Source organism: Arthrobacter sp. B6 (assembly GCF_001663775.1).
GTDB lineage: Bacteria > Actinomycetota > Actinomycetes > Actinomycetales > Micrococcaceae > Arthrobacter.
This window is the reverse complement of sequence record NZ_KV467168.1, coordinates 1-57,671: the sequence shown is the minus strand read 5'-3', so window position 1 is coordinate 57,671 and position 57,671 is coordinate 1. Positions and strand designations below refer to the sequence as shown.

Genomic DNA, 57,671 nt, shown 5'->3' with positions numbered 1-57,671 from the left:
GTTTTTTCGGAAGTCCGCCGCGGGGCGTGGTGGACAGTCCCCTTTTTGCGGCTTGGGGCCTACCGCAACATCTTGTTCCCTGACCAGGGCAACGGCATCCCTTTCATCATCGAGAACTACCCTTACGTTGACGCGTTCGGCCGCCCTACCGTTACCTTCGTCAGGACCCTGGAACTTCCGCGGTCAAGGAAGCGCCGGTTCGATGCCACGATGGTGCACAGCGCACGCCGGGGCGGGATCGTTGACTACCTCGGTACCCACCAGCATCTCGCCACTGACCTGATTCTGGAGGTCACTGCGGATGGGTCCCTTCACCTGCAGTCAGGAGCCCAGCGGTTCTACGAAGGCTTCGTGGCCTTCACCTTTCCCGCCTTCTGCACGGGGACGGCGGATCTGTATGAGAGCTTTGACGACGCCCGTGGGGTATTCACAATCCAGATGCAGGTGCGGCACCCCGTCCTCGGGTTCCTTTTCGGATATCGGGGTGAGTTCGAATGCACCTATCCGGCCCTATCCAATGAAGCAGTCCCGGGGCACCTCAAACCGCTCAGGGAGGAAAGCAGGGAATAGCGGAGGGCCGCCCGGCCACATTCACCAACGGGCGACGACGGCAAGAGCCTCACTTCCGTCGTAGGCTAATCCTCCCGGATGTGACGGATAGGGAGGCAAAGGGTGTCTGAGACGACGGCAGCAGGGTCGGTGGCCGAGGTAATGGCCGAGCTGGCCACACTTGAAGACCCGAGGGCCCGTGAGGTGAACGCGAAACACGGCGACGATCACGGTGTGAACCTCAGTAAGCTGCGCGCCGTGGCGAACCGGCTGAAGACGCAGCAGGAACTCGCACGGCAGCTCTGGGACACAGAGGACACAGCCGCGAGGTTGCTTGCGCTCCTGGTCTGTCGGCCGAAGGCCTACGAGCGTGACGAGTTGGATCTCATGTTGCGGGAGGCGCGCACGCCCAAGGTGCACGACTGGCTCGTGAACTACGTAGTGAAGAAGAATGCGCACTCCGAAGATCTGCGCCGGTCCTGGTCCGCCGATCCGGATCCAGTGGTCGCCAGTGCCGGCTGGGCGCTGACCACCGAACGCGTGAAGAGGAAGCCCGAGGGACTCGACCTCGCGGGGCTGCTCAGCGTTATCGAGGCTGAGATGAGAGAGGCCCCGGATCGCCTGCAGTGGGCGATGAACGCCTGTCTGGCTCAGATCGGGATCCAGCATGCGGAGCACCGTATCCGCGCAATCGATATTGGTGAGCGCCTGGAGGTCCTCAAGGACTACCCGACTCCGCCGAACTGCACTTCTCCGTTCGCGCCCATTTGGATCAACGAGATGGTGCGGCGGGCCGGAGGGGCTTGAAACAGCATCTGGAGGGGCCAATCCCTGCACGAGGCGTTCCCGCCGCGTCGCGCTAAACTGGATCATGACCGGTGCCCCTGCCCGTCTTCTGGCGTGGCTCGTCGTCTTGGCGAGCCTTATCACTGCCTGCACTCCCGTTGTGGACCTCGATGAGGCCGCCACCGATCGACCGTCCGCAGCCTCTTCGCCCCTGCCGGCTGTTGGGGACGCCGCCCCCGCCCCCCAACGGACCCCGGCCAACACGCCGACACCGGTTCCCGCGCCACCCCCGGTGCCCCAGGCGTTCGCCCTCAACCTCTACCAGTTGGGGGACTTCGTGCCGCAGTACACTTTTGACTGGTGTGTTGGGGCCAGCATCCAGATCGCACACAACCTCATCGATGACACGGGGGGCGGCTCGTGGGCCGACCCCGCTCAGCAGGGCGAGCTGTGGGAAATGGCGCGGGCACGGTCGTCCAACTCGTTCAACGGTGCCAACCCGCTCGGTTGGGCGCAGGTGCTGACCGAGATCGGGATGGGGCCGTACACCGTCGTCAGCATCCCCCAGTACGACGACGCGCTGCAGACCGCGGCGCGTGCCATCGCCGACACGGGACGGCCGGTTGGGCTGGTCATGTGGCGCGGCCGCCACGCGTGGGTGATGAGCGGGTTCGAGTCGCTCGGCGATCCCGACCAGTTCCCGGAGTTCTCGGTCACCGGCATCCGCGTCCAGGATCCGCTCCACCCGCATGGCAGCGGGCAGTGGGGTCCGTCGCCCGCGCCCAACAGCCTGCTCACCCCTGAGCAGCTGGCAACCCAGTTCGTGGCCCGCGAGCCGCGACGCTGGAGCAGCGATCTGCCGACCGGCTACCTGCTGGTGCTGCCGGTTGCGGCGGCCGCTGCTACGTGAAGTGGGGTTAGGGGCTCGCGTCCGAGGATGTTGGTGAGGTCAGTGCCAGTCTCCTCGAGGAATCCGTGGCTTGCAGCGGAATGGATAAACAGCAGCATCGATGGCTGGAAGGGCAGCAGCGCTGAAGAGTCCAACGCCTGACGCAATTCGCTGCGGCTGCGGCAACGCCGCCCTGCCCGAACGGGGCAGAGATGACCCTTTCCCGGGGAGCCAGGAGTTGGCCGATCAGCTCCGCGTAGAGACCGTTCCGCAAAATTGTCCACTGCGGCGTTCCGTGACGAAGGCGGCATTCTGTCCAGCGGTGTGCCAGTGCGAATCCCAGATGGTCGCCGGCGTCGGTGAGGCTCGTGTACACGATGTGCCTGACCCCATCGCGTTCTGCCGCCGTGATGGCGTTGTTGTGACGGCTGATGACGACGTCGTCTTCTTCAGTTCCGGCGGACACCATCACGAGTGTTTCCACGCCCTCAAAGGAGATTGTTTCGGGGACGTCGAAGTCCAGAGCCCGGAGCTGGCTGCTGCTGGTTGTACGGCGGGTTGCTCCGGGCGCAGGCGCGCCAGCCTCGGAACCCTGCGGCGAAGCGGACCATCCGGACTGCGGGATCCGTGATGTATTGGATCGGATCGGCGATAAATGGTCCGTACTCGTGTTTGGACTTCTGCTCCTGCGGCAGGACGGAGCACCTGCGCGAAAAGCCGTGCGGAAAGTCCAGGGCTTCCATGAAACGACGGGTGAAAGTAGAGTCGCGGCATAGCCAGTGAATCGGACTTCCACCTTCCTCCGAGAGCGAGCCCCCATGGACCGTCCAGAAAAGCGCGCTATCCAGCGCTGCAGCATCAAACTGACAACCTTTGTGCAGGGCGTGACGGGATGAGCGGCCCATCATCTTCCCGCTCCGCCGCACCTGCGAAGCGCGAGACATTTTCCACGCGCCGGCTCTTTATTCTCTCCGCCATCGGTTCAGCTGTGGGGCTTGGGAACATCTGGCGTTTTCCCTATATCGCCTATGACAACGGCGGCGGCGCGTTCCTGATCCCGTACCTCGTGGCGTTGCTGACGGCGGGCATCCCGCTGCTGTTCCTGGACTACGCCGTGGGGCACAAATTCCGTGGCTCCGCGCCGCTTGCCTATCGCCGGCTCCACCGGGTGGCCGAGCCGTTGGGGTGGTGGCAGGTCCTGGTCTGCTTCGTCATCGCGGCCTACTATGCCGTGATCATCGCCTGGTCCCTGATGTACACCATCTTTTCGTTCACGGAGGCATGGGGGGACGACGCCGAGGGCTACTTCTTCGGCACTTTCCTCAACGTCGCCGAGGCGCCTGGCATCGGCTTCAACTTTGTGCCATCCGTTTTCTTCCCGCTGCTGTTGATCTGGACCGCAGTCATCATCATCATGGTGGCCGGAATCCGCAAAGGCATTTCACGCGCCAACTCGGTCCTGCTCCCGCTGCTGGTGGTCATGTTCCTGCTGCTGGTGGTCCAATCCCTGTTCCTCCCGGGCGCGGCGGAAGGACTCAACGCATTCTTCACCCCCGATTGGGCCGCCCTGGCCGATCCGTCCGTCTGGGCCGCTGCCTACGGGCACATCTTCTTTTCCCTCTCCGTGGGTTACGGCATCATGGTCACCTACTCCTCCTACCTGAAGCGCAGGACCGATCTCACCGGTTCCGGAATGGTGGTTGCGTTCTCCAATTCGGGATTCGAGATCCTGGCCGGCATCGGCGTGTTCGCCGCCCTTGGGTTCATGGCGCAGGCGGCCGGAACAGGTGTCAACGATGTGGTGACCCAAGGCATCGGCCTGGCTTTCGTCGCGTTCCCCACCATTGTGTCCCAGGCGCCGTTCGGGGCGGTCATGGGGGTGCTGTTCTTCGGGTCCCTGGTGTTCGCCGGGGTTACATCGCTGATCTCGGTTCTGGAGGTCATCGTGGCGGCGGTGCAGGACAAACTCGGCTGGGCGCGGATCAAGGCTTCAATAGTGGTGAGCGGACTGGTCGCGGCGGTGTCACTGGCACTCTTCCCGACGGCAACGGGCCTCTACCTCCTGGACACCTCCGATGCTTTCGTGAACAGCTTTGGCATCACGCTCGGGGCGCTGGTCACCGTCGTGGTGCTGGCATGGTTCCTGCGTAAGCTTCCCCTGCTATCAGCCCACCTCAACCGCATTTCGACGATCAAGATGCGCCGGGCGTGGATGGTGCTTGTTGCTGGCGTAGTGCCGCTTGCGCTGATCTACATGGTTTCCAGCGAATTCATCAGCAAGATTTCCACCACCTATGAGGGCTATCCCGAGTGGTTTGTTGGCCTGTTCGGCTGGGGCATGGCGGGCGGGCTCGTGGTCCTGGCGCTCGTCCTGACCTTCATCCCCTGGAGCGGCAGGTCCAAAGCGCACCACGATCCCGAATATCAATCCATGGTGGACGAAGAATCAGAGGAGACTGCACGATGACACCCATCGCGATCACCATGATGATCATCGCCATACTCACCGTATGGGGTGGTCTGGCGCTGGCGCTGCTGAACCTAAAACGGCACCCGGAGGACGAGGGCGCGCTGCCCGAGGAGCACGCACCGGAGCTTTAGCCCGGCAGAGTACGAAGATTAGCCTGCCGGATCTACAGTCGGATTTTGTGACGGTATCGGCGATCTGGATGGGTAGGAGGGTATTCCGCCGCCAGAACCTGCTGCCTTGAAGGTTCCGACTTGTGTTTCGCCGTCGCTGAGGAATACGGGGATTTCGCGAAGGGGGATTGGGTTGGAAAAGTTTGTCACTGCATCTTCCGGGCTGGTGGGCATTGGCCCGCCGTAGAGATCCTTTGCGTAGGCGTAGCCGGATGATCCGTTCGTTGCCATGACGGCGATCAGATCCGGGACTCCGTGTTCGGGGCTTTCCATGCCGTAGGTTTCACCTTTGGCGTTGACGCCCGGCTCGGTCCGTTCCTGTTTCACATATTTGGCGGTGAGCTGCCACCGGCTATGCGGCTCGGTGTTGATCGTGATGCTGTCCTGCCTTGGTTCGAGGGAAACGGTGTACCGGCAGGAGGCATATCCCGCCTCTGTGTCGATGTCTGTGGCGGTGAAACCGCAGGAGGCGCCGTCCTGGAACTTAAACCAGCCAGGGGTCAGGGCGGTTAGCTTCAATTCGATGTCGGTGGCCCCTTCCGGAGGGTCGCCGAGTTCCAACGTCGCCGTTCCTGTGTAGCTCTCTGTCACGGGCGAAGCCAGGGGAGTTACTTCCTGACCGCCTGGGATCTGGAACAGCCCGGCCGCTGCGGCGCCGGCCTTGCCTACCGAGCAGTCCGGAACCGTAGGATCGCTGCCCACCGCAGGTGGATGATCCGTGCCTTAGCGGTCGGCCTGGGTGTGGGCACCATCCGGTTGTGGATCGGCACCTATCCTCGATTCCGTCGCCGTGTTCCGTATTCACGGATCACTTGTTGCTGTGGTGCCTTGAACCCGACCGCCCCGCCGGTCCGGAGCGGAGACATCGGTGGCGTCGAGGTGGCCTGTGATCGCCGTCATTACCTCGTGCATGTCAGGGTAGGGGAACGGATGACCGGCGCCTTCCAGCCAAAGGCCGCAGGCGGAAGGGATGGCTGCGGCGAGTCGGTGGCCGTGCTCGATCGGCAGGTACGCATCGGCGTTCCCGTGAATCACAAGGGTGGGTGCCGTGATCGAACCCAGAAGCGGGTATCGGGAGCGGGTCACGGCGACGGCAACCTGGTGCTGCAGCAGTGCGCGGAGGTTGAGTCCGTTTCGCTCGCGCAGGTCGTAAAGAACGATCCTGGTCCACTCTTCCACGTCGACAGGTTCGTCTCCGCCTTGCGCGACCAGCCCGGCGAGGAGCTCCTTCACGAGATTCGCTTCCCCGCCGAGCAAGCGGTAGCGCAGCAGTGGAAGGCCCGCTATCACGGACAGGATCAGCGGCCAGGTCTGAGGCCCCGGCATAGAGCCGTCGGTTGGGTCGGCCGATGTTGACATGAGGGTAAGGGACTGGACACGCCCGGGGTACGCGATCGCGATCTCTTGGGCGACGAAACCTCCGAGTGAAAGCCCGAGCACGTGACTGCGGTCGATATGAAGCTCGTCCAGGACGGCGATCGCATCGTTCGCCATGTCGATGAGTGAGTACGGATGCTTTCGGCTCCAGCCTGTCATCCAACTCGACGCGCCGGTGCCCCGATGGTCGTACCTGACCACGCGGTATCCCGCCGCCGACAGGGCGCGCAGGAAGGCGGGCGGCCAAAACAACGAGCCTACGCCGAGTGAGGAGTTGAGCAACACGACACCCTTCTCCGCACCGGCAGAAGGGATGGACTCGTACCAGATCCGGACCCCGCCGGACTGGGCATACCCCGATTTGCCCTTGACGACTCCCGTTACGGGGGCGGCACGGATGCGGGCAATGGTTTCCTCCGTGCCGGGCGGCAGACGAGGCCCCCGCCACGCAAGAAGCGCGGCGAGTCCGGCAAGTCCCAACGCCGATGCCAGCACCACCCGCTTCCTCATCGGCTCAGCCTAAATGACGACGCAGGCTCGCGTCTTCACCCGGGGGGAGCCTCAACCAACGTGCACCCAAGGCCGCTTCGTGACGTCCGGTTCGGCTTCCCGCAGGATCTCGCGGGTCACGGGAGCGATTTCGCCCTCGCCGAGCACCAGGAACCGGAGGAGGTTCACCGCCGGGTTGCCTTCAGTCCAGCGGAAGTAGACGTGCGGCATCAGCCCCGTCACGTCGCGGATGTGCAGGAGCACCGACGCGATGGTGTTCGGCACCACCGGGCCGTTCACCTCCAGCACCGCAAACCCGTGGCGCACCACACCCCTGACTTCCAGCTCCGTCTCGAAGTCGGAGGAGTCATCCACGGTGACTTCCAGGAACAGCGGCCGGTAGTCGGCGGGGAAGTGGCTGGCCTCGGTGGCGGAGGCCAGCTTTTGCAGGTAGGCCTCGGCGGACTGCCGGAGGGGTTCGTGGGCGATGATACCGATCGGCCCGGACAGGTTCTCCGCCATGAATTCCAGCGCCTGCGTGTCCAGCCGCACGTGCGTCGCATGCAGCTCGAAGGAACGCAGCACCCTGGACAGGAGCGAGATGCCGACAATCCCCAGGATGAAGAACCCGGCAATACGGATCCCCTCGGGCCGCTCCACGATATTGGTGACGGTGGTGTAGACGAAAAGCACTGCGATAACGCCGAACCCGATGGTCCGTTTCCGCTGCTGCAGCCGGCGGGCCGAGAGTGTCACCGCCACAGCTGCCGAGGTCATCAGCACCAGCACACCGGTGGCATACGCACCGCCTTGCGCGTCGACGTCGGCCTCATACAGCCAGGTGACCAGGAACCCCGTCAGGGTGAAGACCAGTACGAGGGGGCGCACTGCCTTGGCCCATTCGGGGGCCATGCCGTACCGGGGGAGGTACCGGGGGACCAGGTTCAGCAGGCCGGCCATCGCAGACGCCCCGGCGAACCACAGGATGGCGATGGTGCTCAGGTCATACACGGTGCCGAATCCGTCCCCGAGGTACTCGTGCGCGAGGAACGCAAGCGCTCTGCCGTTCGCCTCCCCGCCCGGCAGGAACCCGTCCTCGGGAATCAGGACCACTGTTGTGAAACTGCTCGCCACCAGGAAGGAACTCATGATCACTGCTGCGGTGGTCAGCAGCCTCCGCGTACCCCGGATGCGTTCGGCCGGGTTGTCGCACGTATCGCCTGCGCCGCCGCGTACCTGCGGCATCACCGCCACGCCGGTCTCAAAGCCGGACAGTCCCAGCGCCAGCTTGGGGAAGACCAGCAGCGCAATGGCCACCGCCATCAGGGGACTGCCGTGCGAAGTGTTGAGGGTTTCCCACCAGTCGCCGACGGCAACCGGATGGGCGGCCACCTCCCCGAGCGACCTGGCAATGACCACGACGTTGAGCCCCAGGTACAGGACCACCAGCACAACGGCGACGCCGATGGCCTCCTTGAACCCGCGCAGGAAGACCGCGGCGAGCAACGCAAGCAGGACGAGCGTCACGGCCACCTCCTGGCCGTGCAGGAACTCAGGAGCAAACGGGTTCTCGACCAGGTGGGCCGTCGCGTCGGCGGCGGACAGCGTCATGGTGATCATGAAGTCCGTCGCCGCAAAGCCCAGCAGTACCAGCACCAGGAGCTTCCCGCCCCAGCGGGGGAGCAGCCGCTCCAGCATGGCGATGGAACCCTCGCCGCGGGGACTCTCGCCGGCCACCCGCCGGTAGACCGGGAGGGCGCCCAACAGTGTCACAGACACCAGGACGAGAGTGGCAAGGGGAGAGATGGCGCCGGCAGCAAGCGCCGCAATGGCCGGCTGGTAGCCAAGCGTGGAGAAGTAGTCAACGCCGGTCAGGCACATCACCTGCCACCAGTGGTGCCTCTTCTCTCCGTCCGGCGCCACCCCGCCGGGGCCCAGATGGGCACCCTTGGTGTCCTGCAATCCGGACAGCAGCCAGTTGCTGACGGCTGCCTCCCGCTTAAGACGGAGGGATGACGGGTCGGCGGGCGGCCTGCTCAGGGTGGTCATGAATGCCTTTCAGCCCGCAGTACGGCGCCGCAGGCAGAGCCGAATCTAGTACCGGCGACAGGCACCCGTACCGAAATCCGGCCAATCTTGACGCATCCTTAACGCCGCTATGGCAGAGAACACAGCGCCGCCGGCTGAAGCGCGGAGGAGCGCCGGATCGGAGTGGGAGAATGGCCGCATGGCACGGGAACGGATAGTCATTGGCCTCGACGGCAGCGACGACGCAGAACTGCTCATCCGCCGCGCCGCCCGGATCCTGGAAAGGAGCGACGGCGGTGGGCTGGCAGCGGTCCACGTCCGCACCGCGGAGGGGGCGCCGGGCGAATCTCCCCAAACATTGGAGGCACAGCGCCGGCTGGTGGTTGGGCTGGGCGGGACCTACCACACCGTCTCCGCGGCCGACCCCGCCCGGGCCCTGCTCGACTACGCCCGCGAGTCCGGCGCCACCCATATAGTCGTGGGCCAGTCCCGCCGCCGGCCCATCAAAGGACTGCTGTCAGGGCTGTTCTCCGGCGGCACCGTGGAAGCGAGGGTGGTCCGCGGTGCAGGTGACATCGCTGTCCAAGTGGTTCCCCGCCACGACACTCAGCAGACCACACCGCGCCGGCGGCCAGACCTTGGCCGGGCCAGGGTGGGCGCCGGCTTTGCGCTCGCCGGTGCGGTTCCGGTTTTGTTGCAGCTGCTGCTGGCAGTCTTTGACCACAGCGTGGCTACCGCCGTCCTGATCCAGCTGGCCGGCGCCGTTGCCGTGGCCCTGGTGGGAGGATTGTGGCCCGCCGTGGTCGGCGCGCTGTGGAGCAGCGTGCTGGTGAACTATTTCTCCACGCCACCGGTGGGAAACTTGGCCGTCAGCGATCCTCAGGACTTCCTGTCCCTGGGCATTTTCGTCGGTGTCTGCGTGGCCGTCGCCGGTGTCGTGGACACGTCCGCCCGCCGATCCAAGGTAGCAGCCCGCGCCCAGGCGGAGGCGGCGACGCTGGGTGAGCTCGCGCTGGGGGCCTCCCGCTCCGAGGACACCCTCGACGGGCTCCTTGCGGAGGCGCTGCACGTTTTTGGTGCCGCCGGGGCCGGTGTGTTCACCAGCAGGGAGGGCAATTCGGAAGGTGCTGTTCCGGCGTCGGATGCTGGCGGCCAAGCATGGCGGATGGTGGCCGGTGCCGGGGACACCACCAGGTGGGCACCGGGCGCCACCGGCCTGGCGGGCAGCACGGCAGAGCCGGTCGACGCCGACACCTGGCTTGTGCTGTTCGGCCGGGAGGTCCCGGCGGCGGACAACAGGCTGCTGGGTGCCTTTGCGGTCCACGTGAAGGCCCAGCTGGAGCGCCGCCAGCTGGCCGTCAGCCGGCGCGAAGTGCTGCGGCTCGCCGAAGGGAACACGATGCGCACCGCCATCCTGCGGGCTGTGTCCCATGACCTGCGGACGCCCCTGGCCGGGATCAAGCTCGCCGCCGGCGGGCTGCTGCAGCGCTCCGTTACGTATACCCCTGAGGAGGAACGGGAGCTGCTGGAAACCATCGACGAGTGTACAGACCGGCTGGACCAGCTTGTGGGAAACCTGCTGGATATGTCGAGGATTACCGCCGACTCCGTCAGGCCGTCGCTGGGGCCCGTCCGGTGGAGCGACGTTGTTGCCCCGGCTCTGCGTGGTCTCCCGGACGGCACGGTCCGCGTAGAGCTGCCAGCCAACATGCCCGCCGTGGAAGCTGATCCGGTGCTGCTGGAACGCGTCATCGCCAATATCGTCGAAAACGCCGTTAAGTACGCGCCAGACTCCGGAATCACTGTGACCGGCGCCTCCGACGGCATGGGTTCAGCGACCCTGGATGGCTATCCGACCGGCGAGCTGCGGATCATTGACCACGGTTCGGGCGTGCCCGCCCGGAAAGTGCTGGAAATGTTCCAGCCATTCCAGCGGCTCCACGACCTGCCGCAGGGCACCGGAGTAGGGCTGGGCCTGGCCGTCGCAGACGGTTTCGTCAAGGCGATGGGAGGCACCCTGACCGCTGAGGAAACTCCGGGCGGCGGGCTGACCATGGTGATCACCCTGGCCCTTTCCACCGGTGAAGCAGGCGCGCGCCATGCGGCGGACCGGCCGAGGCAGGACGCAACATGAGCCCGGGCCCGACCGAATCTTCAGGCACCCCGGCCGGCCACCGCACCAGCGTCCTGGTAGTCGACGACGACGCCCACCTCCTGAAGGCCCTCCGCATCACGCTCCGGGCCCACGGCTATGCCGTGGATACGGCGCCCGACGGCGGAACGGCCCTGCGTGCCGCATCGCACCGGCCGCCGGACCTGATGGTCCTGGACCTCGGGCTGCCGGACCTTGACGGAGCGGAGGTCCTGCGGGAACTTCGCCGGTGGAGCAGCCTGCCGGTGCTGGTGTTGTCCGCGCGGCACGGCTCTTCGGACAAAGTGGAAGCCCTGGACGCGGGCGCGGACGACTACATCACCAAGCCGTTCGGCCTGGACGAACTCCTTGCCCGGCTGCGTGCGCTGATGCGCCGGGTACCCGAGCCGGAGTCGGCGCCTACCGTGGCGGCGTCGTCGTTCACCGTGGACCTTGTCCAGCGGCGCGTCACCAGGGACGGCGATGCTGTCCGGTTGACACCCACCGAATGGAACATCCTGGAGCTCCTGGTCCGGAACCCGTCCCGGCTGGTAACCCAGCAGCAGCTGCTCCTTGACGTCTGGGGTCCGTCCTACCAGAAGGAAGCCAACTACCTTCGCGTGTACATGGCCCAGCTGCGCCGGAAGCTGGAGGCGGACCCCGGAAATCCCCGCCACCTGCTCACCGAGCCCGGTGTCGGGTACCGTTTCGTGCCCTGAACCCCGAGGAAAAACCGGGGGGCGGCACCCTATGAACCCGGGTGGAATTGGGGCAGTATGTTGACTGTTCCTTTCCGAGTCCGTTCCGAACCGCAAGGAGATCCGCCCATGCCAACAACGCTCAACCCCTACCTTGGCTTCCGCGACAACGCCCGCGAGGCGATGACGTTTTACCAGTCCGTGTTCGGCGGCGACCTGGCGCTCAGTACATTCGGCGAGTTCCAGGCCAGCGAAGATCCGGCCGAAGCCGACAAGATCATGCACGGCATGCTGACCACCAACAACGGCCTGGTGCTGATGGGGGCGGACACCCCAAACGGCATGGACCTCGCGGCCGGCAGTTCCATTTCAGTCTCGATCAGCGGCGACGATGAGGACGAACTGCGCGGTTACTGGGACAAGCTGGCCGGCGACGGCGGCACCGTAACCGTTCCACTCGAACCGGCGCCGTGGGGCGATATCTTTGGCATGTGCACGGACCGGTTCGGGACCGCCTGGCTGGTCAACGTCAACAACCCAATGGCAGCTCCGGCCTCCTAGTTCCGCGCTACCGGCTTTCGGCGGCCTGCTTCCTGGCCACAAAGTAGGCGTTAAACGGATCCTCCTCCAGATCCAGGACCTGCACGTCGCCGAAGCCGGCGTCGCGGACCATCGCTTCGGCCCGCTGCACGCCCCACAATGTTCCCAGTCCGTCACCGTCCTGTGCGAGTGAAACCGACATGCAGTGCGTGGTGGAAAATTGCGTAGAGGAAAGCCGCCCACGGCAGCCGGCTTGTAGTCGACGAACTGTGCCGTCACCATGCCGCCGAACCACTCGCGCACATAGCGTTCGTTGAGGCCCGCCGCATCGGCGATCTGCTCGCTGGTCGCCGGAGGCAGCACGGCGAGGGTGTCAAAAAGTCCCGTTTGGTGGCCCGATGCTCGCCAGCACGGCAGTCGAGCCGTCATTCAGGATGCCCAGCAACCGCCGGGCAGCTGCCTCAACCTCAGCTGCCTCAATGGCGGACTCTGTCTGCTGAGTAGTCATCGGCCTTCCTTTCCTCACCGGTCCGGACACGGTGTCCGATGTACCGAGGCTATGGCGGTACCGCCTTTGGCCGCGGCGGGCGGATGATGCATCTTGGAAGCAGGGGATGGGGCGGATGATGTACACCTCCGGACGCCGGCCAGCCTTCGGGGAAACAGGACAGAAAGTTAGCCCAACGCCACAGCGAGGTCCCCGCGTGTGCCCCAACGCAGCGACAGTATGATCGCGGTCATGGCCGCGCCGGACGGGTTGTCTTCGGCCGCCAGGCGGTGGTACAGCTCCTCGGATGCCGCCAGCGATTCGGGCACGTTGCCCAGCCACCACGCCGAGCTGGCGAGAGCGTCCAGGTCCGGCGTGGCGAGTTGCGAACTCCGGTGGGCCTCAGTGAGGCTGCGGTTTGCCGTAACCCAGTCCCGCCGGACGAAGGCAACGCGTCCGGAGGTAAGCAGTTCATCGAGTTCTGGCATGGCTCGGCTCTTGGAATATGCACCCAGCGTACTGCTGGGGAACCGGGCGAAACAGCGGCGGTGAGCCCGGCTTGCCGACGCCGTCTCCGCAGTCCTTGAGCAGCGGCGGCGCGCGGTGGGACGATAGAAGTGTGCAGCCCATCCTCGATTTTATGGCCCATTACTGGTGGTTGGTCTTTCCCCTCAGTGGTGTGATGGGCGGCTGGGCCCGGTCGTGGCAAAACTCCACCGAGCGCAGGCACCAGCGGCGCGTGGAACTCTACAAACTGCGGAACCAGACACTGCAGGCGGAGCAAGTGGCCGAAGCCGAAGTGGCATTGCTGATGGCCACGCACGACGCCGTCAACAAGCAGTGGCTGGACTATGAGCTGGATGTCGGCAAGCTGATCGACTTTCCCCTGATGACTGATGTCCGCGAACCCCTGACCGTGGCGTTCCTGCGGGCCAAGCGTGAAGCTGACGGTCTCCGGCCTGCCACCGCCAAGGAGTTGACGGTGCCGTCCCGGCTCGACGCGTACCGCGCCGCCGTCAACGGCTACGAAGTGGCCTTCTCAATAGCTGAACGGGAAGCCAGGCGGATCAGGGACACCAATTTTTCCGGTCCGGAGCGGGAACGGCTCGCCAAGGCCAGGAAGCTGCTGCGGCTAGCGGAGGACGGCGCGGCCACACCGGCCGAGCGACAGGCAGCCTACAAGCGTGCCCGCCGGGAACTGGACGGCCTCATCGTCCTTCCCGACGCGACGGTGGCCGCCCTGGAGGAAAAGGTGGCCCCCATGCTGGGCCCCGGCCGGCCCTCGGACTATCCCCAACGCTGAGCCTGCGGAGCGGCTGTGCGGAACGTCACGCTCTATGTGGATGTTGACGGCGTCATCTGCCCGTTTGGCCCGGCCGGCAGGAGCGAATGGGGCTCCGAATGGCGACGCGCCGAGGCGGGCCTGCTGCCGGTGGCCTATGCGCAGGAACTGGTGGACGGGCTGAACAGCCTGGCAGCGCAGCCGGACGTGCGGTTTATCTGGCTCACCAGCTGGGAGGAGATGGCTGCCCAATACCTGTGCCCCGCCATCGGCCTGAACGGCAGCCGTTGGCCCCACCTGGCTGCTGACGGCGGCAACACGGGGGCGGGGTGGTGGAAGCTGGCGGCGCTGCAGGCGGATCTGGAGCGGAGCAATCCGGAGCGGATCGTGTGGATTGACGACCAGCTCCGGTTTGAACAGGAAGCGCAGGCGTGGGCCCGTTTCCTCGGCGCGCGGATCCTCCTGGTCTCACCCGATCCACGGCTCGGGATTTCGCCCGGTGAACTGGCTGCCGTCCACTCCTTCCTCACGCCGCCAACGTTTTGACCTGATGCCCGGGACGCGTACGATCGATAGGGTTTCACGCCGGTTCCGTTAACGCCACAAGTCATTTCAAGCGAACAGCTGGTGAATTATGCTGTGCAAGGCAGCCGGGGCAAAGAAACTGCTGAACGTCGACTCTGCAGATTGGGCAACAGGTGGATATCACCTTAATGGTGGCGCTGGTTATCGCACTGGCACTATTTTTCGACTTCACGAACGGCTTCCATGACACCGCGAACGCGATGGCCACGCCCATCGCAACGGGCGCCATCAAGCCGAAGACTGCAGTGACGCTCGCCGCCATCCTGAACCTGGTGGGTGCCTTCCTGTCAACGGAGGTCGCCAAGACAGTTTCCGGCGGCATCATCCGGGAAGGCTCCGACGGCGTCCAGATCACGCCGGACATCATTTTCGCCGGGCTGATGGGCGCCATCCTTTGGAACATGATCACCTGGCTTAAGGGGCTCCCGTCGAGTTCGTCCCATGCGCTGTTCGGGGGTCTGATCGGTGCGGCCATCGCCGGCATCGGTTTTAACTCCATCAACCTTGAGAGCCTGCTCCAGAAGGTCATTCTGCCGGCCATCTTCGCCCCGCTCATCGCCGGACTTGTTGCCTATATCTGCACACGGCTCGCTTATGCACTGACATCCCGCCACGACCCGGAAACCGGCAGCAAACTGACGCAGAAGCGCGGCGGCTTCCGGACCGGCCAGATTTTTACCTCCAGCCTTGTGGCCCTGGCCCACGGCACCAACGACGCGCAGAAAACAATGGGCATCATCACCCTGGTCCTGATCGCCGCGGGTACCCAGGATCCCGGCTCGGGCCCGGAGTTCTGGGTTATCGCAGCCTGCGCGTTCGCTATTGCAATCGGTACGTATGCGGGCGGCTGGCGGATCATCCGGACCATGGGCTCCGGCCTGACCGAGGTCAAGCCGGCCCAGGGGTTCGCGGCCGAAACGAGCACCGCGACGGCCATCCTTGCCTCCTCCCACCTGGGCTTCGCGCTGTCCACAACCCAGGTGGCTTCGGGTTCGGTGATCGGCTCCGGAATGGGCCGCAAAGGCACCAGCGTCCGATGGAGCATGGTGGGCAAGATCGCCCTCGGCTGGCTGTTCACGCTTCCCGCTGCCGGCATTGTGGGCGCCCTCACCGCCTTGCTGGTCAAGACCGGCGTGGTGGGCGTCGTGATTGCCGCCGTTGCCGGCACAGCGGCCGTGCTGTTTATGTTCTTCTATTCCCGCAAGTCGCATGTCGGCCATCACAACGCCGTCGAGGTCGAAGAAGCCGGGCAGGCCGTCCGCTTCTCCAAGAAGAAGGGCCTCTCCCGGGTCCGCGCCAAGGCCAGGGCCACGGCGGATGAGCAGAAGGATACTCAACGATGAAATGGTTGGAACTCCTGACAGTGGGCGGCGCCACCCTGGTGGCCGCCGTGACCGTGGTGGTCCTTTACTCACTGGGCGTCCGCCTCACCGCCATCGCCGGTGACGCCGAACAGGCTTCGCCGGGCGTCAAGCGCTCCTTGGCCTACATCTGCTTTGGCCTCTGCGGCGTTGCAGTGCTGTTTGGGCTGTACCTGATCATCCCTTACTTCAGCAAGTAGTTTGTCTGGCCGATAACCCGCGGCAGGACGGGGCCGGACTGCGTGGAGTATGGGAACCCTGAGTCCACGTGGGTACGCTGGAGCCATGTCCCGCTTCCAGTATTTTGTGGCCGCATCCCTGGACGGCTTCATAGCCACTGCTCATGACGACCTCACCTGGCTCCTGCAGTTCGACGGCTTCGAGGGCGGCCAGGACAGTTACGACTCCTTCATGGAGGGCGTGGGCTGCATCGTCATGGGAGGGGAAACCTTCACGTGGCTGATGAAGCACGAGCCCGGCAACTGGCCCTATCCTTCCACGCCCTGCTATGTGTTCACCCGGCACGAGCACGTGGCGCCTGCCGGTTCAGACGTCACGTTCGTCCGTGGCCCCGTCCAGGAGTTCGTCCAGGACTTCAGGGACGACGCCGCCGGGAAGAATGTCTGGGTAGTGGGCGGCGGCAACCTGGCGGCCCAGTTCGCGGCCGCCGGGTACCTGGATGAGCTCATCCTGTCGGTCATTCCCGTGGTCTTGGGCGACGGCAAGCGGCTGCTGCCACTGGAAGGCCCGACGGCGCCGCTTGAGCTGACTGCCTCGCGCACCTTGGGCCGGGGGGTGGTGGAGCTGCGGTACAACCTCAATGCCGGGGATCCTGCCAGCTAGCTGTACTGTCGCCGCTGAACGGCGGCTCACAGGCTGAATTATTCAGACTTTCTTGCTGGTCCGTTGTCCCTCAGCATGTTGGTGATGCGGGCCGTGGAGAGCCGCCGGCCCTTGTCGTCGGTCATGACCACCTCATGGGTTGTCAGGGTCCCGCCGAGGTGGATGGCCGTGCACGTGCCGGTGACAATGCCCGCTGCGACGGACCGGTGATGGGTTGCATTGACCTCGATGCCCACGGCATGCCTGCCGGCGCCGGCGTGCATGCCTGCGGCGAAGGATCCCAGTGTCTCCGCCAGGACCACGTGGGCCCCGCCATGCAGGATGCCGGCCACCTGGGTGTTGCCCTCCACCGGCATGGTGGCCACCGTCCGCTCGGGGCTCATCTCCAGGAAGTGGATGCCCATCTTGAGCACCAGGGCACCGATTCCGTATCCGCTCAGCCACTCGTGGAGCTGTTCGGGGATTCCTGCTGTGACTAACTCCTCAGTAAAGGCGCCGGGCGTGAAATTGTCCATCATGGGAACTAGGCTGGCACCTGTGAGTGAAACTACCAAACCGGCCCCCTTCCCTTCCGAAACCGTCGCCCTTGAGGCCGACGCCGCCCTGCAGGACATCAAAGTCCCGCCGCCGGCCGGGGGCCGCGTTTCCGCCACCGAGGCACCCGTCATTCCCATCACCAGCCAGCCGCGCCTCCTGGTGCTGGACGGGCACTCCATGGCGTTCCGGGCCTTTTTTGCGCTGCCGGCGGATAAGTTCTCCACGGCCAACGGTCAGCACACCAACGCGATCCACGGCTTCACGTCCATGCTGATCAACCTGATCAAGGAGCAGCAGCCCACGCACATCGCAGTTGCCTTCGACGTCTCTGACGAAACAACGCACCGCAAGGCCGAGTACAGCGAATACAAGGGCGGCCGCAACGAAACTCCCCGCGAGATGAGCGGCCAGATCGACCTCATCGACAAGGTCATGCAGGCATGGGGCATCAAGACCATCAAACTTCCTGGCTACGAAGCGGACGACATCCTGGCAACGCTGTCCGTGATGGGGGAGAAGGCCGGCTACGAAGTCCTCCTGGTCACGGGCGACCGTGATGCGTTCCAGCTCATCACCGACAACGTTTTTGTGCTCTACCCCCGCAAGGGCGTCAGCGATATTCCCCGGCTGGACGCCGCCGCCATCCAGGAGAAGTACTTTGTCACGCCGCCGCAGTACTCCGACCTCGCCGCGCTGGTGGGGGAGTCCTCCGATAACCTTCCCGGCGTTCCGGGCGTCGGCCCCAAGACCGCGGCGAAGTGGATCAACCTCTACGGCGGACTCGAAGGAGTCCTCGAGCACCTGGATGCTATCGGCGGAAAGGTGGGGGAGGCCCTCCGCGAGAACGTCGAGGACGTCAAGCGCAACCGGCGGCTGAACAGGCTCCACACTGATCTCGAGCTGCCGGTTACCCTGGACGACCTTGAGGAACCCCGTCCCGACGAGGCCGCGCTGGAGCAACTGTTCGACGAGCTTGAGTTCAAGACCATCCGTACCCGGCTCTTCGCGCTCTACAGCAGCGAGGACCTGGAGCCGGCCGAGCGGGAGAGCGTGGACGTCCCGGAGTATGTGACGCCCTCCGACGCAACCGAACTGGGTGCCTTCCTGGCCGCCGGAGCCGGGAAACGGTCGGCTGTCGCGGTTGACCTGGTGCCCGGCCGGATTGGCGAAGACGCTGCCGCGCTGGCCATCGTCCGGGACGACGCCGCGGTCTACATTGACCTCGCAGCCCAGGACGCCGCAGCCGAAAACGTCCTGGCGGACTGGCTGCGGGACGCGGAAGCCCCGAAAGTCCTGCACGGCTACAAGGCGGCATTGAAAGCCCTTTCCAGCCGCGGCCTTGGCCTCGAGGGCGTGGTGGATGACACCTCGATTTCCGGATACCTGATCCAGCCGGACCGCCGGACGTATGAGCTCTCCGAACTGGCCCAGCACCACCTCAATATCAGCATTTCTTCCGAGACCGCCAAGGCCGGACAACTTGAGCTGTCGTTCGACGGCGATGACGCCGCCGCGGCAGACGCGCTGGTCCAGGTGGCCGCGGTAGTCCAGGCACTGAGCCGTTTCTTCGAATCCGAGCTGACGGAACGCAAGGCCGCGGACCTGCTGGCCACCCTGGAGCTGCCCGTCAGCCGGGTCCTGGCGGACATGGAACTCGCGGGCATCGCGATCGACATGCCGCGCATGGACGAGCAGCTTGCGGACCTCGCCAAGGTCATTGACAATGCCCAGGAGCTCGCCTTCGCAGCGATTGGCCACGAGGTCAACCTCGGGTCGCCCAAGCAGCTGCAGACTGTCCTCTTCGACGAACTCCAGCTGCCGAAGACCAAGAAGATCAAGTCCGGCTACACTACCGACGCCGCTTCGCTGAAGAACCTGCTGGAAAAGACCGGGCACGAATTCCTGGTCCAGCTGATGGCACACCGCGAATCCTCAAAGCTGCGCCAGATGCTGGAATCGCTCAAGAAGTCCGTCACGGAAGATGGCCGGATCCACACCACCTACGCGCAAAACGTGGCGGCCACGGGCCGGATCTCCTCCAACAACCCCAACCTGCAAAACATCCCCATCCGCAGTGAGGAAGGCCGCCGGGTCCGGGGGATCTTTGTGGTCAGCGAAGGCTATGACTGCCTGCTGTCTGCGGACTATTCGCAGATCGAAATGCGCATAATGGCCCACCTCTCGGGGGACGCCGGCCTGATCCAGGCCTATAAGGAAGGCGAGGACCTGCACCGTTTTGTGGGCTCCAACATCTTCCACGTTCCCACCGACCAGGTCACCAGCGCCATGCGTTCCAAGGTCAAGGCGATGTCTTACGGCCTCGCGTACGGCCTGACCTCCTTCGGCCTATCCAAGCAGCTGGAGATCTCCGTCGATGAGGCACGGACGCTCATGAAGGACTACTTCGACCGGTTTGGCGCGGTCCGCGACTACCTGCGCGGCGTGGTGGACCAGGCACGGATCGACGGCTACACCGCCACCATCGAGGGCCGCCGCCGTTACCTCCCTGACCTCACCAGCACGGACCGCCAGCTGCGCGAAAACGCGGAACGCATCGCGCTGAATTCGCCCATCCAGGGCTCGGCAGCGGACATCATAAAGCGCGCCATGCTGGGCGTGCACTCGGAACTCGCGGCCCAGGGCCTGAAGTCCCGCATGCTCTTGCAGGTCCATGACGAACTGGTGCTGGAGGTGGCCGCCGGTGAGCGGGAAGCGGTGGAGAAGCTCGTCACCGAGCAGATGGCCGGTGCCGCGGACCTCAGCGTCCCCCTGGACGTCCAGATAGGCGTGGGACCGAGCTGGTACGACGCCGGACACTAGGAGCGGGGCGGGGCGCGGTGGACAAGTACGACGTCAGGAAACAGTTCAAGGAACTGTACACGCCCCGAGCCGGTGACTTCGAGGTGGTAACCGTCCCGCCCCTGAAGTACCTGATGCTGGACGGGCAGGGCAACCCGGGGACGGCCCCCGCCTACGCCGCCGCCCTGGAAGCGCTGTATTCGGTCTCCTACACCGTGAAGTTCGCCAGCAAGCACGCTGGCCGGGACTACGTTGTCGGGCCGCTGGAGGGGCTGTGGACAGCAGACGATCCGGGTGCCTTTACCCGGGGCGACAAGGACAGCTGGAAGTGGACCATGATGATTCCGCAGCCGGACTGGATCGGACGCGCCGACGTGCAGGACGGCATCACGAAGGCTGCGGCGAAGAACGTTCCCGGGCTGGACCTGCTCCGCCTTGAAACCCTCGACGAAGGGCTCTCGGTGCAGATCCTGCATATCGGCAGCTACGACGACGAGGCGCCAACGCTGCATCGCCTGCACCATGAGTTCATGCCGGCTAACGGCTTCGGATTCGCTGGCCCGCATCATGAGATCTACCTCAGCGACGCCCGCAGGGTAGCGCCGGAAAAACTTAAGACCATCCTGCGCCAGCCCGTGCGGAAGATCTGATCCACCTCGTGCCGGCGCGGGCGTGTTGTTGCTGGCCAGGCGCCGGATGGATTGGTTAGGCTCGGCATTGTGGCTGAACTGAGTGGAAACTATGAAATCCGGCGCTTCAACGCAGCGTCAGAGGATGAGCAGGGATACGCCGAAGCCGAAAAATGGGTAAAGGCTGTTGCCTTTGGCTTTCACGAATCCACCCGGAGCCCGGAACACATCGCGAAGTCCCTGGCCACCTACCGGGCCGACCGCCGCGTCCTGACGGGGGCGTACCAGACCGGTGAGGTGGCCCCGCGGTCACTTCCTGCCGACGTGCCGGTGGCCACGTTCGGCACGCTCCGCAAGACCCTTAACATCGGCTTCGGCCGGATGCTGGAAACCCAGATGGTCACTGCTGTGACTGTCCGGACGTCGCACCGTCGCCGCGGACTGCTGCGCCGGATGATGTCCGAGGACCTGGATTTGGCCCGCCGTGACGGCCTTGCGATGGCCGCCCTGACCGCTTCGGAAGGGTCCATTTACGGCCGGTTCGGCTATGGCGTGGCCAGCTTCGAACGAACTGTCAAGGTTGATACCACTGCACGGTTCCAGCTGAACCACCAGGCTGTCGGCACAGTTGAGGTGGCTGATCCGAAGGTCCTTCTGGACGTGGCGCCGGAAATCTTTGACCGCGTTCACCGCGTGACGCCGGGATCGATCGGCCGCCAGGAGTGGTACCGCCAGCTGGCCTCAGGATCCCTGGGCCGGGACGGCAAGGAGGATCCCACCGTCAAGGTGGCGCTGCACTACGGGCCCAACGCCACCGTGGACGGCTACGTCTCCTACAAGTTCCTGGGCTGGGACACCAAGCCCTACACCGTGGAAGTGGTTGACCTGGTGGCCGCCACAAATGAGGCGTACCTGGAACTGTGGCAGTTCCTGGGCGCTATCGACCTGGTGGAACGAGTCACCTGGGATGAGGCGCCGGTGGATGATCCGCTGGCGTGGGCGCTGGCCGATCCTCGCTGCATCGAGTCCTCGGACGGCAGGGACATGCTCTGGCTCCGGATCCTGGATGCCGCCAAAGCATTGGAGGCCAGGCATTATCCAGTGGACGGCAGGCTCGTGCTTGAGGTACTGGATCCGCTGGGTCTCACCGCTGGGACTTACGCCCTGGAGGTCACCGGCGGCCAGGCCGCCGTCGTGCCCGGCCCTCAGGAGGGCAACGAAGCGCCTGCGGACCTGGTCCTGGACATCTCAGCGTTGTCCTCGATCTACCTGGGCGCGGTCTGCCCTGTGACGCTGGCTGCCGCCGGCAGGATCCGGGAAAGCACCCGGGGTGCGGCGCTGCGGGCGCGGCAGATGTTCGCGGTGGAGCGCGCCACGCACTGCCTCACGCACTTCTAGGGCCAAAACAGAACACAGCTCGACCCAAGCTGCGGCCCGGAGACGGTGCGATGATTCCACCCAATGCGGGCGAAGAGTAGGGTGGGCACCGCAGGGAAAACGGTCATCTCAACCAGTCACATGAGGCAGATTCCGAACGGAAGTCATGACAGCGGGCTCGGAAAATCGTTCTTCACGGTTTCGGGAATGGTCCCAGTCCCTCGGGATCGGCCTGGCCATGGTCACTCTTGCCACATCGTTGATCGCGGTACCACTTTCTGGCACGGAGCAGTTGAACCTGGCGGACGGGCAGGTGACCGCCTGGATCATGACGATCTATACGTTCCCATGCGTCCTGGGCATAGTTCTGACGCTCTATTTCCGGCAGCCGCTGCTCCTCACCGGCAATATCTTTGTCCTGATCTTCATCGTTTCCCTTCAAGGACGCTTGCCTTTCGGGGAACTCGCGGGGGCCTCAATGGTGGCCGGTGTGGCAGTGGTCGCTATCACGGCGTTGGGGCTTGCAGGGCACTTGGCCCAACTGATCCCGGAGCCGGTGGTGATTGGCCTTTTGGCGGGTTCCACACTGCCGTTCGTCGCCGGCGTTTTCAGCGTGATGGGTTCCGAGCCCGCAGTGATTGGGGTTGCTTTCCTGGCATTCGTCCTGGGACGGAAGTACCTCGACAGCCGGGTGCCTCCGATTTTCCTTGCCCTCGTGCTGGGAATCGCCTCCGCGGCCATTCTGGGCAAGTTCGGCACCGCCGGCTGGGCCAGTGAGCCGTCACTTCCCGTCCTGACACCGCTTGTTTTTACGTGGAACGCGATTCTGACTGCCACCCCGGTCATGGTTGTCCTGATTGTCCTGCAGTCCAACGTCCCCTCCCTGATCTTCCTGCGGGGTGAGCAGTACCGTCCACCGGCCCGCGTTCTTGGCTATGTGAGCGGCTTGGGCACAATGGCCTCGTCGTTCCTGGGTCCGGCCGGGCTGTCTCTTTCCCTCCCGGCCACCGCCATTGTCGCGGGGCCAGACGCCGGTCCGCACCGATACAGGCATAGGGCGGTGGTGCTGGCCTATGCCATTTTCCTCGCGATGACTCCGCTCGCGGCTTATGCCGCCGACGTGGCCGGGGTCCTGCCATTGGAGCTGCTGGTGGCAATCGCAGGCCTCGCCGTCATCGGCGTTCTGGCGATGGCTTTGAAGCGGATCAGCAGTGGACCCTTGACCTTTGGGCCACTGGTGGCCTTCGCCGTGGCGGTCTCGGACCTTTCAATGCTTGGACTAGGACCATACTTCTGGTCATTGGTGTTTGGGGTCGGGGTGTCGTGGACACTTGAACGCGAAGCCATCATGGAAGTCCGCGCTCAGGCGCGGGAGCTGAGTACGTAAAAGAGCCATCGCCCGTAAACAGGCGGGCAGTGGCATGCGCTTTGACCCGTGTTGGCCCCTGCGACTAGAATAAACGGGCGTGTACTACGTGCACGTTTCTAGAATCCACAAAATCAGGATGACCCGGCAGATCCTTGCGATCTGCCGAGACCTGCGCCTGCGTTCCATAACGCGGGCGCGGTGGTTTGCCTGACCGACTAACTATCCACAACGGAGCCCCTACTACATGACCATCACCTCCACCGAGAAGCCCGGTACCCCCGTAGTCGCGATTAACGACATCGGTACCGCTGAGGACTTCCTCGCAGCAGTCGACGCCACCATCAAGTACTTCAACGACGGAGACCTCGTCGAAGGTACCGTCGTCAAGGTCGACCGCGATGAAGTTCTGCTCGACATCGGTTACAAGACCGAAGGTGTCATCCCCTCCCGCGAGCTTTCCATCAAGCACGACGTTGATCCCGGAGACGTCGTCTCCGTTGGCGATCAGGTCGAAGCCCTGGTGCTCACCAAGGAAGACAAAGAAGGCCGCCTGATCCTCTCCAAGAAGCGCGCTCAGTACGAGCGTGCCTGGGGCGATATCGAGAAGGTCAAGGAAGAAGACGGTGTTGTCACCGGTACCGTCATCGAGGTTGTCAAGGGTGGTCTTATCCTCGACATCGGTCTGCGCGGCTTCCTGCCCGCATCCCTCGTCGAGATGCGCCGTGTGCGCGACCTTGCTCCGTACATCGGTCAGCAGATCGAAGCCAAGATCATCGAGCTGGACAAGAACCGCAACAACGTTGTGCTGTCCCGCCGTGCCTGGCTCGAGCAGACCCAGTCCGAGGTCCGCTCCACGTTCCTCAACAAGCTGGAAAAGGGCCAGGTCCGTCCCGGCGTCGTTTCCTCCATCGTCAACTTCGGTGCGTTCGTGGACCTGGGCGGCGTAGACGGCCTCGTTCACGTTTCCGAGCTGTCCTGGAAGCACATCGACCACCCGTCCGAGGTTGTCGAAGTTGGCCAGGAAGTCACCGTCGAGGTTCTCGAAGTCGACCTGGACCGCGAGCGTGTTTCCCTGTCGCTCAAGGCTACGCAGGAAGATCCGTGGCAGACCTTCGCCCGCACCCACGCCCTCGGCCAGGTTGTTCCGGGTAAGGTCACCAAGCTCGTTCCGTTCGGTGCGTTCGTCCGCGTTGAAGACGGCATCGAAGGCCTCGTGCACATCTCCGAGCTGGCAGTCCGCCACGTGGAGCTGGCTGAGCAGGTTGTCTCCGTTGGTGACGAGCTGTTCGTCAAGGTCATCGACATCGACCTCGAGCGCCGCCGCATCTCCCTCTCCCTCAAGCAGGCCAACGAGGGCGTTGACGCCGAGTCCACCGAATTCGATCCGGCTCTCTACGGCATGGCCGCTGAGTACGACGAAGAGGGCAACTACAAGTACCCGGAGGGCTTCGACCCGGAGTCCAACGAGTGGCTTGAAGGCTACGAGAACCAGCGCGCAACCTGGGAGCAGCAGTACGCTGACGCCCAGACCCGCTGGGAAGCACACAAGAAGCAGGTTGCCCAGCACGCTGCCGACGACGCTGCAGCTGCAACGTCCGGTGACAGCGATTCCGGCACCACCAGCTACTCCTCCGAGCCTGCTGCTGCCGAGACCGGTGCAGGCACGCTTGCTTCGGACGAGGCTCTTGCCGCTCTACGCGAGAAGCTGACCGGCAACTAATTGCCGCGGCGGCCCGGGTTTCCCGGGCTGATACAGACAGGCCCCCGCCTCGCGCGGGGGCCTGTCTTGCTTAAGAGCAGGCCCGGGCCGACGGAAATGCGTGACTTTTGGCCTCGTCAGCCCTGGCCCGTCCTGCAATTGCGGGTTTCGCATCAGGGGTGCCCGCTGAAAATGACGCACTCCGGCGGCGCCCCTTTTTAGAGGACGACGGCGGCACTCACCGCGCCGCCGTCGTCGTGCGTCAGGAACGCCCCAGCCGCGGTGAGGAGGCGCTGGGCAGCCACATTGCCCGCCGTGGTCTGCGCGGTGACCTGCCCCAGCCCGGCCCGGCGGCTTTCCACCAGGACCAGGCCCAGTGCGGCGGCGCCGACACCGCGGCCACGGTAGCGGCGTCCCAGCCAAATGCCGGTCTCTGCCGTTCCTGGCCCCGTGCGCTTCAGCCTGATCGAGCCCGCGGGGCTGCCGTTGCAGAGAACCACCCAGCTCCTTTCCTGGGCCGGGCCGTCCAGGCCTGCCGCCGCAGACCGGTGGTAAGCGCGGAACCAGTCCATCCGTTCCGCATTCCAGCCGTTCCCGCCGAGCGGCGGCGTGACTTCGTCCGGGGACGCGTCGCGAAGGGCCAGTTCCAAGAGTCGCTCCAGGGTTGGCTCGTCGACGTCCGCCAGGCGGACATCAGGGGAGCGGGACATCGATCCACTCCGTTCCGCCGGGGGTGAGCACGGCTTTCCCGGCGGTGAGGGAGAGGACCCGTTCCGCGGCGGCGGCTATTTCTGCCGGCTGGTCCGGGATGGCAAGGCGCAGGACGGTATCCTGGGCGCGATAGCCCGTTTCCGCCATGACGAATCCCGCCGCCCGCAGGTCGTTCTCCAGCCGGCCCGCGGCGGCGTGGGGAACGGGGGTATCGCAGATCCGCAGCCGGCGACGCCTGACCAGCGGCGCGAGGGCCAGTGCTGAGGACACGGACTCTGAGTAGGCGCGCACCAGTCCGCCCGCCCCCAGCAGGATGCCGCCAAAATAGCGCACGACGACGGCACTGACGTCGCTGAGGTCCGCGGCTCCCGGCGTGGTTTCCCGTTTGATGAGTGCTTCCAGCATGGGGATGCCCGCCGTGCCGGACGGTTCGCCGTCGTCACTGGACCGCTGGACCTCCCGGTCCGGTCCCAGGACAAAGGCAGAGCAGTGGTGGCGGGCATCGTGGTACTCACGGCGGAGGCTTGCCACCAGGTCCCGGGCGGCCTCCTCGCTGGCCGTGCGGCGCAGCACCGTGATGAACCTGGACCGTTTGATCTCGATCTCGTGCCGGAACTCCGGTCCCGCCGCAAGCGTGGTGTAGGTCGCCGCCCTGCTTTCTTCCTCTTGCACCGCCCAAGTCTAGTCCGGCCCTCGGCTCGCGCCGCGGTGCCAGGGGGCGGTGGGTGGGCCCACGCCGCCAGGGTTCCCTGGGCGAGCGCAGCGATGCCAGGGGGCGGTGGGTGGGCCCACGCCGCCAGGGTTCCCTGGGCGAGCGCAGCGAGTTCAGGGGGCGGTGGGGACTACGCTGGTGGGGTGCTGAAGATCGGTTTGACGGGCGGCATCGCCTCTGGGAAGTCCGTAGTCGCCTCACGATTCGCCGAGCTGGGTGCAGTGCTGGTGGACGCAGACGCCTTGGCCAGGGACGTGGTCGAACCGGGAACGCCGGGACTGGCACGTGTGGTGGAAGCGTTTGGGCAGGAAATGCTGGATGCCGCCGGACGTCTGGACCGCGCCCGGCTTGGTGCCGTGGTCTTCGGGAACACCGCGCAGCGGGCCGTGCTGAACGGCATCGTGCATCCGCTGGTCCGCGAAGCTGCCGCCGGCATCGTTGCCTCAGCAGCTGACGGTGCCGTCATAGTCCAGGACATTCCGCTGCTTGTGGAGACCGGCCAAGGCAGCGACTTCCATCTGGTGATTGTTGTGGACGCCCCGGACGATGTCCGACTCGGGCGGATGCTGGAACACCGCGGCATGACCGCCGATGAGGCCCGTTCGCGCATGGCTGCCCAGGCCTCCCGCGACGAACGGCTGGCTGCAGCGGACGTCGTATTGGACAACTCCGGCCCGATCGACGGGCTGCTGGCCCAGGTGGACGCGCTTTGGGCAGAACGGCTTGTCCCGTTTGCACGGAACCTGACGATGAACACTCCAGCCGAGCGCCCGGGCGGGCCGGTACTGCACCGTCCGCGCGCTGAGTGGCCCCAGGACGCAGAGCGGCAGATGGCCAGGATCCGCGTGGCGCTCCGGAAGAATGCGGGGCAGGACGGCGCCGGCACGGTCCTGGGCGTGGACCACATTGGCTCCACGTCGGTTCCAGGCCTGGACGCAAAGGACGTTCTTGACCTGCAGCTGACCGTCCCGGCCCTGGCCGCAGCGGACCCGCTGGAGCCGGTCCTGGCTGCCGCGGGGTACCCCCGCGTGCCTGGCATCACCGCGGACATTCCCAAGCCGGCCCACCCGGACGCCGCCGCGTGGGCGAAACGCTTCCACGCCAGCGCCGACCCCGGCCAGGCCGTCAACCTGCATGTCAGGGCTGCAGGTTCCGCCGGGTGGCGGTTCGCGCTGTGTTTCCGGGACTGGCTTCGCGCCGACCCGGACGCCGCGGCGGACTACCTCGCACTCAAACGCCGCCTCGCGGAACTTCACGCCGCCGATCCGTCCACCGCCGCCTACGCTGCAGCCAAGGAAGCGTGGTTCGCCGCAGCCGAAGGTCCGATGGAACGGTGGGCCGCGGACGCCCGGTGGGTGCCGCCGTCGTACCCTGCCTGAGTTGTAGCCTCCTGAGCCTTAGCTTGCCCGATCCGAAGCCGGGGGCCCGTGCACTGCCGGGCGGTCCGGCGCAGCGGGTGTTCGCCGGTAACTGATCCGGCTGTTACTGTCGGTCCCCGGTTGTAGATTAGATGCATGAGCCTTGCCCAGGAGATCAACCGCGTCGTAGCACCGTTTGAAGTCATCAGCGAGTTCCAGCCGGCCGGTGACCAGCCGGCGGCCATCGCCGAACTGACGGAGCGGATCAGGAACGGCGAAAAGGATGTTGTCCTGCTGGGCGCCACAGGCACCGGCAAGAGCGCCACCACAGCATGGCTCATAGAACAGGTGCAGCGGCCCACGCTGGTGATGGTGCAGAACAAGACCCTCGCCGCGCAGCTGGCCAACGAGTTCCGGGAACTGCTGCCCAACAACGCGGTGGAGTACTTCGTCTCCTACTACGACTACTACCAGCCTGAAGCGTACGTCCCGCAGACGGACACCTTCATTGAAAAGGATTCCTCGGTCAACGAGGAAGTCGAGCGGCTGCGCCACTCTGCCACCAATGCCCTGCTGACCCGCCGCGACGTGATTGTGGTGGCCACCGTCTCCTGCATCTACGGCCTGGGCACCCCGGAAGAATACATCGCCGGCATGGTCACCCTCCGCAAGGGCCAGCAGATGAACCGGGACCACCTCCTGCGCAAATTCGTCTCCATGCAGTACGCGCGCAACGACATGGACTTCCACCGGGGCACGTTCAGGGTCCGCGGCGACACCGTCGAGATCATCCCGATGTACGAGGAACTCGCCTTGCGCATCGAATTCTTCGGCGACGAGGTGGAGAACATCTACACCCTCCACCCCGTCACCGGGGAAGTCATCAGGGACGAGACGGAAATGTATGTGTTCCCCGCCTCCCACTACGTGGCCGGCCCGGAACGCATGGAACGCGCCATCAAGGCCATCGAGGAAGAGCTCGCCGAACGGCTGGCCGTCCTGGAAGGCCAGAACAAGCTCGTGGAAGCCCAGCGCCTGCGGATGCGCACCACGTACGATCTCGAGATGATGCAGCAGATGGGCTTCTGCAACGGCATCGAAAACTACTCCCGCCACATCGACGGACGCGCCGGCGGCACGGCCCCGCACTGCCTCATCGACTACTTCCCGGACGACTTCCTGCTGGTGGTGGACGAATCCCACGTCACCATTCCGCAGATCGGTGCCATGTACGAGGGCGACATGTCCCGCAAGCGGACGCTTGTGGACCACGGCTTCCGCCTGCCGTCCGCCATGGACAACCGACCACTTAAATGGGACGAGTTCCTCGAGCGCATCGGCCAGACGGTTTACCTCTCGGCAACCCCGGGCAAGTACGAACTGGGCAAGGCCGACGGCACCGTGCAACAAATCATCCGTCCCACCGGCCTCATCGATCCCGAGGTGATCGTCAAGCCCACGAAGGGGCAGATCGACGACCTCCTCGGCGAGATCAGGACCCGCGTGGAAAAGAACGAACGCGTGCTGGTCACCACACTGACAAAACGGATGGCCGAGGACCTCACGGACTACCTCCTGGGCCACGGGGTCAAAGTGGAGTACCTGCACTCCGACGTGGACACGCTGCGGCGGGTTGAACTGCTGCGCGAACTCCGGATGGGCAGTTTCGACGTCCTCGTGGGCATCAACCTGCTCCGCGAGGGCCTGGACCTCCCGGAAGTTTCGCTCGTAAGCATCCTGGACGCCGACAAGGAAGGGTTCCTGCGCTCGGGCACCTCGCTGATCCAGACCATCGGCCGTGCGGCCCGCAACGTCTCCGGCCAGGTCCACATGTATGCGGACCGCATCACCGACTCCATGGCCCACGCGATCGAGGAGACCAACCGGCGGCGCGCCATCCAGGTTGCATACAACACCGAGCACGGAGTGGATCCACAGCCGTTGCGGAAGAAGATCGCTGACATCACCGACCAGCTTGCCAGGGAAGACGCCGACACCCAGGAACTGCTCAACAACAACAGGCTGGCCAAGGGCGGCAAACGCGGCAAGTCCGCGGCGAAGGGTGCAGCCCAGGTCCGCGCCGACGGCCTCGCCGCTGCACCGGCGGAGGACCTCGTTGGCTTGATCGAACAGCTGACGGAACAGATGCACGGCGCCGCCGCCGAGCTCCAGTTCGAGGTGGCCGCCAGGATCCGCGACGAAGTCAGCGAACTCAAGAAGGAACTCCGCCAGATGCAGGCAGCCGGCCACGCTTAGGACCAGCATACGGACACCATGCAGAGGGTGCAGTGACTGCTGGGGTACAATAAACGACACGTAGGGGAGTATCCCAAGCGCTACGATCGTCAACACGCGAGGCATTGTTGCCTTGCCGGGCGTAGCGGGCCGCCACATCAGCACTGAGTGCACAGGCAGGCCGGAGAGACTTACACCACTGTTCCGTACCCTGCGAAAGGCTACCCTGTGCTCGATTTGCCCGTGTGGTTCGAGGTCGGCTCCTTTGTCGTCCTTGGCCTGATCCTCCTCATCGACCTCCTGCTGGTTATCCGGCGCCCGCATGAACCTTCCATGAAGGAAGCCGGCCTGTGGGTGGCGTTCTATGTCACCCTGGCCCTCGTGTTCGCCGGTGCCATGTTCGCCTTTACGGGCGCGGAGTTTGGCGGCCAGTTCGTGGCCGGCTGGGTCACCGAATACAGCCTTAGCATCGACAACCTGTTTGTCTTCATCATCATCATGGCCCGCTTCTCCGTACCCCGGAAATACCAGCAGGAAGTGCTGATGGTGGGAATCATCATCGCGCTGATCCTGCGCGGCATCTTCATCATGCTCGGCGCCATCGTCATCGAGCAGTTCAGCTGGGTGTTCTACATCTTCGGTGCGTTCCTGCTGTGGACCGCATGGAAGCAGGCCCAGGATGAAGGCGAAGACGAAGAAGACCGGGAGAACCCGCTGATCGCCAAGATCCGCAAGGTCATCCCCATGTCGGAGAAGTTCGACGGCAACAAGCTGCGCACCGTGGTGGACGGCAAGAAGGTCTTCACCCCGATGCTGATCGTCTTCATCACCATCGGCCTGACGGACCTGCTTTTCGCCGTTGACTCCATTCCCGCAATCTTCGGCCTGACCCAGAGCCCGTTCATCGTGTTTACCGCCAACCTGTTCGCCCTCATGGGCCTGCGCCAGCTGTACTTCCTGCTGGGCGGCCTGATGAACCGCCTGATCTACCTGAAGCACGCACTGTCCTTCATCCTGGCGTTCATCGGCGTCAAGCTGGTGCTGCACGCCATGCACGTCAACGAACTGCCGTTCATCAACGGTGGCCAGCACATCGAATGGGCTCCTGAGATCCCGACGTTCGTCTCCCTGGCGGTTATCGTCGGCACCATCATCGTGGCAGTCGTAGCCAGCCTCGTCAGTTCCAAGGCGAAGACAGCCCACCTGGACCCGCGGCTCGAGGAAGACGCCAAGAAGAGCCTCCGCGACGCCGACCTCACCGACGCCGAATAGCGTCCGTTTCACCACCTCTGTACCAGTGATCCCGGCCGCAGCGCGGCCGGGATCACTGGCTTAAAACCCTGTAGGACCGGGACGCGGAGGACTATGCTCGGAGGATGGCCGGCACCCTGATGACGGAAAGCGTAGTGCGCCAGGTGCAGCGGCGCACCGTGGCGCTGCTGAGCGTGGCCCAGGTCTTCGCCGGGATCGGTACGGGGGCCACTGTTTCCATCGGATCCATCCTTGCCGTGGAGCTCTCGGGCTCCACCGCCTGGGCCGGCGCCGTGGCCACTGTCATGACTCTTGGCGCCGCCCTGGCCGCGCTTCCGCTTGCTTCGCTTGCTGACCGCAGGGGACGCCGGGTCGGCCAGGTTACCGGGCTGTCGTTGGCACTGCTCGGCACCGTGCTGATAGTCCTGTCCGTGGTGTCCGGCATCTTTGTCCTTCTCATCCTGGGGGCTGCCGGCATCGGCGTGGGCACCGCGGCCAGCCTCCAGGCGCGTTTCGCCGCCGTCGACCTCGCGGCTGCCGAACATCGCGGCAGGGCGCTGTCCACGGTTGTATGGGCCGTGACCGTTGGAGCTGTCGCGGGGCCCAACCTGATCCAGCCGGGCGCCGTGGTTGGGCAGGCCCTCGGCCTGCCGCCTATTGCGGGCCCCTTCGTCATCTCCTCAGCCGGACTGCTGGTGGCAGCCGTACTGCTTTTTGCAGGCCTTAGGCCCGACCCCCTGCTGCTCGCTCGGGAGATCGTCTCCCAACAGGCGGCCGCGCAGCCTGCGGTGACCCTCCCGGCTGCGCCTTCACAGGCCAGGCCCGGCGGTTCACTCGTCCGCGGAATGCGGGCGATCCGCCAGTCCAGGGCTGCGTGGCTTGCACTGGCCGCCGTCGTCGGCGCCCATGCCGTGATGGTGGGCGTGATGTCCATGACGCCGCTGCACCTGCAGGAACTCGTATCCGGGCCCGGCCATGCCGGCCACCCCGCCACCGGCGATGTGCTGGTGATCATCGGGTTTACCATCTCGCTGCATATCGCCGGAATGTTTGCGCTGTCACCGGTCATGGGCTGGCTGACGGACAAGGCAGGCAGGACGGAGACGATCATGATCGGCTTTGCCACGCTGATCGCCGCTGTAGCGGTGGCAGGGTTCGGTCAGTCGTCCACTGTGGCCGTTGCTGTGGGGCTGGTCCTGCTGGGTGTGGGCTGGTCTGCGTCCACTATTTCCGGTTCCACCCTGCTGGCCGAGAGCGTGGGCCAGGAGTCCCGCGTTGTGGTCCAGGGGGTGTCGGACATGCTCATGGGCGTCGCGGGCGCGGTGGGCGGGGCAACGTCGGGGCTTGTCCTCAGCGGTGCCGGCTACCTGGGCCTGAACATGGTGGGCGCCGTTGTGGGTGGGGCGGTCCTGGCTGCCGCCTTCGTGACGCTGGTGGCTGCCCGGCGACGCAAGTCAGTGCCGGGCTGAACGCACCATACCCAGCAGACGGCCCATGATGGCCTCGCCGTCGTCAGCTATGCCGTCGTGGTGGAAGTCGGCCGTCTCCCAGACCTGGAGCCCACGGACGGCCGCCGCGGTCTGGAGGGAAAGGCCGCGGTCCACATAGATGTCGTCCCGATAGACAGCCGCGGCAACCGGCACGCCGTTGGCGGCCAGCTGCGGGCGGTCGTACAGCGGCTTCCAGTCAGACTTGGCAGCCAGCAGATGGGCAACCTGCCGCAGCGGCTGCAATGCGGCATCCTGCTCGAAGTACCAGGGGTACACCATCTCCCCGGTCAGGAGGAGCGGCTTGGAGTCGGGATGGAACTGCGGGTATTCCTGCAGCACGCGCCAGGCCGCCCAGTCGGTGGCCTGCCCCTGCCCGTAAATGGACTCGTGCATCAGCGCGTACAGGGGGTTGGGCAGGCGGGACACAATACCCTGCACCTGTTCCAGGAAGCAGTCCGAGAGCCTGCGGCCGTCCGGTGACTCGGTGAAGGCATCCTCCAGCAGGTAGTGCAGGCCATCCACCCTGGTGTTGCCGCCCAGGAAGGCCCCCACCATTTGGAACCGCTCCACGGTGAGGCGGCCGCCGTCGGGCAGGAATTCTGCGTTTTCCCGGAGGTGGCGGGCGATCCGCTCAACGGTCCGCCGGTCCTCCGGGTACCAGCTGAAGTATTCGGTGTTCCGCTCCGCGACGCGCCGGAAGGTGGCGCGATACACGTCGTCCGCCGGTCCCGAAAGCGGGGGGAGCCCACCCGTGATAAGGACTTCCCTCAGCCCCTCCGGAGCGAAGGACAGATACGTGAGGGCGCAGAAGCCACCGTAGCTTTGCCCATAGATGCTCCAAGGGCCGGAGCCGAGGGCGGCGCGGATGAGTTCGGCGTCAGCCACGATCGAATCAGCCCTGAAGTGCTCAAGATAGGCAGCCTGCTGCTCAGCCGTTCCGCGCAGGGGCAGCGTGTTCCTGTCAATGGGGGAGGAGAGGCCGGTTCCGCGCTGGTCCAGCATCAGGATACGGAAGTCCCGGGCCGCCGCCTTGCTCCAGCCTCCCAGCGACGCGAGCCGGTTGCCGCGTCCGCCGGGGCCGCCCTGGAGGAACAACAGCCAGGGCAGCTCCTCCGCCTCAGCCTCGGTGTGGGCTGTCGAGACATATTCACGGGCGAATACCGTGATGGTCTCCGGAGCCTCCCCACCGATGGCACGCGCCGGGGCCCCGCTGCCGGTCCCTGTTCCGAAATGGTCCAGCGGGACGGTGAAGCAGTGCTCGGCGGTGCGCATGCCGCGGAACTCGTGCCGTGCCCTGACGGTGTGCCTGACCGGCGTGTCCGTCCGCGCGGCTGTGGCGGCCCTCTCAGCCATGGATGGCCGCTGCTGTGCTGCTGCCGAAATGTTCCAGGGCGTCACCGGCCAGCCGGAAGGTGGACCAGCCCTCCATGGGGCGGGCGCCGAGGCCCCGGTAGAAGTTGATGGACGGTTCGTTCCAGTCCAGGACACTCCACTCAACCCTGGCGTAGCCGTTTTCGACCGCGGTGGCAGCCAGGTGCTTCAGGAGCGCCTTGCCGTGTCCCTCGCCGCGGGCGTGCGGGCTGACGTAGAGGTCTTCAAGGTAGATGCCGTGGACACCTTCCCACGTGGAGTAGTTCAGGAACCACAGGGCGAACCCCTGGACCTCGCCCGCCGCGTTTTCGGCCATCGTGGCAAACACCCGGGGGTTCTCGCCGAAGAGGACCTCGGTGAGCTTTTCCGGCGTGTTGCGGACGGCGTCCGGTTCCTTCTCGTAGATGGCCAGTTCGTGGATCATCTGCAGGATTGCGGGGACGTCGTGACGGCTTGCGGGGCGGATTAAACTCATGCGTCGAGTTTACTAGGGCGGCTACAGCCGGTTGACGTCGGTGAGGCGGACCACCGCCGTCCCCGTTTCGTCGGAAGCGGCCAGGTCCACCTCGGCCGAGATGCCCCAGTCGTGGTTCCGCGCCGGATCGTCGAAAATCTGCCGGACCTTCCACAGACCCGGTTCTTCCGTGATGATCAGCAGCCCGGGGCCGCGCGCATCCGGCCCGGTGCCGATGTCGTTGTGTTCGTCGAAGTAGTCGTCCAGGACGTCCTCCCAGCGCTCGGCATCCCAGCCGGCGCCGCCGTCGAGTTCGCCCAGGGTAGCGGCGTCCTCATCGGCGAACAGTTCAACCCGGCGGAACATTTCGTTTCGCACCATCACGCGGAAGGCGCGGATATTGGACGTCAGCGACGGCGGCGGGGGAGGCGGTGCGTCGTGTGGTGTGGGCGCTGCCCCGGACGTCAGTTCCTCCCATTCGTCCAGCAGGCTGGAATCAACCTGCCGGACCAGTTCCCCGAGCCAGGCGATAAGGTCTTCGAGGTCTTCGCGGAGGAGGTCCTGGGGTACGGTCTGGCGCAGTGCCTTGAAACAGTCTGCGAGGTAGCGCAGCACAATGCCTTCGGAACGGGCCAGCCCGTAGAACTGGACAAATTCGCCGAAATTCATGGCGCGTTCGTACATGTCCCGGACCACGGACTTGGGTGCCAGCTCGAAGTCGCCCACCCACGGAGCGGCCTTGCGGTAGACCTCAAAGGCTTCACCGAGGAGCTCCGCGAGCGGCTGCGGATAGGTGACTTCCTCCAGCATCGCCATGCGCTGGTCGTATTCGATGCCGTCGGCCTTCATGGCCGCAATGGCTTCGCCGCGCGCCTTTTTCTGCTGGGCGGACAGGATCTGCCGGGGCTTCTCCAGCGTCGCCTCGATCACGGAAACCACGTCCAGGGCGTACGACGGCGACTCCGGATCCAGCAGCTCCAGTGCCGCGAGGGCGAACGGCGACAGCGGCTGGTTCAGCGCAAAGTTGGCCTGCAGGTGGACGGTAAGCCTGACGGTCCTGCCATCGGCTCCCTGCTCCTCCGCCGGAATGCGCTCCACGACTTCTGCGGCCAGCAGTTCCCGGTAGATGCCCAAGGCCCTTTTCATCAGCTGGAGCTGGGAGGACCGTGACTCGTGGTTCTCGGTCAGGAGCCGGCGGGCGGCATGGAACGGATCGCCCGGCCGTTCCATCAGGTTCATCAGCATCGCGTGCGTCACGCTGAAGCTTGAGTTCAAGGGGTCCGGGACGGATTCGACCAGGCGCTTGAAGGTTGGCTCGCCCCAGGAGACGAACCCTTCGGGCGGTTTCTTCTTCACCACCTGGCGGAGTTTCTTCTGGTCATCGCCAAACTTGGCGGTGGCCTTCGCCATTGCCTTCACGTTTTCCGTCACGTGCTCGGGCGCCTGGACCACCACCGTTCCGGCGGTGTCATAGCCTGCGCGCCCGGCCCGGCCGGCGATCTGGTGGAACTCCCGTGAGTTAAGCAGCCGGGTGCGTACGCCGTCGTACTTGCTCAGGGCGGTGAGCAGGACGGTACGGATGGGAACGTTGATGCCCACGCCCAGCGTGTCTGTTCCGCAGATCACCTTGAGCAGGCCCGCCTGGGCGAGCTGCTCCACCAGCCGCCGGTACTTCGGCAGCATGCCGGCGTGGTGGACGCCGATGCCGTGCCGGACCAGCCGGTTGAGGGTTTTCCCGAACCCCGCCGCAAAACGGAAATTGGCGATCAGCTCCGCGATCTTGTCCTTCTCCTCGCGGGTGCACACGTTGATGCTCATGAGGGTCTGGGCCCGGTCGATCGCCTCGATCTGGCTGAAGTGCACCACGTACACCGGGACCTGCTTGGTGGACAGCAGTTCCTCGAGGGTCTCGTGGACCGGCGTCTGGTGGTAGTAGTAGTGCAGCGGGATGGGCCGCTCTGCCGAGCTGACGGTGGTGGTGGGCCGGCCGGTGAGTTCAGTGATGCCGTCCTCGAACCGGCTGACATCGCCCAGCGTGGCGGACATCAGCAGGAACTGGGCCTGCGGCAGTTCCAGCAGCGGGACCTGCCAGGCCCAGCCGCGCTGGGGATCGGAATAGAAGTGGAACTCGTCCATGATCACGGCGCCAAGGTCCGCGCCTGCCCCTTCGCGGAGGGCCGTGTTTGCCAGGATCTCGGCAGTGCAGCAAATGATGGGCGCGTCCTGGTTGACGCCCGAGTCACCAGTGATCATGCCGACGTTCTCTGCGCCGAAAATGTCGCACAGGGCGAAGAACTTCTCCGAGACGAGTGCCTTGATGGGCGCCGTGTAATAGCTGCGCTGCCCGCGGGCCATGGCCTGGAAGTGGGCTGCGATGGCGACGAGGGATTTCCCCGAACCCGTGGGCGTGGCGAGGATAACGTTCGCGCCGGTGGCGAGTTCCATGATGGCCTCGTCCTGGGCGGCGTACAGCTCCAGCCCCCTGCTTTCGGTCCACTCAAGGAATTGCGTGTAAAGGGCGTCCGGGTCGATGCCCGTACCCGTTGGGTTTGAGTCGGGCAGGACGGGCAGCTGGTCAACGAGTTTCATTGGTTTCCAGCTTAGTGCCCGGGAGCTGCCGCAGATCCTGGCAAGGGCGGGCTAGGCTCGCGGTACCGGAGCCAACAACAGACCGTGGAGACAGATGTGAAGTGGGACCCAGTGAAGTACGTCCAGTTCGGCGACTACCGCGACCGGCCGTTTTTTGACCTCACCGGCCGGATCCAGGCCGATGCCCCGCACAAGGTGGTGGACCTGGGATGCGGTCCCGGGAACCTCACCGCGACCCTCGCCCGGAGGTGGCCCCGGGCGAAAGTCCTCGGGCTTGACTCGTCCACCCAGATGCTGGCCAAGGCCGCCGTCCAGGCAGAAGGGCACCGCTGCCTGAGCTTCGAGCAGGCAGACATCGCCGACTGGACGCCCGCGGCGGACACCGACGTGGTGGTCACCAACGCGGCGCTGCAGTGGGTGCCTGGCCACCAGGAGATGCTGGGACGCTGGCTGCGGGCGCTGAAGCCCGGAGCATGGTTCGCCATGCAGGTGCCCGGCAACTTCAACGCCCCGTCGCATGCCCTGATGCGGGAGCTGGCCGGCTCGGCACGCTGGTCGACAAAGCTGGCCGGCGTCCTGCGCGGTGGCGAATCCGTAGGGGAGCCCGCCGAATACCTGGGCATCATGCTGGACGCCGGCTGCACCGCCGACGCTTGGGAGACCACCTACCAGCAGGTCCTCCCCGGAACCGACCCGGTGCTGGAATGGGTCCGCGGTACCGCACTGCGGCCTGTCCTGGCCGTGCTTTCCGCCGGGGACGGGGCTGCCTTTGAAACCGAATACGCGGCCGCGCTGCGGGCAGCCTATCCCGGCACGGATCATGGGACGGTGTTTCCGTTCAGGAGAATTTTCGCTGTTGCCCGGAAGAATGCCTAGGCGTGGAATTCCATTCGATGTACTTTGGTTACGGCGCGGGTCACGCCACGTGACAACGGATCGAAAGTGATGTGGCTTACAATGACGGAGCGGCTGTTGGGGGAAGGCTAACCCTGTTCCTGACCGGCCCTCCAGACGACTTGTGGAGGTGCAGTGCTTTTCGGTTTGATCACCCGGCTGCTTGCCGCCCACAAGGTGCCTGTCGCGGCCATCGTCCTGCTGCAGCTGGTCCAGACCCTCGGCAACCTACTGCTGCCCACCGTCAATGCGGTCATCATCGACGACGGCATCGTCCCGGGCGACACTCAGGTCATTCTGCGGCTCGGCGCAGTCATGGCCGCCATTGCGGCCGTGCAGGCGGCCGCGGCAGTGGCGGCCGGGTATCTGGGGGCTGTGGTTGCCATGAGGCTGGGCAGGCAGTTGCGCCAGGAGGTTTTTGCCAAGATCCAGTCGCTGTCATCCCAGGAAGTCGCCGGCTTCGGGGCACAGAGCCTGGTCACCCGTACCACCAACGACACCCTGCAGATCCAGTCTTTTACGGTCCTCGTCTTCACCATGCTCGCCGCGGCCCCGGTGATGGGCGCGGGTGGAATTGTCCTGGCGCTGCAGCAGGACGTGGCGCTCTCCTCAGTGGTTATTGTCATCGTGCCGGTGTTGATGGCCATCATGTACCTCATCGTCCGCCGCCTGGTGCCGCTGTACCGGGACGGGCAGGAGCTCCTGGACCGCACGGGGGAAGTGCTGCGGGAACAGATCATCGGCGCGAACATCATTAGGGCCTTCGTCCGGAACGACTACGAAATCCACCGCTTCTCGGAGGCAAACGCCAAGCTGACCCGGAATAACCTGCAGTCAGCACTTCTGGTCGCAGGAATGTTGCCGCTGATCATGATCGTGGTGAACCTTTCCTCGGTCGCCGTGATCTGGTTCGGCGGGCACCGCGTCCAGGCCGGTGAGATGAAGCTGGGTGCCCTGACGGCGTTCATTGCATACATCCTGCAGATCCTGCTGGCCATCATGATGGCCATGTATGTGCTGATGACCGGGCCCCGGGCTGCGGTTTGTGCCGAGCGGCTGCGGGCCGTCCTTGACACTTCGCCCTCCGTCGCCGACCGCCGTCCATCCGATGTCCCGGCAAACGCCGACCGGCCGGTTTTCGACGGCGGCGACCTCTCCTTCCGTGATGTCACGTTCTCCTACCCGGGCGCCGAGGCCCCTGTACTGGAGGCGGTCTCGTTCACGGCACGGCCTGGCACCATCACAGCGGTTGTTGGTTCAACCGGCAGCGGGAAATCCACACTCATCAACCTCCTGCCGCGATTCCTTGCCGCAACGTCAGGGCATATCACCCTGGCGGGACGGGATATCCGTTCCGTGCCCCTGGACGTCCTCCGTTCAAACATTGCCCTGGCGCCGCAGCGGTCCCACCTTTTTACCGGGACTATCGCCGACAACCTGAGGGTCGCAAAGCCCAACGCTGCGGACACCGAACTGTGGGCCGTCCTGGAGACAGCGCAGGCGGCGGGGTTCGTCCGGGAACTGCCTTTGCAGCTCCAGGCCCACCTGGGACAGGGCGGATCGACGCTTTCGGGCGGCCAGCGCCAGCGGTTGTGCATCGCCCGGGCGCTGCTCCGCCGCGCGCCCCTTTATCTTTTTGATGACAGTTTCTCGGCCTTGGACTTTGATACCGAGGCAAGGCTGCGCCACGGCCTCGAAACTTCCCTCCGCCATGCCGTGGTGATCATCGTGGCCGAGCGGATTTCCACCGTCGCCGGCGCGGGCAAGATCCTGGTGCTCGACGACGGCCGCCTGGTCGCCGAGGGTACGCACGATGAGTTGCTGGAGACTTCCTCCACCTACCGCGAGATCGCAGAGTCCCAGCTGGCATTGGGGGACATGCCGTGACTGCGCCGCTGCCGGGAGGTGAAGACTGGCTTCGGTTCTGGCCCACTGCCGGCAGGCTGCTCGGGCTGCTGCGTCCGTTCCGCTGGGCCATGGCCGCTGCGATTGCTGCGACCTGCATCTTTGTCGGGCTGAATGTCGCAGCACCGAAGTACCTGGGCGATGCCACAGACGTAGTGGTGGACGGTGTCCTGGCCGGAGTCCTCGACTGGCGCGGGCTTGGCCGCCTGCTGGGAGCGGTCTCGCTGATGTATGTCGGCGCCTCGCTCTTCAACTGGGTCCAGGGTGCACTGACGGCCAGCTCCGTCCAGGGGGTGATGTACCGCCTTCGCTCCTCGGTGGAGGACAAACTGCACCGGCTGCCGTCCACTTACTTTCAGGAACAGTCCAGGGGCGATGTCCTCAGCCGGGCCACCAACGACATCGACAACATCGCCCAAGCCCTCAGCCAGGCGCTGACCCAGCTGATCATGGCGGTGCTGATGCTTTGCGGCGCGCTGGCCATGATGCTCTGGATTTCGCCGCTCCTCGCCGGCATAGCCCTGTTGTCCGTTCCGCTCTCCACGCTGATTACGGTGCTGGTGGCGCGCCGGTCCCAGTCCCATTTCGCCAGGCAGTGGACTGAGACCGGTGAGCTGAACGCACATGTCGAGGAGTTCATCACCGGACATGAGGTCATCAAGGCCTTCGGTTACCAGGAACAGGCGGCGGCGGTGTTCGCTGCCAGCAACGACCGCCTGGCCAGGGCAGCGACCCAGGCCCAATACTCATCGGGCCTGGTCCAGCCCCTGATGATCCTGGTTTCCAACCTCAACTACATCGCTGTGGCGGTGGTGGGAGCCCTCCAGGTCACTGCCGGAGCCATGACCATTGGCGGCATCCAGGCCTTCATCCAGTTCAGCCGGCTCTTCACCCAGCCCGTGGGCCAGATCGGCGGCCTGCTGAGCGTCATCCAGTCCTGCATGGCGTCTGCAGGGCGGGTGTTCAGTCTCCTGGACACTGCGGAACTGCCCGCGGAACCCCGCGGAGCGCAGCAGGTGATGGAGCCTTCAGGCCGCATCGTCTTCGACGACGTCACCTTCGGCTACCAGGAGCGGGTCCCCGCCGTGCGCGGTCTGTCATTTACGGTCGAACCCGGCCAAACCGTAGCGATCGTAGGCCACACCGGCGCCGGAAAGACCACGGTGGTCAACCTCCTGATGCGTTTTTATGAACTGGAGTCCGGGCGTATCACCATGGGCGGAACCGATATTGCCGCCATGCCCCGGGATGCCCTGCGGTCCGGCTTTGGCGTGGTGCTTCAGGACGCCTGGCTTTTCGCGGGAACCATCCGCGAGAACATCGCCTACGGTCGGCACGGGTCCACGGAGCAGGAAATCGTTGCCGCCGCGGAGGCGAGCCACGTGGACCACTTCGTCCGCTCCCTCCCGGCGGGTTACGACACCATGCTGCACAACGGCGGTGATCCGCTCAGCCAGGGCCAGCGCCAGCTGATCACCATTGCCCGCGCACAACTGGCGGACCGGAACGTTCTGATTCTTGACGAAGCCACCAGTTCGGTGGATTCGAGGACCGAGGTGCTGATACGCCAGGCCATGCAGCGGCTCCGGAGCGGAAAGACCAGCTTTGTCATCGCCCACCGTTTGTCCACGGTCCGGGACGCTGATCTAATTTTGGTCATGGACCACGGACGCATCGCGGAGCAAGGCACGCATCACAGCCTGCTGGCCGCCAACAGCCATTACGCCCGGCTTTACGCCGCCCAGTTTGCCGGCCACCCCGGTGCACGGAAGTTCCCGGAAGCCAACGGGCACCCGGATGGCCTGCACCCCGTGGAAACCCATGCGCTGGAGGCAGACCCCATGGGTGCAGGTGCTTTGGAGGCGGGAATTTGAGCGGGGCGTCCCCTTTTCCCGGGGACTGGAAGCCGAACCAGGGCAGCTCGGTCGCCTTATTTGAACAGCTGCGGCTGCAGGTGATCCGGCTGGCGGACAGCGGCGCCCTGCCGCCAGGCACCAGGCTTCCGGCTGTCAGAAGCCTCGCCGGCCAGCTCGACGTTGCCCCGCACACAGTGGCCCGTGCGTACAAGGAACTCGAGGCGGCCGGGGTGGTGGCAACGCGGGGGAGGAACGGCACAGTGGTCTGCGCCCGGGACGAACGGTGGGGAACATTGTCCGCCGCTGCGGCCACCTATGCGTCGGCGGCCCGGGCGCAGGGGGCCACCTTTGCCGAGGCCGTACAGCTCCTCGCCGCCGCCTACGATGCCGAGTAGCAGCTGCACATGGATCTTCGAAGAAGTTTTCGATTAGCATTAGTGGGTGCCCAAAGCCGTAGCTGAAGAAACAGCAGTCGAGTCCGTTCCCGCCACCGTTGAAAAGTCCCTCGTTAAGCCTGTGCGTCCGGACCTCTCCCGCCTGGTGGTGAAGGGTGCGCGCGAACACAACCTGCGCAACGTGGACCTCGACCTTCCCCGCGATGCCATGATCGTGTTCACAGGCCTTTCAGGCTCCGGAAAATCGTCCCTCGCCTTCGACACCATCTTCGCCGAGGGCCAGCGGCGCTACGTCGAATCGCTGTCAGCGTACGCCCGGCAGTTCCTGGGGCAGGTGGACAAGCCCGATGTGGACTTCATCGAAGGACTCTCGCCCGCTGTCTCCATCGACCAGAAGTCCACCAGCAAGAACCCGCGCTCCACCGTGGGCACAATCACCGAAATTTACGACTACATGCGTCTGCTGTGGGCCAGGGTAGGCCGGCCACACTGCCCGGTCTGTGGCGAGCCGGTAGCCAAGCAGACACCACAGCAGATCGTGGACCAACTGCTGGAACTCGAAGAGGGCACACGGTTCCAGGTACTCGCTCCGGTGGTCCGCGGACGCAAGGGCGAATTCGTTGACCTGTTCAAGGAGCTGACGGCCAAGGGCTACTCGCGGGCCCGGGTGGACGGTGAACTGGTCCAGCTCAGCGACGCCCCCAAACTGGGCAAGCAGTTCAAGCACACCATCGAGGTGGTGGTCGACCGGCTGGTGGTCAAGGAAGGCATTAGCCAGCGCCTGACGGATTCAATCGAAACAGCCCTGGGACTCGCCGAAGGCCGCGTGCTCGCGGAGTTCGTGGACCTCGACGCCGATGACCAGGGCCGGTTGCGCGCGTTCTCCGAAAACCTGGCCTGCCCCAACGAGCACCCGCTTGCCATCGACGAGATTGAACCCCGTTCCTTCTCCTTCAACAATCCCTTTGGCGCCTGCGCGGCCTGCAGCGGCATCGGCACCAGGCTGGAAGTCGACGAGGACCTGATCGTCCCCAATCCGGAACTTTCCCTTGCCGAGGGTGCCATCGCCCCGTGGTCCCTGGGCACGGCCACCACCGAGTACTGGAACCGGCTGCTGGAAGGGCTGGCGAAGGAACTTGGCTTCTCGATGAAAACGCCATGGGAGAAGCTCGGCAACGACGTCCGCCAGACCGTCCTGCACGGCAAGGACCACAAGGTGGTGGTTCAGTACAAGAACCGCTTCGGGCGGGAGCGCAAGTACAGCACCGGCTTCGAAGGGGCCATTCAGTACGTCCACCGCAAGCACGGCGAAACCGACTCCGACTGGGCCCGCGACCGTTACGAGGAGTACATGCGGCAGATCCCCTGCCCCGCCTGCAACGGTGCCCGGCTTAACCCTGCCTCCCTGTCGGTCCTCATCAACGGCAAGTCCATCGCGGACGTCGCCGCCCTGCCGATGCGCGACTGCGCGGACTTCCTGAACAACCTCGTGCTGACCGGCCGCGAGGCACAGATCGCCCACCAGGTGCTTAAGGAAATCGAGGCGCGGCTGACCTTCCTGCTGGACGTTGGCCTGGAGTACCTGCACCTTGAACGCCCGTCCGCCACCCTGTCCGGCGGCGAGGCGCAGCGTATCCGGCTGGCCACGCAGATTGGTTCGGGACTGGTGGGTGTGCTCTACGTGCTGGACGAGCCATCGATCGGGCTGCACCAAAGGGACAACCGCCGCCTCATCGAAACCCTCACCCGGCTGCGGGACATGGGAAACACCCTCATTGTGGTGGAGCATGATGAGGACACCATCCACGTTGCGGACTGGATCGTCGATATCGGACCCGGCGCCGGCGAACACGGCGGCCAGGTGGTGCACTCCGGTTCGTATCAGGACCTGCTCAAGAACACGGAATCGCTCACCGGCGACTACCTGTCCGGCCGCAAGCAGATCGAAGTGCCCAAGAAGCGGCGCAAATACGACAAGAAACGCGAGCTCAAGGTTGTGGGCGCCCGCGAAAACAATCTGATCAACGTGGATGCCGCGTTCCCGCTGGGCCTGTTCACGGCCGTGACCGGGGTCAGCGGATCGGGCAAGTCCACCCTGGTCAACGAAATCCTCTACAAGGTGCTGGCCAACAAGCTCAACGGTGCCAAGCAGGTCGCCGGGCGGCACAAGCTGGTCCAGGGGCTGGAGCACCTGGACAAGGTGGTCCATGTGGACCAGAGCCCCATCGGCCGTACCCCGCGGTCCAACCCGGCAACGTATACCGGCGTGTTCGACAACATCCGGAAGCTGTTCGCGGAGACCACGGAGGCCAAGGTCCGGGGCTATCTTCCGGGCCGGTTCTCCTTCAACGTCAAGGGCGGGCGGTGCGAGGCCTGTTCCGGCGACGGCACGCTGAAGATCGAGATGAACTTCCTCCCGGACGTTTACGTGCCGTGCGAGGTGTGCCATGGTGCCCGGTACAACCGGGAAACCCTGGAGGTTCACTACAAGGGCAAAACCATCGCCGATGTCCTGAACATGCCCATCGAGGAGGGTGCGGAGTTCTTCGCAGCCTTCTCGCCCATCGCCCGGCACCTCAACACCCTGGTGGACGTCGGCCTGGGCTACGTCCGGCTGGGGCAGCCGGCAACCACCCTGTCCGGCGGCGAGGCCCAGCGCGTCAAGCTGGCGGCGGAACTGCAGAAGCGCTCCAATGGCCGCAGCGTCTACGTCCTTGACGAGCCCACTACCGGCCTGCACTTCGAGGACATCCGGAAGCTACTGATGGTGCTGCAGGGGCTGGTGGACAAGGGGAACACGGTCATCACCATCGAGCACAACCTGGACGTCATCAAGAGCGCCGACTGGATCGTGGACCTTGGTCCGGACGGCGGCTCGGGCGGCGGCCAGGTGGTGGCCACCGGCACGCCGGAACAGGTAGCGAAATCGACGGAGAGCCACACGGCGGCGTTCCTTGCCGAGATTCTCGCCTAGCGGCCGCGGCAGCAACGAAGTATTCCGTGTCGGGCATGCGAGTTTCAGGCTTGACTGGTGTCGTGAGAAACTAGGCCGGTGACTCAAACAACAGTGCCCGTGATCTTTGACCTGGACGGCACTCTTGTCGATCCGGCCGGTGGGATAACAGACGGAATCGCTTCGGCCCTCCGGGAGCTGGGGCTCCCCGTTCCCCGCCAGGAGCTCCTGGACGCGATGATCGGGCCCAAGCTGAGCGATTCCCTGCTGTCCGTGGCGCAGGTTCCGGCAGACAGCCTGGATGAAGTCATCCGCCTCTACCGGCGGTACTACCTGGCACAGGGCATCGCGCAGGGCCGGCTCTACCCGGGAATCCTGGATGTGCTGGACAGCTTCGCCGCTGAGGGCCGGCCGGTGGCCGTGGCCACCCAAAAGCCTGAGGGTCTGGCACGGATCGTCCTTGACCACCACGGCATCGCCGACAGGTTCAGCTGCATCAGGGGTTCATCCGATGACGAGTCCGCGGCCGCCGCGGGTCCCGTCGGCAAAACCGGGATTATCGCCGCGGCGCTGGGCGACCTCTCCACACACCACGCTGTCATGGTGGGTGACCGTGCCCAGGACGTGGCGGGTGCCATCGCAAACGGCCTTGACTGCATCGGCGTGAGCTGGGGTTTCGCGCCCGACGGCGAACTGGAGAACGCAGGGGCAGTCGCCGTCGTGGATACCGCCCCGGACCTGGTGGCGGCCATCGAACGGCTGGAAGCCATCCACGCCGCAGCCATGAGCGAGGTGCACAACGATGGCGCTGTTTGAGGCGGTCCGCTGGACATTTCGCGGGCTCGTTGCGGGCACCTGCAGGCCCACCGTCGTCGGCCTTGAAAACGTCCCAAAAGAGGGACCATTCATTGTGGCGCCGAACCACCTCTCCTTCTTTGACAGCGTCATTGTGCAGGCACTGATGCCGCGGCCCGTGGCCTTCTTCGCCAAAGCCGAGTACTTCACCACCGGCGGCGTCAAGGGCAAGGTCATGAAGTCCTTTTTTGAGTCGGTTGGATCCATCCCCGTGGAGCGCGGCGAACAGGCGGCCAGCGTCCAGGCGCTGAAGACCCTCATGGACATCCTGGAGGACGGCCGGGGCATCGGCATCTATCCCGAGGGGACGCGCTCCCGGGACGGCATCCTCTACCGCGGCCGCACCGGTGTGGGATGGCTGGCCCTGGCCACCGGGGCCCCAGTTGTTCCGGTGGGCCTGATCGGCACGGAGAACCTTCAGCCAGCGGGGGAGAAGGGGTTTAAGCCCCATCACTTCACCATGAAGGTGGGGGAGCCGCTCCACTTCGACAAGACCGGACCGGACCATTCACTTCCCGCACGCCGCCAGGTGACCGACCGCATCATGGATGCCATCGCCGACCTCAGCGGCCAGGAACGCGCCACCACCTACAACCAGAGCAAAGCAGCCGAGTAGGCACCGGAGCCATGCCGGTGGCGCCTGCTGCCGCGCCGCCTCAGTAGACTGGATAGGTGGCAAATCCAGCAAGTTACCGGCCCCAGACGGGAGAGATTCCCACCAACCCGGGGGTCTACAGATTCCGTGACCCGCACGGCAGGGTCATCTATGTCGGCAAAGCCAAGAGTCTGCGTTCGCGGCTGAACTCCTATTTCGCGAACCCGGCGGGCCTGCTGCCCAAGACCCATGCCATGGTGCATGCGGCCAGCAGCGTGGAATGGACAGTTGTGGGCAGCGAGCTGGAGTCCCTGCAGCTGGAATACACCTGGATCAAAGAGTTCAAGCCGCGCTTCAACGTGGTCTTCCGGGACGATAAGACCTACCCCTACCTGGCGCTGACCATGAGCGAGAAGTTGCCCAGGGTCCAGGTGATGCGGGGTGACAGGCGGAAGGGCACACGCTACTTCGGGCCTTACACCGCGGGCGCCATCAGGGAAACGATGGACACGCTCCTGCGCGTATTCCCCGTCCGCAGCTGCTCCGCCGGAGTCCTCAAGAGGGCGCAGGCCAGTGGCCGGCCCTGCCTCCTGGGATACATCGACAAGTGCTCGGCACCCTGCGTCGGCCGGATCTCCCCGGAGGACCACCGTGCGCTGGCCGAAGATTTCTGCGCTTTTATGGGGGGCGAAGCCAAGCGGTTCATCTCCCGGCTGGACAAGGAAATGGCGTCCGCCGTGGCCGAGCTCGACTATGAGCGCGCTGCGCGCCTGCGCGATGACATTGCCGCCCTCCGCAAGGTCTTTGAGCGGAACGCCGTGGTACTGGCGGAAGACACGGACGCCGATGTCTTCGCCCTTCACGAAGATGAGCTTGAGGCCGCCGTACAGGTGTTCCACGTACGGGGAGGACGGGTCCGTGGCCAGCGTGGCTGGGTGGTCGAAAAGGTCGAGGATTCCACCCCTCCTGAACTGGTGGAGCACCTGCTGCAGCAGGTCTACGGCGAAGACGGGGACAGCCACGGCCGGCTCCCGCGCGAGGTTCTGGTTCCGGTAGCCCCCAGCAACCAGGCCGAGCTGGCCATGTGGCTGGGCGGCCTGCGGGGCGCGAAAGTCGACATCAGGGTTCCGCAGCGCGGCGACAAGGCCGCACTGATGTCCACTGTCCGCGAGAACGCCGAGCATGCCCTCAAACTCCACAAGACCCGCCGCGCCGGTGATCTCACCGTCCGCTCCCAGGCACTCCAGGAACTCCAGGAAGCACTGGACCTGCCGGTGGCGCTCCTTCGCATCGAATGCTTTGACGTCTCCCACGTCCAAGGCACCAACGTGGTGGCCTCCATGGTCGTCGTCGAGGACGGCCTGCCCAAGAAGTCCGACTACCGCAGGTTTTCCGTCACCGGCGCCGCGGCCGCCGACGACACCGCGGCCATGCACGACGTCCTGACCAGGCGCTTCAGGCACTACCTCACGGACAAGACGGCGCAAGTGGAAGCCTCCGCTCTTGCCGGGCACCAGGCCGCCCTGGACGCGGCCGCTGACGCTGCAGTCCTGGACACCACCACCCCGGCTCCGCGGGCAAAGTTCGCCTATCCGCCCAACCTGGTGGTGGTCGACGGCGGCAAGCCCCAGGTCAACGCGGCGGCGCGGGCCCTCGCCGATCTTGGCATCGACGACGTATACGTGGTGGGCCTGGCCAAACGCCTCGAGGAGGTCTGGCTGCCTGACAGTGACTTCCCCGTGATCCTGCCCAGGACATCCGCCGGGCTGTACCTGCTGCAGCGCGTCCGCGATGAGGCCCACCGCTTTGCCATCACCTTCCACCGCCAGAAGCGCGGAAAGGCCATGACCGTCTCCGCCCTGGACGGCGTACCGGGGCTCGGGGAGTCCAAGCGCAAGGCCTTGCTCGCCCACTTTGGTTCCCTCAAGGGGATCAAGGCAGCATCGGCGGAGGAACTCGCGGCGGCGAAAGGCATCGGTCCTGCGCTGGCGAGTGCCATTGTTGCCCACTTCAGCTCTGATGCTGAGGCCGCGGAACTGGTCCCCGCAGTGAACATGGCCACCGGCGAAATCCTCGAAACTTAGCTAGGGTAGGGTCGGGGATTCCGCGGTTGCGGTTCCCCGCCAACATGAGGACAGGAACGGGGCGGAATAAATGGCAGACTCGACGGCGGGATCCGGGACGGAGCACGACGGGATGACGCCGGTCAAGCCCCTCGAAGCGGAACTGCTGGTGGTGACCGGAATGTCCGGGGCGGGGCGCAGCACGGCTGCGGACGCACTGGAGGACCACGGCTGGTACGTCGTGGAGAACCTCCCGCCGCAGATGCTGGGTACGCTCGCGGAGCTGGTGTCGCACGCGCCGCAGTCCATTCCCCGGCTGGCCGTCGTTATGGACGTCCGCAGCAAGGGACTGTTCGCCGACATCCGCGCCGCGCTCGGCGCGCTGGCCGCCAGTGGGGTCACGTTCCGGGTGCTGTTCCTGGACGCCAGCGACGACGTCCTGGTCCGCCGCTTCGAGCAGGGCCGCCGGCCGCATCCGCTTCAGGAAGGCGGCCGGATCCTTGACGGCATAGCCGCCGAGCGCGAGGTGCTGACCGAACTGCGGGACAGCTCCGACGTCGTGCTGGACACGTCCACCTACAACGTCCACGGCCTGGCCACGGCCATCACCGAACTATTCAGCGAGACCGGCCCGGTGGCCTTGCGGCTCAACGTCATGAGCTTCGGCTTCAAATACGGACTTCCCGTCGATTCGAACTACGTCGCCGACGTCCGCTTCATCCCGAACCCGCACTGGGTTCCCCAGCTTCGCCCGCATACGGGCCTCGACAAGGACGTCAGCGACTATGTGCTGGAGGCGGAGGGAGTCAAGAACTTCGTGGACCGCTACGTCCTCGCGCTGGAGCCGGTCCTGGACGGCTACCGCCGCGAAAACAAGCACTACGCCACGATCGCAGTGGGGTGCACCGGCGGCAAGCACCGGTCGGTGGCTGTCGCCGTCGAACTTTCCAAGAAACTGGCCCAATATCCCCGGGTCACCGTGACAACGACCCACCGGGATCTGGGCCGCGAATAATGGGGTTGCTTACCGGCCCGCTGCCGCTGATTCCGCCGTCGGGCGGAACCGGAGCCAGCCAGCAGGACAAGGGCCCCACGGTCGTGGCACTCGGGGGCGGCCACGGCCTGTCGGCGTCCCTCTCCGCGCTGCGCCTGCTCACCTCGGAGCTCACCGCGATTGTGACGGTGGCGGACGACGGCGGTTCTTCCGGGCGCCTGCGCGACGAGTACGGCGTCCTCCCGCCCGGGGACCTGCGGATGGCGCTGTCCGCTTTGTGCGACGACACGGACTGGGGACGCACGTGGCGCGACGTCATGCAGCACCGCTTCCGCCCCGGGAAGGGACCAGGCGGCTCCCTGGACGAACACGCAACGGGCAACCTGCTGATCGTCACCCTGTGGGAACTGCTCGGTGACACAGTGGCCGGGCTGAGGTGGGCCGGTGCGCTGCTCGGCGCCCGCGGACAGGTGCTGCCCATGTCCACAGAGCCGCTGACTATCGAAGGCGACATCCGGGTGACTTCACCCGACGGCACTTCGGAACTGCAAACCATCCGGGGCCAGGCGCGCTGCGCTGTTGCGGGTTCGCTGGAACAGGTGCGACTCCTGCCGGAAGCCGCGCCGGCCTGTGTCGAGGCGCTGACGGCGATCGAGTTGGCGGACTGGGTCATCCTGGGCCCCGGTTCCTGGTACACGTCGGTGCTGCCGCACTTGTTGCTCCCCGAGATGCGGCAGGCGTTATGCCACACGCCGGCCAAGCGCTGCCTGACCATGAACCTGGCCACGGACACCAAGGAAACCACCGGCATGACGGCTGCCGACCACCTTCATGTCCTGCGGCGCTACGCCCCCGAGTTCAATGTTGATGTTGTCCTGGCCGATCCCGCTTCCGTCCCCGACCGGCAGGAGTTCGAAAGGGCAGCCGGGATGATCGGTGCCGAGGTTGTCTTGGGTAAAGTAGGGGCGTCGGGCCGCCGACCCGTCCATGACCCACTGCGTCTGGCAACGGCGTACCAAGACATATTTGGGAACAGTTAGGAAGGTGCCATGGCACTGACAGCATCAGTCAAGGAAGAACTGTCCCGTCTGGACATCAAGAAATCATCGGTCCGCAAGGCCGAGGTCTCTGCGATGCTCCGGTTCGCCGGCGGCCTGCACATCATCTCCGGCCGGATTGTGATCGAAGCCGAAGTGGACCTGGCGTCCACGGCACGGCGTCTCCGTGCCGCCATCGCGGAAGTCTACGGACACCAGAGCGAGATCATCGTTGTCTCCGGCGGGGGCCTCCGCAAGGGCAGCCGCTATGTCGTCCGGGTGGTGCGCGACGGCGAAGCGCTGGCACGGCAGACCGGGCTCCTGGACGGCCGTGGCCGGCCCGTCCGGGGGCTGCCTTCCGCCGTCGTTAACGGTTCAGCAGCAGACGCCGAAGCCGTGTGGCGCGGTGCTTTCCTCTCCCACGGATCCCTCACGGAACCCGGCCGCTCCTCCTCCCTGGAAGTTACCTGCCCGGGGCCCGAATCGGCGCTGGCGCTGGTTGGCGCAGCCCGGCGCCTCGGCATCCAGGCCAAAGCCCGGGAAGTCCGGGGCGTTGACCGCGTGGTCATCCGGGACGGAGACACCATCGCCGCGCTCCTGACCCGGATGGGGGCCCACGACGCCCTCATGGTGTGGGAGGAACGCCGGATGCGCAAGGAAGTCCGCGCCACCGCAAACCGCCTGGCCAACTTCGACGACGCCAACCTCAGGCGCTCCGCGCAGGCCGCCGTGGCGGCCGGCGCGCGGGTCGATCGCGCCTTGGAGATCCTCGGGGACGACGTCCCGGACCACCTCAAATACGCCGGCGAACTCCGGGTCGCCCACAAGCAGGCCAGCCTGGACGAACTTGGCCGGCTGGCTGATCCCGTGATGACCAAGGACGCCATCGCCGGCCGTATCCGCAGGCTGCTCGCCATGGCCGACAAACGTGCCCTTGACCTGGGCATCCCCGGAACGGACGCCAATGTGACGCCGGAAATGCTGGACGAGTAGCGGCCCCCTAGAATCAAGACCATGTGACGGAAATGCCCGCCATTCCCGCCACAGCATTCTTCCGGATGCCAGTCATCCGGATGCGCAATCGACAGAGTTACCAACCGGACAGACAGTCCACGACGATGGAGGATTTTGTGACCGAGTACGTATTGCCTGAGCTCAGCTACGACTACGCCGCCCTTGAGCCGCACATTTCTGCGCGCATCATGGAGCTGCACCACAGCAAGCACCACGCCGCCTACGTGGCAGGGGCCAACAATGCCCTGGCCCAGCTGGCAGAGGCGCGCGACAAGGGCGATTTCGCCAACATCAACCGCCTTTCCAAGGACCTTGCGTTCCACACCGGCGGGCACATCAACCACTCGGTGTTCTGGAACAACCTGTCGCCGGACGGTGGCGACAAGCCCGAGGGCGAACTGGCCGCGGCCATCGACGACTCCTTCGGTTCGTTTGACGCTTTCCGGGCCCAGTTCAGCGCTGCGGCGCTCGGCCTGCAGGGCTCCGGCTGGGGCTTCCTGGCCTACGAGCCCATCGGCGGCAACCTGGTCATCGAGCAGCTCTACGACCAGCAGGGGAACGTCGCGCTGGGCACCACCCCGCTGCTGATGCTGGACATGTGGGAGCACGCCTTCTACCTGGACTACGTCAACGTCAAGGCCGACTACGTCAAGGCATTCTGGAACATCGTCAACTGGGCCGATGTCGCCAAGCGCTTCGAAGCAGCGCGCACCAACGCCACGGGACTCATCACCCTCCCGTAGTGTGATTGGCGCAACATGCGCCTGTAACAAACTTCACATTTCGGCGGATTATGGCCGGAATGTGGAAGGTCCGCCCCCGCACTTGCGGGGGCGGACCTACTTAAACGTAAGATGGATCACGGAAGGCGGTTAGCCTTCAGCAACGTGGCTGGTCGCCCTCCAATCTGTTAATCATCTCTGCCCAATGGCGTGCGGGATCTGTTAGTTGGCTTGAACGCCCGCTCAACTAGTTGTGCTTAAGCAAGCACCAAGGAGACTGAAAAAGTGACGACCCGTATTGGTATCAACGGCTTTGGCCGTATCGGCCGCAACTACTTCCGCGCAGCACTCGCACAGGGTGCGGACCTTGAGATCGTTGCAGTCAACGACCTCACCAGCCCCGAGGCACTGGCCCACCTGCTCAAGTACGACTCCGTCGGCGGCCGCCTGACCGAAACCGTCGAGGTCAAGGACGGCAACATTGTTGTCAACGGCAACATCATCAAGGTCCTCGCCGAGCGCGATCCGGCCAACCTCCCGTGGGGTGAGCTGGGTGTAGACATCGTTATCGAGTCCACCGGCTTCTTCACCAAGGCTGCTGCCGCCCAGAAACACATTGACGCAGGCGCCAAGAAGGTCCTGATCTCCGCCCCGGCGTCGGACGAGGACATCACCATCGTCATGGGCGTCAACCACGAGCTCTACGATCCCGCAGCGCACAACATCATCTCCAACGCGTCCTGCACCACGAACTGCCTCGGCCCGCTGGCCAAGGTCATCAATGACGAGTTCGGCATTGAGCGCGGCCTGATGACCACGGTCCACGCCTACACCGCCGACCAGAACCTGCAGGACGGCCCGCACAACGATCTCCGCCGCGCCCGCGCCGCAGCCATCAACATGGTCCCCACCTCCACCGGTGCGGCCAAGGCAATCGGCCTGGTCCTGCCGGAGCTCAAGGGCAAGCTGGACGGCTACGCCATCCGCGTGCCGGTCCCCACCGGCTCTGCCACGGACCTCACCGTCACCGTCGGCCGCGAAACCACGGTTGAGGAAGTCAACGCTGCGCTGAAGAAGGCTGCAGACTCGGACGCGTTCCAGGGCATCCTGACCTACACGGATGCTCCGATCGTCTCCTCTGACATCGTTGGCGACCCCGCCTCGTCCATCTTCGACTCAGGGCTGACCAAGGTCATCGGCAACCAGGTCAAGGTTGTTTCCTGGTATGACAACGAATGGGGCTACTCCAACCGCCTGGTGGACCTGACGGAGCTTGTCGCATCCAAGCTGGGCTAGGGTTAGACACATGACATTTCACACCCTCAACGAACTGATCGCTGAAGGTGTCCGCGGGCGGTACATTCTTGTCAGAAGTGACCTGAATGTGCCGCTCGACGGCTCTACAGTGACTGACGATGGCCGGATCAAAGCCTCACTGCCAGTCCTGACGAAGCTCACGGACGCCGGTGCCCGCGTGCTGGTAACAGCCCACCTCGGACGGCCCAAGGGCACTCCGGAGGAGAAATACTCGCTCAAGCCCGCCGCATCCCGGCTGGCCGAACTTGCAGAGTTCAAGGTCTCCCTCGCGGACGACACCGTCGGGAGCTCCGCCAAGGAGCACGCCTCCGCCCTGCAGGACGGCGAAGTGCTTGTCCTGGAGAACGTCCGCTTTGACAGCCGCGAAACCTCCAAGGATGACGCCGAACGCGCCGCCTTCGCGGATGAGCTGGTCGCCCTCACCGGTGACAACGGCGCCTTCGTGGACGATGCCTTCGGCGCGGTCCACCGCAAGCACGCCAGCGTGTACGACGTCGCCACCCGGCTCCCGTCCTTCCAGGGCGACCTCGTGCACACCGAAGTGGAGGTGCTGCGCAAGCTCACGGCTGACACGCAGCGTCCCTACGTGGTGGTGCTCGGTGGCTCCAAGGTCTCGGACAAGCTGGCGGTCATCGACAACCTTATTGGCAAGGCGGACACCATCCTGGTGGGTGGCGGAATGCTGTTCACCTTCCTCGCAGCTGTTGGCCACAAAGTGGCCGGCAGCCTCCTCGAGGAAGACCAGATTCCTGTTGTCCAGGACTACCTGAAGCGGGCAGCCGACGCCGGAACCGAGTTTGTTGTGCCCACCGACATCGTTGTGGCCAGCAAGTTCGCCGCCGACGCCGACCACGAGACCGTCCCCGCAGACGGCATCGAGGGCAGCAGCTTTGGCACCCAGGGAATCGGCCTGGACATCGGACCGGACTCAGCAGCCGCTTTCGCGGACCGGATCAAGGGTGCCAGGACGGTGTTCTGGAACGGCCCCATGGGCGTCTTCGAATTCGAGGCCTTCTCCGGCGGTACCCGGGCAGTGGCGCAGGCCCTGACCGAAGCTGACGCGTTCACTGTGGTGGGCGGCGGGGACTCCGCTGCCGCCGTAAGGACCCTCGGCTTCTCGGACGACCAGTTCGGACATATTTCCACCGGTGGCGGCGCCAGCCTGGAATACCTCGAAGGCAAGGACCTTCCCGGACTGACTGTCCTGGACCGCTAGGTAACCCCGACTGCCAAGTCCTTCCGGCCGGCAGGGAGCCCGCGGGTTCCCTGCCGGCCGGCTACATCCTTTGCGAACTTTTGGAGAATACGTGACTACGTCAACGAACGGCTCTTTCGACCGTACGCCTTTCATCGCAGGCAACTGGAAGATGAACATGGACCATGTCCAGGGCATCACCCTGCTGCAGAAACTGGCCTGGACCCTGTCAGATGCCAAGCACGACTACAGCCGGGTGGAGGTGGCGGTCTTTCCTCCGTTCACGGACCTTCGCGGCGTTCAGACGCTGGTGCAGGGCGATGAACTCGATGTTGCCTACGGCGCCCAGGACCTGTCCCAGTTCGATTCGGGAGCTTACACCGGCGACATCTCCGGCCAGTTCCTCGGCAAGCTGGGCTGCAAGTACGTGCTTGTGGGCCACAGCGAACGCCGGACCATCCACCTCGAGTCGGATGAGGTGCTCAACGCCAAGGTCAAGGCTGCCTACAAGCACGGCCTGGTCCCCGTGCTTTGCGTAGGCGAAGGCCTGGAAATCCGCCAGGCCGGCACCCACGTCGAGCACACCCTGACCCAGCTCCGCGCCGGCGTCGCAGGCCTCACCCCGGAACAGGCCGCCGAGCTTGTTGTGGCGTACGAGCCCGTCTGGGCCATCGGCACCGGCGAAGTCGCAGGTCCGGAAGATGCACAGGAAATGTGCGCCGCCATCCGCGCCGAACTCGCCACGATCTTCGGTGACGACGTCGCGGCAAAGATCCGGTTGCTCTACGGCGGCTCCGTCAAGGCCAGCAACGTTGCCGCCATCCTCAATGAGCGCGACGTCGACGGCGTGTTGGTGGGAGGCGCGAGCCTCGACCCTGCGGAGTTTGCTAATATTGTCAGGTTCGAGAGTCACCTGCTGACGGACTAGTCCGCGACGCAGCGCAAGGCTCCCGCAATTCCAATCTTCTGAAAGGCCGTCGTGGACGTTCTTCATGTCATTCTGCAGATCCTCCTGGGCATCACCAGCCTTCTGCTGACGCTGCTCATCCTCCTGCACAAGGGACGGGGCGGTGGCCTGTCGGACATGTTCGGTGGCGGCATGAGCTCCGGACTAAGCTCTTCCGGCGTTGCGGAGCGAAACCTCAACAGGTTCACGGTGATCCTGGGCATCACCTGGGGCGTCGTGATCATTGCTCTCGGCCTTCTCATGAGGTTCAGCGGCTCGGGTGACTCCTGACCGCGGAAACAACTGATCCCCGTTCGGCACTGCCGCCCGGGGAAACTCCGAACTAAACTGTGGCTGTTGGCTCCCAACAGCCACAGTTTCGTTTTAAGCGGTCAGGAGTCCCGATGGTACATACTGCTTCAGGCTTCCGCGGCACCCGTGTGGGTGTCACGGAGGGAGCCGGGCCCAGGCACGAGTCCGAAGACGTTCACGGCGAAAGTTTGCCGCGTATCCGGGTGTCCTACTGGTGCGCAAAAGGGCATGAGACGAGTCCCGTGTTCATCAAGCTTCCGGAGGACCAGATCCCCGTGATGTGGGACTGCCGCAGGTGCGGCGCCCCGGCATCCAGGGATGGCCGTGAGGCTGCAGGCCTGGACGCGCCGGAAGAGGGCTTCAAAAGCCATCTCGAATACGTTAAAGAAAGACGCTCCGACCAGGACGCGGAAGACGTCCTGGCCGGAGCGCTGGAAAGGTTACGCGCCCGCGGCGTCCTTGCGGACGAGCTGCCGCGGGACACGTGAGGCGGCATTCTCATCAATAAGCCATAAAGTCCGGGAGGTGCCGCGCGGGCCGGCAGCAGGGACCTGGACCGGGTTGGCACCGGCAAGCGCGAGGCCCACGGCACCGGCTTTGTCCTCACCCGCCACCACCATCCAGACCTCCGCAGCGGTGTTGATGGCCGGCAGCGTCAGTGATATACGCATTGGCGGAGGCTTGGGTGAGTTGCGGACGCCGACGACGGTCAGCGACTTCTCCCGGATGCCTCCCTGCTCCGGGAACAGCGACGCCACATGGGCATCGGGGCCAACGCCCAGCAGAACGACATCCAGCCGCGGAACAATGCCCGGTTCGTCCGGACGGTCATCCGACATGTCCGCCGCATGTTCGGCCTGCGCCGCCTCCCGAAGCCGGCGTGCGTAGTCCTCTGCCGCCTCCTCCGGAGTATCAAAATCATCCGACGACGCCGGCTGGTTGATCCTCGCCGGATCCACCGGAATGTGGGACAACAGGGCGTCAAACGCCTGCTTGGTGTTCCGGTCGGCGTCGTCGGCTGCCACAAACCGCTCGTCACCCCACCAGAAATTCACCCTCGACCAATCAACAGCGGGCGCCGCCGGAGAGTCAGCAACAGCCTTCAGCGTTCCGATGCCGACTGTGCCGCCGGTGAGCACCACCGTGGCTTCACCATGCTTGTCCTGCACGTCCACGAGCTTGGTGATCAAGCGGGCAGCGATGGCGGCCATCAGGACGGACGAATCAGGATGAATGCTTACTCTTGGGTCAACGCTCACTGGGTCGGACGCTCCTTAGATTGGTTCGTGGCAGTCCAATAGTAATCACTTCTCCGAAGACTTCGTCGGGGTCGAGGCGGCGGAGTTCTTCGG

The 57,671-nt window shown here is 65.0% G+C and carries 53 protein-coding genes and 1 pseudogene (1 of these 54 running past the window's edge); 39 read left to right on the top strand and 15 right to left on the bottom strand.

Annotation, left to right across the window (positions count from 1 at the left end; translation table 11 throughout):
* From AU175_RS00245 to AU175_RS00235, 3 genes are all read left to right on the top strand, one after another.
* On the top strand, window positions 1–570 hold the 3' portion of the coding sequence (locus AU175_RS00245; RefSeq protein WP_066284984.1) for a DUF4166 domain-containing protein. Its footprint begins 114 nt before the window's first position; the window shows 570 of its 684 coding nt (coding positions 115–684); the start codon falls outside the window, past its left edge; it ends in the stop codon at window positions 568–570.
* A 141-nt stretch (window positions 571–711) separates the two neighbouring features.
* Window positions 712–1,356, top strand: a complete 645-nt coding sequence (locus AU175_RS00240; protein ID WP_066290232.1) for a DNA alkylation repair protein — start codon at window positions 712–714, stop codon at window positions 1,354–1,356.
* Window positions 1,357–1,420: 64 nt separating this feature from the next.
* Window positions 1,421–2,245 carry a hypothetical protein gene (locus AU175_RS00235; protein ID WP_066284982.1) on the top strand — a complete coding sequence of 275 codons (825 nt, stop codon included), beginning with the start codon at window positions 1,421–1,423 and terminating at the stop codon, window positions 2,243–2,245.
* A 7-nt stretch (window positions 2,246–2,252) separates the two neighbouring features.
* On the opposite strand, the gene AU175_RS21535 is transcribed toward AU175_RS00235, so the two are convergent.
* Window positions 2,253–2,708, bottom strand: coding sequence for a hypothetical protein (locus tag AU175_RS21535; protein WP_156642084.1), 456 nt, complete (start codon window positions 2,706–2,708; stop codon window positions 2,253–2,255).
* Window positions 2,709–3,116: 408 nt separating this feature from the next.
* On the opposite strand from AU175_RS21535, the gene AU175_RS00230 reads away from it, so the two are divergent.
* Window positions 3,117–4,691, top strand: coding sequence for a sodium-dependent transporter (locus AU175_RS00230; RefSeq protein ID WP_066284981.1), 1,575 nt, complete (start codon window positions 3,117–3,119; stop codon window positions 4,689–4,691).
* Window positions 4,688–4,825, top strand: a complete 138-nt coding sequence (locus AU175_RS21005) for a methionine/alanine import family NSS transporter small subunit (RefSeq protein ID WP_082978922.1) — start codon at window positions 4,688–4,690, stop codon at window positions 4,823–4,825. The genes AU175_RS00230 and AU175_RS21005 overlap by 4 nt, the downstream gene beginning before the upstream one ends.
* A gap of 18 nt (window positions 4,826–4,843) precedes the next feature.
* Here the strand turns inward: AU175_RS21005 and AU175_RS21530 are convergent, their stop codons facing one another.
* The 3 genes from AU175_RS21530 to AU175_RS00215 form a co-directional block, all read right to left on the bottom strand.
* Window positions 4,844–5,455 carry a hypothetical protein gene (locus tag AU175_RS21530; RefSeq protein ID WP_156642082.1) on the bottom strand — a complete coding sequence of 204 codons (612 nt, stop codon included), beginning with the start codon at window positions 5,453–5,455 and terminating at the stop codon, window positions 4,844–4,846.
* A 210-nt stretch (window positions 5,456–5,665) separates the two neighbouring features.
* A complete protein-coding gene (locus AU175_RS00220) occupies window positions 5,666–6,751 on the bottom strand; it encodes an alpha/beta fold hydrolase (protein WP_082978921.1) in 1,086 nt (361 codons plus the stop codon).
* A 51-nt stretch (window positions 6,752–6,802) separates the two neighbouring features.
* A complete protein-coding gene (locus tag AU175_RS00215) occupies window positions 6,803–8,779 on the bottom strand; it encodes an amino acid transporter (protein ID WP_066284976.1) in 1,977 nt (658 codons plus the stop codon).
* 178 nt (window positions 8,780–8,957) lie between these two features.
* Between AU175_RS00215 and AU175_RS00210 the strand changes: the two genes are divergently transcribed.
* From AU175_RS00210 to AU175_RS00200, 3 genes are all read left to right on the top strand, one after another.
* Complete coding sequence (locus AU175_RS00210) at window positions 8,958–10,892, top strand: ATP-binding protein (RefSeq protein WP_231938398.1); 1,935 nt, start codon at window positions 8,958–8,960, stop codon at window positions 10,890–10,892.
* Window positions 10,889–11,608, top strand: a complete 720-nt coding sequence (locus tag AU175_RS00205) for a response regulator (RefSeq protein ID WP_066284973.1) — start codon at window positions 10,889–10,891, stop codon at window positions 11,606–11,608. Before AU175_RS00210 ends, AU175_RS00205 begins: the two co-directional genes overlap by 4 nt.
* A 108-nt stretch (window positions 11,609–11,716) precedes the next feature.
* Window positions 11,717–12,148: a VOC family protein gene (locus AU175_RS00200; RefSeq protein WP_066284971.1), complete on the top strand. Its 432-nt coding sequence runs from the start codon at window positions 11,717–11,719 to the stop codon at window positions 12,146–12,148.
* Window positions 12,149–12,155: 7 nt separating this feature from the next.
* On the opposite strand, the gene AU175_RS22095 is transcribed toward AU175_RS00200, so the two are convergent.
* The 4 genes and pseudogenes from AU175_RS22095 to AU175_RS00195 form a co-directional block, all read right to left on the bottom strand.
* Window positions 12,156–12,329 (bottom strand): hypothetical protein, encoded by a 174-nt coding sequence (locus AU175_RS22095; protein WP_231938397.1) that lies wholly within the window; start codon window positions 12,327–12,329, stop codon window positions 12,156–12,158.
* A gap of 101 nt (window positions 12,330–12,430) precedes the next feature.
* Window positions 12,431–12,556, bottom strand: a pseudogene (locus AU175_RS22590) (hypothetical protein); the annotation flags it as partial.
* The gene (locus AU175_RS22510) at window positions 12,501–12,635 is read right to left on the bottom strand and encodes a hypothetical protein (protein WP_269449466.1); all 135 of its coding nucleotides are present in this window, start codon (window positions 12,633–12,635) and stop codon (window positions 12,501–12,503) included. The gene AU175_RS22510 and the pseudogene AU175_RS22590, both read right to left, overlap by 56 nt.
* A 167-nt stretch (window positions 12,636–12,802) precedes the next feature.
* Entirely contained in the window at window positions 12,803–13,102 is a 300-nt protein-coding gene (locus AU175_RS00195; RefSeq protein WP_066284970.1) for a hypothetical protein, read from the bottom strand.
* A gap of 131 nt (window positions 13,103–13,233) precedes the next feature.
* Here AU175_RS00195 and AU175_RS00190 point away from each other — a divergent pair, with 131 nt between their 5' ends.
* From AU175_RS00190 to AU175_RS00170, 5 genes are all read left to right on the top strand, one after another.
* Window positions 13,234–13,917, top strand: a complete 684-nt coding sequence (locus AU175_RS00190) for a DUF2786 domain-containing protein (RefSeq protein WP_066284969.1) — start codon at window positions 13,234–13,236, stop codon at window positions 13,915–13,917.
* Between the two features lie 15 nt (window positions 13,918–13,932).
* On the top strand, window positions 13,933–14,442 hold the full coding sequence (locus AU175_RS00185) for an HAD domain-containing protein (protein ID WP_066284967.1): 510 nt from the start codon (window positions 13,933–13,935) through the stop codon (window positions 14,440–14,442).
* Between the two features lie 152 nt (window positions 14,443–14,594).
* Complete coding sequence (locus AU175_RS00180) at window positions 14,595–15,824, top strand: inorganic phosphate transporter (protein WP_066284964.1); 1,230 nt, start codon at window positions 14,595–14,597, stop codon at window positions 15,822–15,824.
* Window positions 15,821–16,042, top strand: coding sequence for a hypothetical protein (locus AU175_RS00175; protein ID WP_066284963.1), 222 nt, complete (start codon window positions 15,821–15,823; stop codon window positions 16,040–16,042). The genes AU175_RS00180 and AU175_RS00175 overlap by 4 nt, the downstream gene beginning before the upstream one ends.
* Window positions 16,043–16,127: 85 nt before the next feature.
* Window positions 16,128–16,685, top strand: a complete 558-nt coding sequence (locus tag AU175_RS00170; protein ID WP_066284962.1) for a dihydrofolate reductase family protein — start codon at window positions 16,128–16,130, stop codon at window positions 16,683–16,685.
* Between the two features lie 38 nt (window positions 16,686–16,723).
* Here the strand turns inward: AU175_RS00170 and AU175_RS00165 are convergent, their stop codons facing one another.
* Window positions 16,724–17,203, bottom strand: a complete 480-nt coding sequence (locus AU175_RS00165; RefSeq protein WP_066284960.1) for a hotdog fold thioesterase — start codon at window positions 17,201–17,203, stop codon at window positions 16,724–16,726.
* A gap of 196 nt (window positions 17,204–17,399) precedes the next feature.
* Between AU175_RS00165 and polA the strand changes: the two genes are divergently transcribed.
* The 5 genes from polA (at window position 17,400) to rpsA (ending at window position 25,116) form a co-directional block, all read left to right on the top strand.
* Window positions 17,400–20,042: a DNA polymerase I gene (polA, locus tag AU175_RS00160; RefSeq protein ID WP_066290231.1), complete on the top strand. Its 2,643-nt coding sequence runs from the start codon at window positions 17,400–17,402 to the stop codon at window positions 20,040–20,042.
* A gap of 17 nt (window positions 20,043–20,059) precedes the next feature.
* A complete protein-coding gene (locus tag AU175_RS00155; protein ID WP_066284958.1) occupies window positions 20,060–20,671 on the top strand; it encodes a GyrI-like domain-containing protein in 612 nt (203 codons plus the stop codon).
* Between the two features lie 78 nt (window positions 20,672–20,749).
* The gene (locus tag AU175_RS00150) at window positions 20,750–22,048 is read left to right on the top strand and encodes a GNAT family N-acetyltransferase (protein ID WP_066290230.1); all 1,299 of its coding nucleotides are present in this window, start codon (window positions 20,750–20,752) and stop codon (window positions 22,046–22,048) included.
* A gap of 217 nt (window positions 22,049–22,265) precedes the next feature.
* Window positions 22,266–23,414: a benzoate/H(+) symporter BenE family transporter gene (locus tag AU175_RS00145; RefSeq protein WP_197496986.1), complete on the top strand. Its 1,149-nt coding sequence runs from the start codon at window positions 22,266–22,268 to the stop codon at window positions 23,412–23,414.
* A gap of 226 nt (window positions 23,415–23,640) precedes the next feature.
* A complete protein-coding gene (gene rpsA / locus AU175_RS00140) occupies window positions 23,641–25,116 on the top strand; it encodes a 30S ribosomal protein S1 (protein WP_066284954.1) in 1,476 nt (491 codons plus the stop codon).
* Window positions 25,117–25,313: 197 nt separating this feature from the next.
* Here the strand turns inward: rpsA and AU175_RS00135 are convergent, their stop codons facing one another.
* Together AU175_RS00135 and AU175_RS00130 are read right to left on the bottom strand one after the other, a co-directional pair.
* Window positions 25,314–25,805: a GNAT family N-acetyltransferase gene (locus AU175_RS00135; protein WP_066284953.1), complete on the bottom strand. Its 492-nt coding sequence runs from the start codon at window positions 25,803–25,805 to the stop codon at window positions 25,314–25,316.
* Entirely contained in the window at window positions 25,789–26,478 is a 690-nt protein-coding gene (locus AU175_RS00130) for an IMPACT family protein (protein ID WP_066284952.1), read from the bottom strand. The genes AU175_RS00135 and AU175_RS00130 overlap by 17 nt, the downstream gene beginning before the upstream one ends.
* A 183-nt stretch (window positions 26,479–26,661) precedes the next feature.
* Between AU175_RS00130 and coaE the strand changes: the two genes are divergently transcribed.
* From coaE to AU175_RS00110, 4 genes are all read left to right on the top strand, one after another.
* Window positions 26,662–27,897 carry a dephospho-CoA kinase gene (gene coaE / locus AU175_RS00125; protein WP_066284950.1) on the top strand — a complete coding sequence of 412 codons (1,236 nt, stop codon included), beginning with the start codon at window positions 26,662–26,664 and terminating at the stop codon, window positions 27,895–27,897.
* Window positions 27,898–28,032: 135 nt separating this feature from the next.
* Complete coding sequence (uvrB, locus tag AU175_RS00120; RefSeq protein WP_066284948.1) at window positions 28,033–30,132, top strand: excinuclease ABC subunit UvrB; 2,100 nt, start codon at window positions 28,033–28,035, stop codon at window positions 30,130–30,132.
* Between the two features lie 207 nt (window positions 30,133–30,339).
* Window positions 30,340–31,383, top strand: coding sequence for a TerC family protein (locus AU175_RS00115; protein WP_066284947.1), 1,044 nt, complete (start codon window positions 30,340–30,342; stop codon window positions 31,381–31,383).
* Between the two features lie 104 nt (window positions 31,384–31,487).
* Window positions 31,488–32,831 carry an MFS transporter gene (locus AU175_RS00110; RefSeq protein ID WP_066284946.1) on the top strand — a complete coding sequence of 448 codons (1,344 nt, stop codon included), beginning with the start codon at window positions 31,488–31,490 and terminating at the stop codon, window positions 32,829–32,831.
* Here AU175_RS00110 and AU175_RS00105 read toward each other — a convergent pair.
* Genes AU175_RS00105 through AU175_RS00095 form a run of 3 tightly spaced genes read right to left on the bottom strand, consistent with a single transcriptional unit; the run spans window position 32,817 to window position 37,266 of the window.
* On the bottom strand, window positions 32,817–34,205 hold the full coding sequence (locus tag AU175_RS00105; RefSeq protein ID WP_066284944.1) for an alpha/beta fold hydrolase: 1,389 nt from the start codon (window positions 34,203–34,205) through the stop codon (window positions 32,817–32,819). The genes AU175_RS00110 and AU175_RS00105 overlap by 15 nt on opposite strands.
* Window positions 34,198–34,698 carry a GNAT family N-acetyltransferase gene (locus tag AU175_RS00100; protein ID WP_066284942.1) on the bottom strand — a complete coding sequence of 167 codons (501 nt, stop codon included), beginning with the start codon at window positions 34,696–34,698 and terminating at the stop codon, window positions 34,198–34,200. The genes AU175_RS00105 and AU175_RS00100 overlap by 8 nt, the downstream gene beginning before the upstream one ends.
* A 21-nt stretch (window positions 34,699–34,719) precedes the next feature.
* The gene (locus tag AU175_RS00095; protein WP_066284939.1) at window positions 34,720–37,266 is read right to left on the bottom strand and encodes a DEAD/DEAH box helicase; all 2,547 of its coding nucleotides are present in this window, start codon (window positions 37,264–37,266) and stop codon (window positions 34,720–34,722) included.
* A gap of 96 nt (window positions 37,267–37,362) precedes the next feature.
* Between AU175_RS00095 and AU175_RS00090 the strand changes: the two genes are divergently transcribed.
* The 17 genes from AU175_RS00090 (at window position 37,363) to AU175_RS00010 (ending at window position 56,807) form a co-directional block, all read left to right on the top strand.
* Entirely contained in the window at window positions 37,363–38,142 is a 780-nt protein-coding gene (locus AU175_RS00090) for a trans-aconitate 2-methyltransferase (RefSeq protein ID WP_066284937.1), read from the top strand.
* Window positions 38,143–38,295: 153 nt separating this feature from the next.
* Window positions 38,296–40,047, top strand: coding sequence for an ABC transporter ATP-binding protein (locus AU175_RS00085; protein WP_066284936.1), 1,752 nt, complete (start codon window positions 38,296–38,298; stop codon window positions 40,045–40,047).
* Between the two features lie 89 nt (window positions 40,048–40,136).
* Window positions 40,137–41,939: an ABC transporter ATP-binding protein gene (locus AU175_RS00080; RefSeq protein ID WP_082979173.1), complete on the top strand. Its 1,803-nt coding sequence runs from the start codon at window positions 40,137–40,139 to the stop codon at window positions 41,937–41,939.
* Window positions 41,936–42,316: a GntR family transcriptional regulator gene (locus tag AU175_RS00075; RefSeq protein ID WP_066284935.1), complete on the top strand. Its 381-nt coding sequence runs from the start codon at window positions 41,936–41,938 to the stop codon at window positions 42,314–42,316. The genes AU175_RS00080 and AU175_RS00075 overlap by 4 nt, the downstream gene beginning before the upstream one ends.
* Before the next feature lie 46 nt (window positions 42,317–42,362).
* On the top strand, window positions 42,363–45,290 hold the full coding sequence (gene uvrA, locus AU175_RS00070; RefSeq protein ID WP_066284931.1) for an excinuclease ABC subunit UvrA: 2,928 nt from the start codon (window positions 42,363–42,365) through the stop codon (window positions 45,288–45,290).
* A 78-nt stretch (window positions 45,291–45,368) separates the two neighbouring features.
* Window positions 45,369–46,085, top strand: a complete 717-nt coding sequence (locus AU175_RS00065) for an HAD hydrolase-like protein (RefSeq protein WP_066284929.1) — start codon at window positions 45,369–45,371, stop codon at window positions 46,083–46,085.
* Window positions 46,072–46,740 carry a lysophospholipid acyltransferase family protein gene (locus AU175_RS00060; protein ID WP_066284927.1) on the top strand — a complete coding sequence of 223 codons (669 nt, stop codon included), beginning with the start codon at window positions 46,072–46,074 and terminating at the stop codon, window positions 46,738–46,740. Before AU175_RS00065 ends, AU175_RS00060 begins: the two co-directional genes overlap by 14 nt.
* 56 nt (window positions 46,741–46,796) lie before the next feature.
* On the top strand, window positions 46,797–48,803 hold the full coding sequence (gene uvrC, locus AU175_RS00055; RefSeq protein ID WP_066284925.1) for an excinuclease ABC subunit UvrC: 2,007 nt from the start codon (window positions 46,797–46,799) through the stop codon (window positions 48,801–48,803).
* Window positions 48,804–48,873: 70 nt separating this feature from the next.
* Window positions 48,874–49,797, top strand: a complete 924-nt coding sequence (rapZ, locus tag AU175_RS00050; protein WP_066284923.1) for an RNase adapter RapZ — start codon at window positions 48,874–48,876, stop codon at window positions 49,795–49,797.
* Window positions 49,797–50,816, top strand: a complete 1,020-nt coding sequence (locus AU175_RS00045; protein WP_066284921.1) for a gluconeogenesis factor YvcK family protein — start codon at window positions 49,797–49,799, stop codon at window positions 50,814–50,816. The genes rapZ and AU175_RS00045 overlap by 1 nt, the downstream gene beginning before the upstream one ends.
* A 9-nt stretch (window positions 50,817–50,825) precedes the next feature.
* A complete protein-coding gene (gene whiA / locus AU175_RS00040; RefSeq protein WP_066284919.1) occupies window positions 50,826–51,806 on the top strand; it encodes a DNA-binding protein WhiA in 981 nt (326 codons plus the stop codon).
* 137 nt (window positions 51,807–51,943) lie between these two features.
* Window positions 51,944–52,570 (top strand): superoxide dismutase, encoded by a 627-nt coding sequence (locus AU175_RS00035; protein ID WP_066290228.1) that lies wholly within the window; start codon window positions 51,944–51,946, stop codon window positions 52,568–52,570.
* 264 nt (window positions 52,571–52,834) lie between these two features.
* Window positions 52,835–53,845, top strand: a complete 1,011-nt coding sequence (gap, locus tag AU175_RS00030) for a type I glyceraldehyde-3-phosphate dehydrogenase (protein WP_066284918.1) — start codon at window positions 52,835–52,837, stop codon at window positions 53,843–53,845.
* A gap of 10 nt (window positions 53,846–53,855) precedes the next feature.
* Window positions 53,856–55,082, top strand: a complete 1,227-nt coding sequence (locus tag AU175_RS00025) for a phosphoglycerate kinase (RefSeq protein ID WP_066284916.1) — start codon at window positions 53,856–53,858, stop codon at window positions 55,080–55,082.
* A 91-nt stretch (window positions 55,083–55,173) separates the two neighbouring features.
* Window positions 55,174–55,989, top strand: a complete 816-nt coding sequence (gene tpiA / locus AU175_RS00020) for a triose-phosphate isomerase (RefSeq protein WP_066284915.1) — start codon at window positions 55,174–55,176, stop codon at window positions 55,987–55,989.
* 51 nt (window positions 55,990–56,040) lie between these two features.
* Complete coding sequence (gene secG / locus AU175_RS00015) at window positions 56,041–56,298, top strand: preprotein translocase subunit SecG (RefSeq protein WP_066284913.1); 258 nt, start codon at window positions 56,041–56,043, stop codon at window positions 56,296–56,298.
* A gap of 113 nt (window positions 56,299–56,411) precedes the next feature.
* Window positions 56,412–56,807 (top strand): RNA polymerase-binding protein RbpA, encoded by a 396-nt coding sequence (locus tag AU175_RS00010; protein WP_066284912.1) that lies wholly within the window; start codon window positions 56,412–56,414, stop codon window positions 56,805–56,807.
* Here AU175_RS00010 and pgl read toward each other — a convergent pair.
* Entirely contained in the window at window positions 56,760–57,578 is an 819-nt protein-coding gene (gene pgl, locus AU175_RS00005) for a 6-phosphogluconolactonase (RefSeq protein WP_066284911.1), read from the bottom strand. The genes AU175_RS00010 and pgl overlap by 48 nt on opposite strands.
* Window positions 57,579–57,671: the final 93 nt, after the last annotated feature.

Bases quoted from the DNA above. Each gene is read 5' to 3' on its own strand.
- AU175_RS00025 (WP_066284916.1), top strand. From the start codon at position 53,856: ATGACATTTCACACCCTCAACGAACTGATCGCTGAAGGTGTCCGCGGG.
- AU175_RS00240 (WP_066290232.1), top strand. From the start codon at position 712: ATGGCCGAGCTGGCCACACTTGAAGACCCGAGGGCCCGTGAGGTGAAC.
- AU175_RS00200 (WP_066284971.1), top strand. From the start codon at position 11,717: ATGCCAACAACGCTCAACCCCTACCTTGGCTTCCGCGACAACGCCCGC.
- AU175_RS22095 (WP_231938397.1), bottom strand. From the start codon at position 12,329: ATGTCGGTTTCACTCGCACAGGACGGTGACGGACTGGGAACATTGTGG.
- AU175_RS00205 (WP_066284973.1), top strand. From the start codon at position 10,889: ATGAGCCCGGGCCCGACCGAATCTTCAGGCACCCCGGCCGGCCACCGC.
- AU175_RS00195 (WP_066284970.1), bottom strand. From the start codon at position 13,102: ATGCCAGAACTCGATGAACTGCTTACCTCCGGACGCGTTGCCTTCGTC.
- rapZ (WP_066284923.1), top strand. From the start codon at position 48,874: ATGGCAGACTCGACGGCGGGATCCGGGACGGAGCACGACGGGATGACG.
- whiA (WP_066284919.1), top strand. From the start codon at position 50,826: ATGGCACTGACAGCATCAGTCAAGGAAGAACTGTCCCGTCTGGACATC.
- uvrB (WP_066284948.1), top strand. From the start codon at position 28,033: ATGAGCCTTGCCCAGGAGATCAACCGCGTCGTAGCACCGTTTGAAGTC.
- AU175_RS00135 (WP_066284953.1), bottom strand. From the start codon at position 25,805: ATGTCCCGCTCCCCTGATGTCCGCCTGGCGGACGTCGACGAGCCAACC.
- AU175_RS00010 (WP_066284912.1), top strand. From the start codon at position 56,412: ATGGTACATACTGCTTCAGGCTTCCGCGGCACCCGTGTGGGTGTCACG.
- AU175_RS00175 (WP_066284963.1), top strand. From the start codon at position 15,821: ATGAAATGGTTGGAACTCCTGACAGTGGGCGGCGCCACCCTGGTGGCC.
- AU175_RS00215 (WP_066284976.1), bottom strand. From the start codon at position 8,779: ATGACCACCCTGAGCAGGCCGCCCGCCGACCCGTCATCCCTCCGTCTT.
- rpsA (WP_066284954.1), top strand. From the start codon at position 23,641: ATGACCATCACCTCCACCGAGAAGCCCGGTACCCCCGTAGTCGCGATT.
- AU175_RS00060 (WP_066284927.1), top strand. From the start codon at position 46,072: ATGGCGCTGTTTGAGGCGGTCCGCTGGACATTTCGCGGGCTCGTTGCG.
- AU175_RS00210 (WP_231938398.1), top strand. From the start codon at position 8,958: ATGGCACGGGAACGGATAGTCATTGGCCTCGACGGCAGCGACGACGCA.
- AU175_RS00095 (WP_066284939.1), bottom strand. From the start codon at position 37,266: ATGAAACTCGTTGACCAGCTGCCCGTCCTGCCCGACTCAAACCCAACG.
- AU175_RS00100 (WP_066284942.1), bottom strand. From the start codon at position 34,698: ATGAGTTTAATCCGCCCCGCAAGCCGTCACGACGTCCCCGCAATCCTG.
- AU175_RS00145 (WP_197496986.1), top strand. From the start codon at position 22,266: ATGGTCACTCTTGCCACATCGTTGATCGCGGTACCACTTTCTGGCACG.
- AU175_RS00045 (WP_066284921.1), top strand. From the start codon at position 49,797: ATGGGGTTGCTTACCGGCCCGCTGCCGCTGATTCCGCCGTCGGGCGGA.
- AU175_RS00170 (WP_066284962.1), top strand. From the start codon at position 16,128: ATGTCCCGCTTCCAGTATTTTGTGGCCGCATCCCTGGACGGCTTCATA.
- AU175_RS22510 (WP_269449466.1), bottom strand. From the start codon at position 12,635: ATGACTACTCAGCAGACAGAGTCCGCCATTGAGGCAGCTGAGGTTGAG.
- AU175_RS00220 (WP_082978921.1), bottom strand. From the start codon at position 6,751: ATGAGGAAGCGGGTGGTGCTGGCATCGGCGTTGGGACTTGCCGGACTC.
- polA (WP_066290231.1), top strand. From the start codon at position 17,400: ATGGCGTTCCGGGCCTTTTTTGCGCTGCCGGCGGATAAGTTCTCCACG.
- AU175_RS00230 (WP_066284981.1), top strand. From the start codon at position 3,117: ATGAGCGGCCCATCATCTTCCCGCTCCGCCGCACCTGCGAAGCGCGAG.
- AU175_RS00165 (WP_066284960.1), bottom strand. From the start codon at position 17,203: ATGATGGACAATTTCACGCCCGGCGCCTTTACTGAGGAGTTAGTCACA.
- AU175_RS00110 (WP_066284946.1), top strand. From the start codon at position 31,488: ATGGCCGGCACCCTGATGACGGAAAGCGTAGTGCGCCAGGTGCAGCGG.
- AU175_RS00235 (WP_066284982.1), top strand. From the start codon at position 1,421: ATGACCGGTGCCCCTGCCCGTCTTCTGGCGTGGCTCGTCGTCTTGGCG.
- AU175_RS00105 (WP_066284944.1), bottom strand. From the start codon at position 34,205: ATGGCTGAGAGGGCCGCCACAGCCGCGCGGACGGACACGCCGGTCAGG.
- AU175_RS00080 (WP_082979173.1), top strand. From the start codon at position 40,137: ATGGCCGCTGCGATTGCTGCGACCTGCATCTTTGTCGGGCTGAATGTC.
- AU175_RS21005 (WP_082978922.1), top strand. From the start codon at position 4,688: ATGACACCCATCGCGATCACCATGATGATCATCGCCATACTCACCGTA.